At 42.3% G+C, this 57,671-nt stretch carries 45 protein-coding genes, 1 tRNA gene and 1 pseudogene (1 of these 47 running past the window's edge); 22 read left to right on the top strand and 25 right to left on the bottom strand.

Annotation, left to right across the window (positions count from 1 at the left end):
• From Q0590_RS22600 to Q0590_RS22585, 4 genes are all read left to right on the top strand, one after another.
• On the top strand, positions 1–429 hold the end of the coding sequence (locus Q0590_RS22600) for a PfkB family carbohydrate kinase (protein WP_302039885.1). 495 nt of this gene lie to the left of the window's left edge; only the last 429 of its 924 coding nucleotides appear in the window; its start codon lies off the left edge, out of view; it ends in the stop codon at positions 427–429.
• A 237-nt stretch (positions 430–666) separates the two neighbouring features.
• The gene (locus Q0590_RS22595; RefSeq protein ID WP_302039884.1) at positions 667–2,991 is read left to right on the top strand and encodes an OmpA family protein; all 2,325 of its coding nucleotides are present in this window, start codon (positions 667–669) and stop codon (positions 2,989–2,991) included.
• A gap of 129 nt (positions 2,992–3,120) precedes the next feature.
• Entirely contained in the window at positions 3,121–4,380 is a 1,260-nt protein-coding gene (locus Q0590_RS22590) for a dipeptidase (protein WP_302039883.1), read from the top strand.
• Positions 4,381–4,424: 44 nt separating this feature from the next.
• Entirely contained in the window at positions 4,425–4,922 is a 498-nt protein-coding gene (locus tag Q0590_RS22585) for a hypothetical protein (RefSeq protein WP_302039882.1), read from the top strand.
• Between the two features lie 109 nt (positions 4,923–5,031).
• Here Q0590_RS22585 and guaB read toward each other — a convergent pair whose 3' ends face one another.
• The 6 genes from guaB to Q0590_RS22555 form a co-directional block, all read right to left on the bottom strand.
• The gene (gene guaB, locus Q0590_RS22580) at positions 5,032–6,501 is read right to left on the bottom strand and encodes an IMP dehydrogenase (RefSeq protein WP_302039881.1); all 1,470 of its coding nucleotides are present in this window, start codon (positions 6,499–6,501) and stop codon (positions 5,032–5,034) included.
• Between the two features lie 119 nt (positions 6,502–6,620).
• The gene (locus Q0590_RS22575; protein WP_302039880.1) at positions 6,621–7,973 is read right to left on the bottom strand and encodes a galactokinase; all 1,353 of its coding nucleotides are present in this window, start codon (positions 7,971–7,973) and stop codon (positions 6,621–6,623) included.
• A gap of 13 nt (positions 7,974–7,986) precedes the next feature.
• A complete protein-coding gene (locus tag Q0590_RS22570; protein WP_302039879.1) occupies positions 7,987–9,003 on the bottom strand; it encodes an inositol monophosphatase family protein in 1,017 nt (338 codons plus the stop codon).
• Between the two features lie 237 nt (positions 9,004–9,240).
• A complete protein-coding gene (locus Q0590_RS22565) occupies positions 9,241–9,957 on the bottom strand; it encodes a DUF4412 domain-containing protein (RefSeq protein WP_302039878.1) in 717 nt (238 codons plus the stop codon).
• Positions 9,958–10,094: 137 nt separating this feature from the next.
• Positions 10,095–10,883, bottom strand: coding sequence for a LuxR C-terminal-related transcriptional regulator (locus Q0590_RS22560; RefSeq protein WP_302039877.1), 789 nt, complete (start codon positions 10,881–10,883; stop codon positions 10,095–10,097).
• A 267-nt stretch (positions 10,884–11,150) separates the two neighbouring features.
• Complete coding sequence (locus Q0590_RS22555) at positions 11,151–12,443, bottom strand: anthranilate synthase component I family protein (RefSeq protein WP_302039876.1); 1,293 nt, start codon at positions 12,441–12,443, stop codon at positions 11,151–11,153.
• A 99-nt stretch (positions 12,444–12,542) separates the two neighbouring features.
• Here Q0590_RS22555 and hisB point away from each other — a divergent pair, with 99 nt between their 5' ends.
• From hisB to Q0590_RS22540, 3 genes are all read left to right on the top strand, one after another.
• The gene (hisB, locus tag Q0590_RS22550) at positions 12,543–13,658 is read left to right on the top strand and encodes a bifunctional histidinol-phosphatase/imidazoleglycerol-phosphate dehydratase HisB (protein WP_302039875.1); all 1,116 of its coding nucleotides are present in this window, start codon (positions 12,543–12,545) and stop codon (positions 13,656–13,658) included.
• An 81-nt stretch (positions 13,659–13,739) separates the two neighbouring features.
• Positions 13,740–14,333: a riboflavin synthase gene (locus tag Q0590_RS22545; RefSeq protein ID WP_302039874.1), complete on the top strand. Its 594-nt coding sequence runs from the start codon at positions 13,740–13,742 to the stop codon at positions 14,331–14,333.
• 125 nt (positions 14,334–14,458) lie between these two features.
• Positions 14,459–15,148, top strand: coding sequence for a LytR/AlgR family response regulator transcription factor (locus Q0590_RS22540; RefSeq protein ID WP_302039873.1), 690 nt, complete (start codon positions 14,459–14,461; stop codon positions 15,146–15,148).
• Between the two features lie 31 nt (positions 15,149–15,179).
• Here the strand turns inward: Q0590_RS22540 and Q0590_RS22535 are convergent, their stop codons facing one another.
• The 10 genes from Q0590_RS22535 to Q0590_RS22490 all read right to left on the bottom strand — a co-directional run bounded on the left by Q0590_RS22535 (position 15,180) and on the right by Q0590_RS22490 (position 25,782).
• Entirely contained in the window at positions 15,180–15,770 is a 591-nt protein-coding gene (locus Q0590_RS22535; RefSeq protein WP_302039872.1) for a phosphatase PAP2 family protein, read from the bottom strand.
• Positions 15,771–15,922: 152 nt separating this feature from the next.
• Positions 15,923–16,867, bottom strand: coding sequence for a ComEA family DNA-binding protein (locus Q0590_RS22530; RefSeq protein ID WP_302039871.1), 945 nt, complete (start codon positions 16,865–16,867; stop codon positions 15,923–15,925).
• 169 nt (positions 16,868–17,036) lie between these two features.
• On the bottom strand, positions 17,037–18,740 hold the full coding sequence (locus tag Q0590_RS22525; protein WP_302039870.1) for a sodium-dependent transporter: 1,704 nt from the start codon (positions 18,738–18,740) through the stop codon (positions 17,037–17,039).
• Positions 18,741–18,948: 208 nt separating this feature from the next.
• On the bottom strand, positions 18,949–19,860 hold the full coding sequence (locus Q0590_RS22520; protein ID WP_302039869.1) for an SDR family oxidoreductase: 912 nt from the start codon (positions 19,858–19,860) through the stop codon (positions 18,949–18,951).
• Positions 19,861–19,981: 121 nt separating this feature from the next.
• The gene (locus Q0590_RS22515) at positions 19,982–20,680 is read right to left on the bottom strand and encodes a peptidylprolyl isomerase (protein WP_302039868.1); all 699 of its coding nucleotides are present in this window, start codon (positions 20,678–20,680) and stop codon (positions 19,982–19,984) included.
• 186 nt (positions 20,681–20,866) lie between these two features.
• The gene (gene hemC / locus Q0590_RS22510; RefSeq protein ID WP_302039867.1) at positions 20,867–21,817 is read right to left on the bottom strand and encodes a hydroxymethylbilane synthase; all 951 of its coding nucleotides are present in this window, start codon (positions 21,815–21,817) and stop codon (positions 20,867–20,869) included.
• Between the two features lie 112 nt (positions 21,818–21,929).
• Positions 21,930–22,832, bottom strand: a complete 903-nt coding sequence (gene rimK, locus Q0590_RS22505) for a 30S ribosomal protein S6--L-glutamate ligase (protein ID WP_302039866.1) — start codon at positions 22,830–22,832, stop codon at positions 21,930–21,932.
• Positions 22,832–23,287, bottom strand: coding sequence for an ATP-dependent zinc protease family protein (locus Q0590_RS22500; RefSeq protein ID WP_302039865.1), 456 nt, complete (start codon positions 23,285–23,287; stop codon positions 22,832–22,834). Before Q0590_RS22500 ends, rimK begins: the two co-directional genes overlap by 1 nt.
• Before the next feature lie 82 nt (positions 23,288–23,369).
• Positions 23,370–24,494, bottom strand: a complete 1,125-nt coding sequence (locus Q0590_RS22495) for a DNA polymerase III subunit (RefSeq protein ID WP_302039864.1) — start codon at positions 24,492–24,494, stop codon at positions 23,370–23,372.
• A 79-nt stretch (positions 24,495–24,573) separates the two neighbouring features.
• A complete protein-coding gene (locus tag Q0590_RS22490) occupies positions 24,574–25,782 on the bottom strand; it encodes a GlmU family protein (protein WP_302039863.1) in 1,209 nt (402 codons plus the stop codon).
• Between the two features lie 352 nt (positions 25,783–26,134).
• On the opposite strand from Q0590_RS22490, the gene Q0590_RS22485 reads away from it, so the two are divergent.
• Together Q0590_RS22485 and Q0590_RS22480 are read left to right on the top strand one after the other, a co-directional pair.
• Positions 26,135–26,935 carry a murein L,D-transpeptidase catalytic domain family protein gene (locus Q0590_RS22485; RefSeq protein ID WP_302039862.1) on the top strand — a complete coding sequence of 267 codons (801 nt, stop codon included), beginning with the start codon at positions 26,135–26,137 and terminating at the stop codon, positions 26,933–26,935.
• Between the two features lie 195 nt (positions 26,936–27,130).
• A complete protein-coding gene (locus Q0590_RS22480) occupies positions 27,131–27,424 on the top strand; it encodes a hypothetical protein (RefSeq protein ID WP_302039861.1) in 294 nt (97 codons plus the stop codon).
• Between the two features lie 202 nt (positions 27,425–27,626).
• Here Q0590_RS22480 and Q0590_RS22475 read toward each other — a convergent pair whose 3' ends face one another.
• A complete protein-coding gene (locus Q0590_RS22475) occupies positions 27,627–28,508 on the bottom strand; it encodes a LytR/AlgR family response regulator transcription factor (protein ID WP_302039860.1) in 882 nt (293 codons plus the stop codon).
• 157 nt (positions 28,509–28,665) lie between these two features.
• On the opposite strand from Q0590_RS22475, the gene Q0590_RS22470 reads away from it, so the two are divergent.
• The 6 genes from Q0590_RS22470 to Q0590_RS22445 all read left to right on the top strand — a co-directional run bounded on the left by Q0590_RS22470 (position 28,666) and on the right by Q0590_RS22445 (position 34,662).
• Positions 28,666–29,298, top strand: coding sequence for a hypothetical protein (locus tag Q0590_RS22470; RefSeq protein WP_302039859.1), 633 nt, complete (start codon positions 28,666–28,668; stop codon positions 29,296–29,298).
• A gap of 1 nt (position 29,299) precedes the next feature.
• Positions 29,300–30,481, top strand: coding sequence for a serine hydrolase domain-containing protein (locus Q0590_RS22465; RefSeq protein WP_302039858.1), 1,182 nt, complete (start codon positions 29,300–29,302; stop codon positions 30,479–30,481).
• A 153-nt stretch (positions 30,482–30,634) separates the two neighbouring features.
• Complete coding sequence (locus tag Q0590_RS22460; protein WP_302039857.1) at positions 30,635–31,015, top strand: hypothetical protein; 381 nt, start codon at positions 30,635–30,637, stop codon at positions 31,013–31,015.
• Positions 31,016–31,285: 270 nt separating this feature from the next.
• Positions 31,286–32,251: an isoaspartyl peptidase/L-asparaginase family protein gene (locus Q0590_RS22455; RefSeq protein ID WP_302039976.1), complete on the top strand. Its 966-nt coding sequence runs from the start codon at positions 31,286–31,288 to the stop codon at positions 32,249–32,251.
• A gap of 234 nt (positions 32,252–32,485) precedes the next feature.
• The gene (locus tag Q0590_RS22450; RefSeq protein ID WP_302039856.1) at positions 32,486–33,802 is read left to right on the top strand and encodes an NCS2 family permease; all 1,317 of its coding nucleotides are present in this window, start codon (positions 32,486–32,488) and stop codon (positions 33,800–33,802) included.
• Positions 33,803–33,900: 98 nt separating this feature from the next.
• The gene (locus Q0590_RS22445) at positions 33,901–34,662 is read left to right on the top strand and encodes an exodeoxyribonuclease III (RefSeq protein WP_302039855.1); all 762 of its coding nucleotides are present in this window, start codon (positions 33,901–33,903) and stop codon (positions 34,660–34,662) included.
• A gap of 77 nt (positions 34,663–34,739) precedes the next feature.
• On the opposite strand, the gene Q0590_RS22440 is transcribed toward Q0590_RS22445, so the two are convergent.
• From Q0590_RS22440 to era, 6 genes and pseudogenes are all read right to left on the bottom strand, one after another.
• The gene (locus tag Q0590_RS22440; RefSeq protein ID WP_302039854.1) at positions 34,740–36,902 is read right to left on the bottom strand and encodes a M48 family metalloprotease; all 2,163 of its coding nucleotides are present in this window, start codon (positions 36,900–36,902) and stop codon (positions 34,740–34,742) included.
• A 349-nt stretch (positions 36,903–37,251) separates the two neighbouring features.
• Positions 37,252–42,744, bottom strand: coding sequence for an alpha-2-macroglobulin family protein (locus Q0590_RS22435; RefSeq protein WP_302039853.1), 5,493 nt, complete (start codon positions 42,742–42,744; stop codon positions 37,252–37,254).
• Between the two features lie 260 nt (positions 42,745–43,004).
• Positions 43,005–43,358: an alpha/beta fold hydrolase gene (locus Q0590_RS37570; RefSeq protein WP_366970490.1), complete on the bottom strand. Its 354-nt coding sequence runs from the start codon at positions 43,356–43,358 to the stop codon at positions 43,005–43,007.
• Positions 43,359–43,460: 102 nt separating this feature from the next.
• Positions 43,461–43,862, bottom strand: a pseudogene (locus Q0590_RS37565) (alpha/beta fold hydrolase).
• A gap of 79 nt (positions 43,863–43,941) precedes the next feature.
• On the bottom strand, positions 43,942–45,249 hold the full coding sequence (gene der / locus Q0590_RS22425) for a ribosome biogenesis GTPase Der (protein ID WP_302039852.1): 1,308 nt from the start codon (positions 45,247–45,249) through the stop codon (positions 43,942–43,944).
• Positions 45,250–45,442: 193 nt separating this feature from the next.
• On the bottom strand, positions 45,443–46,333 hold the full coding sequence (gene era / locus Q0590_RS22420) for a GTPase Era (protein ID WP_302039851.1): 891 nt from the start codon (positions 46,331–46,333) through the stop codon (positions 45,443–45,445).
• Positions 46,334–46,488: 155 nt separating this feature from the next.
• On the opposite strand from era, the gene Q0590_RS22415 reads away from it, so the two are divergent.
• From Q0590_RS22415 to Q0590_RS22405, 3 genes are all read left to right on the top strand, one after another.
• Positions 46,489–46,561 (top strand) — tRNA-Met (locus tag Q0590_RS22415).
• A 217-nt stretch (positions 46,562–46,778) separates the two neighbouring features.
• A complete protein-coding gene (locus tag Q0590_RS22410; protein WP_302039850.1) occupies positions 46,779–47,399 on the top strand; it encodes a hypothetical protein in 621 nt (206 codons plus the stop codon).
• Positions 47,400–47,840: 441 nt separating this feature from the next.
• Positions 47,841–48,458 carry a hypothetical protein gene (locus Q0590_RS22405; protein WP_302039849.1) on the top strand — a complete coding sequence of 206 codons (618 nt, stop codon included), beginning with the start codon at positions 47,841–47,843 and terminating at the stop codon, positions 48,456–48,458.
• Between the two features lie 50 nt (positions 48,459–48,508).
• Here the strand turns inward: Q0590_RS22405 and Q0590_RS22400 are convergent, their stop codons facing one another.
• Both Q0590_RS22400 and Q0590_RS22395 read right to left on the bottom strand, forming a co-directional pair.
• The gene (locus Q0590_RS22400; RefSeq protein ID WP_302039848.1) at positions 48,509–49,510 is read right to left on the bottom strand and encodes an SMP-30/gluconolactonase/LRE family protein; all 1,002 of its coding nucleotides are present in this window, start codon (positions 49,508–49,510) and stop codon (positions 48,509–48,511) included.
• A 187-nt stretch (positions 49,511–49,697) separates the two neighbouring features.
• Positions 49,698–50,801 carry an AI-2E family transporter gene (locus Q0590_RS22395; protein WP_302039847.1) on the bottom strand — a complete coding sequence of 368 codons (1,104 nt, stop codon included), beginning with the start codon at positions 50,799–50,801 and terminating at the stop codon, positions 49,698–49,700.
• Between the two features lie 239 nt (positions 50,802–51,040).
• Here Q0590_RS22395 and Q0590_RS22390 point away from each other — a divergent pair, with 239 nt between their 5' ends.
• The 4 genes from Q0590_RS22390 to Q0590_RS22375 all read left to right on the top strand — a co-directional run bounded on the left by Q0590_RS22390 (position 51,041) and on the right by Q0590_RS22375 (position 57,521).
• A complete protein-coding gene (locus Q0590_RS22390; RefSeq protein ID WP_302039846.1) occupies positions 51,041–51,637 on the top strand; it encodes a TetR/AcrR family transcriptional regulator in 597 nt (198 codons plus the stop codon).
• Positions 51,638–51,679: 42 nt separating this feature from the next.
• Complete coding sequence (locus Q0590_RS22385; RefSeq protein WP_302039845.1) at positions 51,680–53,137, top strand: TolC family protein; 1,458 nt, start codon at positions 51,680–51,682, stop codon at positions 53,135–53,137.
• 37 nt (positions 53,138–53,174) lie between these two features.
• Complete coding sequence (locus Q0590_RS22380; protein ID WP_302039844.1) at positions 53,175–54,311, top strand: efflux RND transporter periplasmic adaptor subunit; 1,137 nt, start codon at positions 53,175–53,177, stop codon at positions 54,309–54,311.
• Positions 54,312–54,374: 63 nt separating this feature from the next.
• The gene (locus Q0590_RS22375; RefSeq protein ID WP_302039843.1) at positions 54,375–57,521 is read left to right on the top strand and encodes an efflux RND transporter permease subunit; all 3,147 of its coding nucleotides are present in this window, start codon (positions 54,375–54,377) and stop codon (positions 57,519–57,521) included.
• The last annotated feature ends 150 nt before the right edge of the window (positions 57,522–57,671 follow it).

The raw sequence follows: 57,671 nt of genomic DNA, 5'->3' as shown, positions 1-57,671 counted from the left end.
ATGGTAGATGTGCTTTCCATAAACGATGAAGAAGCCCGACAGCTAGCCAAAGAATATTCCCTGGTAAAAGCAGCCAAGAAGATATTAACGATGGGCCCCAAAATTCTGATCATCAAAAAAGGGGAACATGGGGCTTTATTATTTAAAGAAAACCAGGTATTTTTTGCCCCAGCCCTTCCTTTAGAAGATGTTTTTGACCCCACTGGAGCCGGTGATACTTTTGCCGGAGGATTTATTGGCTATCTGGCAAGTACAAAAGATACGTCATTTAAAAATATGAAGCGGGCCATTATTTACGGATCAGCTATGGCTTCTTTTTGCGTGGAAAAATTTGGCACCGAACGGCTTCAACACCTATCGAAAGACGAACTGGATAGCCGGGTACAGGAATTTGTAGACCTTGTTCAGTTTGAAATCAGTTTAGGTTAATAACCTATGCAAAATTGCAGCGGCTCTACCTATGTATGCTTTAAATAATCCTTGTTTCCGGTGATCTCCGCCTGGTAAAAAGCCAGTATATTTTTCCTTCATTTATTACAAGTGTACCAAGCAATAGGTCATCATACATCTATTGCCTGGTACACTTTCTATTTTTATCCCTGCAATAGTAGCGTAAGCACTAAAATGCAATTTTTTAAGGATAATACGCCGTTAACTTTTTATTTCATGCATAAGAAAGTATACACCACAAGTATTTTAATCATTTTCCTGGGTTTGTTTTCGGTACATCTGCAGGCACAGAGTAAGTCAGCAATTGCAAAAACAGACAAAGCCGACAAGTTTTTCCTGATCAATGATTTTGCGAGTGCCTTGCCCATATATCTGGATCTGGACAAAACAGAATCCAAAGATGCTCTAACCAATTTCCGCATTGGTCTGTGTTATTTCAGCACGACCGATGAAAAACAAAAAGCATTACCCTATTTTGAGTATGCCCGGCAACATAAAAACGAACGCATACCCGACAAAATCCATCAATATTTGGGGCAACTTTATCATCTCACGTACCAGTTCGACAAAGCTATTGCCAGCTTTAGTGCCTATAAAAAGACCTTAGCAAAAAACGATGCTAAACTGGCTGAAACTGAACGCCAGCTACAAATTTGCCGGAATGCCCAGCAGTTAATTAAAGATACCCTGAATGTATTTATTCAGAATGTAGGCGCCCCTATTAACACAAATTTCACGGAATATGGCCCGGTAATCTCAGCGGATGAAAGTGTATTGCTGTATACCTCTCTCAGGCCACAGCAGGCAGCCAAAAAACCAGGAGCCACAGGTACGCTTACAGAAACAGAAGACATTGCCATTGCCTATAAAAAAGATGGCAGCTGGTCGGCACCCAAAAGTATCGGGCTAAATGCTAAAACAAATATTGGTTCTGTAGGCTTATCACCCGATGGTCAGCACCTGTTGATTTATATGGGTGGTCAAACAAACAACGGTGATATTTATAGCTGCGAAATGCAAGGCGATAACTGGACAAACCCGGTAAAACTCAGCTCTAAAATTAATTCCACTTCCCAGGAAAGCAGTGCCAGCCTTACTCCAGACCAGAAAACCATGTACTTCTCCAGTAACCGTCCCGGAGGTTTTGGAGGGCAAGATGTGTATGTAATCCGGAAAAACAACAGCGGGGAATGGGGCGACCCTGTTAACCTGGGGCCAATGATTAATACGCCCTATGATGAAGATTCTCCCTTTATCCACCCAGATGGCCAGACATTATATTTCAGCTCCAACGGACACAATACCATGGGTGGCAGTGATATTTTCAAAACGGTGAACAAAGGCAAATCCTGGACAATGCCGGTAAATATGGGATATCCGATAAATACTGTGTATAACGATAATTATTTTGTACTTTCTGCAGATGGAAAAAAAGGGTACTATTCCTCTAACCGCCCCGGCGGTTTAGGCGGCCAGGATATTTATTTCCTGGGTATTCCGGAAGAACAAGGAGTAGTGCCACTAACCATGATGAAGGGAAAAATTATTACCGGTGATAAACAAGTACCGGTCAAAATTCAGATTATTGAAAAAGAAAGTGGAGAGGTAATTAAAAACGTATATAATCCAAACAGTAAAACGGGCCAGTACCTGGTAATTTTTCCTCCGGGAAAAAGCTACGATATGGTGATTGAAGCAAAAGGCTATATGCCCTATCTGGTGAATGTGTGTATCCCAAATCAGAATTACTTCTATGAATTATATCAGGAAATCCGTATGAAAGGCATTGTGGAAGCCGGTAAGCAGATTGGCCAGGAGGTATCTATTAAGAATGTGTTTTATGATATTACCAAAGACAGCACCTTAATAGATCCGGCAAAATTTGGCAAAGATAAACTGGACCTATACGAACTGATGGATAACATTATTGCTGCTTCCGACTCGGTAGCCCTGGATTATCTGCTGAACATGATGTATAACGAAAATGCGGTAGATTTAACCAAAATACCTAACGAGCCACTGACGGGTACCTATTATTACTCAGATAATGAAGGCAAATTACAACCGGTAGTGATTAACGGAGAAACTATTTACACCCTGCCCGCTTTCAATATCACTGGCGATCAGGTAGTAAAAGTTGAACCAGCAAAAAAAGAAGAGAAGCAAAAAATCACGAAAGAAACAGTAATCAAGCCCAATCTGACATACATCATCTTCTTTGATACAGACAAAACGAATCTAAAGTCGGATGCTATGCCGGAACTAGAAAAGGTATATGCGTACCTGAAAAATAATTCTGGCTATGCTATTACTATAGCCGGGTATGCGGATGCTGACGGAACAGCAGAACATAATTTACAGATCTCAGAAAAACGGGCAAAAGCCGTAGCGGGGTATTTAACTTCCAAAGGAATTCCTTCTGCCAGAGTTTCCGCCAAAGGCATGGGACAGACACCAGAAGCCAGAAAAGATGAAGCAGAGCAGGCAAAGAAAAATCACCGCAAAGCAGAAATTATGATGGTGGAATTGCCAAAGAACTAATTTCAACAATTTCTTAAAAAAACTCCCTTACCTAAATGTGAGGGAGTTTTTTATTTTAATGAGGCTTGATTTTGTTGTCTTTAAAAATATAGATAGATTACCCAATGACCACTAACCGTTTATGTATACATGACTTCAATCCATTTACTTCCCAAAATTCCAATACTCTTCTTCTCTGTTTTATGCACACTTATTCTTGCTTCCTGCGACCAGCAACAAACCACAAACACAACTACAGAAACTGATGATGAGTTGAGAAAAAAAGCCAATGAACTAGCCCATACATACATTATTACCGACGGCCACATTGATCTTCCTTACCGGCTGCGCAACAAAATGGAAGATGTATCCCAGAAAACAGCAGGGGGAGAATTTGATTATATACGTGCGAAAGAAGGAGGTCTGGATGCTCCCTTTATGTCTATTTATGTTTCTTCTTCGTACCAGAAAAGTGGCGGAGCCAAAGCATTAGCCGATTCCCTGATAGATATGGTCGTAAAAATTACTAAAGATCATCCGGATAAATTTGCTCTGGCCAACTCTCCGGCAGAGGTAAAGCAAAATTATGAACAGGGCAAGATTTCCCTCCCTATGGGCATGGAAAATGGCGCTCCCTTAGAAGAGAAACTAGAAAACGTGGATTATTTCTATAAGAAAGGTATCCGCTATATTACACTTACCCATGGCAAAGACAACTTTATCTGCGACTCTTCCTATGATACTACCCGTACCTGGAATGGATTAAGTCCGATGGGAAAACAAGTGGTAGCCGAAATGAACCGGGTAGGCATTATGGTAGATGTATCGCATATTTCGGATAGTGCTTTTTATCAGGTTATGCAACTTTCTAAAGCACCCGTTATTGCTTCTCATTCGTCATGCCGCCACTTTACCCCCGGTTTTGAACGAAACATGACGGATGATATGATTAAGCTACTGGCTGCCAAAGGTGGCGTAATCCAGATCAACTTCGGTTCTACCTTTGTGGATTCTGCTTCCCGCAAACAAGGCGACTTGAATAATAAACATATGGCCGATTGGATTAAACAAAACAACCTTTCTCCAGACGATCCGAAAGTAGAAGCATATGAGGAGGAATATATGAAAGCCAACACCAGGTTATCAGATGTATCGGTAGTAGCCGACCATATAGATCATGTGGTAAAATTAGTGGGCATTGATTATGTAGGCTTTGGTTCTGATTTTGATGGAGTCGGTCCTACCCTGCCCAAAGGCTTAACAGATGTTTCCTTTTACCCAAACCTGATTTTTCACTTGCTCAAACGAGGGTATTCTGAAGAAGATATCCGCAAGATTTGTTCGGATAATGTATTCCGGGTATGGAACGAAGTAGAACAGATTGCCAAAGAATCGCAGCAGAAGAGTTGAGTTAATAGCATCTACTTACCATTATGAACATATAAGAGTATCCAATGAAGTTTATTTATACCGGATTGTTGCTAATACTTACCAGCTTTGCTCATGCTGAAGGAGGTCCTACAAATAGTAGCCTTCCTATTGATTCTTTACTTGAGTTAATGGTTGAAGAAAACAAGGTATCTATACAATTAACTGAACTTCTTGGGAAATGGTCTAAAATGGAAAGGTTTTCAAGTAGCAATATAACGTTTGCATACGGCAACCTCTTTTCTTCTGCAGAAGTAACTTGCTTAGGAAAAGTTGGAAAACAAAAAGGAACCTATACAATAAATGTCAGTTCCCTTGGATTGAAAACAAAGAAACAACAGAAAGAGGTTTATCTACTCAATATTGATTCTCAGCTTTATTTGTTGACAGAAAATGACATACAAGAAACAAAGCAATTATTAATTGATCATTTAACTCATGAAACTTTGTTAAAAGCAGAAGATATGAGATTAGTTATAAAGAAGCATTTAGTGAATTCAGGGTATAGAAAGAATATTGGCTAATACGTTCATAGTTCAACTACTGCCAGTACTGTGAGTACATGTCTACCTGACAAACTAAAAAAGCCGTACAAACTAATCTGTACGGCTTTTTAATGGCAAATGCTGCTGTTTATCTGCTGTAATTAGGTGCTTCCCGAACAATCTGTACATCATGCGGATGGCTTTCTTTCACCCCGGCGGCCGTAATTTTCACAAACTTAGCTTGCTTTAGTGCTTCAATATCTTTTGCTCCACAGTAACCCATGCCTGCCCGTAATCCACCAATTAATTGATATACTACTTCGGCTACTTTTCCTTTAAAGGGCACCCGGCCAACAATTCCCTCCGGAACAAGTTTCTTTATATCATCTTCTGCATCCTGGAAATAACGGTCTTTGGAGCCATCTTCCATCGCTTCTACAGAGCCCATGCCACGGTAGGTTTTAAACTTACGTCCTTCATAGATCAGTACTTCGCCCGGCGCTTCTTCAGCTCCTGCCAGCAATGATCCAATCATAATGCTGCTGGCTCCTCCGGCTATCGCTTTCACCAGGTCGCCTGAGAACCGGATACCGCCGTCGGCAATAACCGGAATACCCGTACCTTCCAACGCTTTGGCAGATTCATATACAGCTGACAACTGTGGCATGCCTACGCCTGCTATCACTCTGGTTGTGCAAATACTACCCGGACCTACCCCTATCTTCACAGCATCGGCGCCTGCATCGGCTAATGCTCTGGCCCCGGCACCAGTGGCTACGTTTCCTACAATGGCTTCTAAATCTTTAAAGGAAGCTTTAATCTCTTTTAGAGCTGTAATAACCCCTTTGGAATGTCCATGTGCTGTATCGATGCTAATTACATCCACGCCTGCTTTTTTCAACGCAGCTATACGGGTCAGGTAATCTGGGGTTATGCCCACAGCTGCTCCCACGCGTAAACGTCCGAAGGAATCTTTGCAAGCATTCGGATGGCTCTTCTTCTTCAAAATGTCTTTATAGGTAATTAGCCCAATAAGCTTGTATTCTTTATTAACAATAGGAAGCTTCTCAATTTTATATTGCTGCAGAATTTCTTCTGCCTCATTCAGGTTGATGCCTTCCGGAGCGGTTATTAAGTTTGCTTTCGTCATTATCTCCCGTACAGGTTTGTTCATCACTTTTTCAAAGCGGAGATCGCGGTTGGTAAGAATACCGGCTAATTTGCCATTTTTATCTACTACCGGAATACCTCCAATCTTAAAGTCACGCATAATCTTATGTGCATCACCTAGGGTTGCATCGGTATCCAGGGTGATCGGGTCGAGGATCATGCCGCTTTCGGAGCGTTTAACCTTTCGTACCTGCTCTGCCTGCATCTCTATAGACATATTTTTATGAATAATGCCTATTCCTCCCTCCTGCGCCATGGCAATAGCTAGTTCATACTCTGTTACGGTATCCATGGCAGCAGAGATGAGCGGAATATTGAGGGTAATGTTAGGTGTTAATTTGGTAGTAGTCTGCGTATCGCGGGGAAGCACTTCGGAATAAGCAGGAAGCAATAAAACGTCGTCGTAGGTAAGTGCTTCGAATAAAAGCTTGGAGCTGTCTAGGGTCATGGCAAATAATCAGTTTACGTATGGTTATTTGCCACGCAAAGATATTAAATGCCAATGAGAATAAAAATGAATGCGTAAAATAAAATTGGAATTATGGAAATAATCTATCTTACTTTTCCTTACTCAAAAAATTTAACAGATTTTCTGTGCTTTTCCTGGTATTGTTGATGAATAGTATGGGCAGTTTGCAACCCTTCTGCGCCGTCACATAACACACAAACTGTTCCGCCAGACCCACCCCCGGTAATTTTAGCGCCATATACCCCTTTGTTGCGGTTCTGTTTTACCATTTCTACCAGTTCGTCTGTATGCGGATTGCCAAGGCCACAGATCGAATAACTCGTATGAGACTGGTACATTAGTTCGCCTAACTGTTCCAGGCATTGTATCCGGCTTTGTTGATTAAGGCCTGTAGCCAGGTATTGCAGGAGCAATAGGAATGTTTTTACGCGGAAGTTTTCATAGACCGGGTGCCTGGTGCAATCCAGGATGGCATAAAACTTTTCTTCTTCCACCGTTGTCACTGGGTCTGGATGCACCGGATAATGTCTGATAAAATAGTGGCCGGCCATCCGGTACAGCAGTTTTTGGGCATAGCTAGCTTCAAACTCTGCAGGCGTAATATTAGCCAGATATCCTTGATAGGGCAATTGTAAAAAGTCTCTTTGGGTTTTAGCATGGGCAAGTTGCTCGTTGGTAATACCTTTTTCCCGGACGATCATACTGTACCCCATATAGGCCGCTGCCCGAACATCGCTATAGGACGCATCCCCTACTGAGTGCCGGATACCACTATCAATCCCTACAAAATAAATACCTGCAGGGATAGCTACAGGTGCATGAACAATATCCGGCTGGCAAAGGATGGGTAATAGGTGAGAATGGTTGCCAAAGTAGGATGCCAGCTGATCCATCAATCCACAAGGCGCCCCTACTATCAGGTTTTCTACTTTTTGCGCCAGTCTGGGAAGTTCTGTAGGTTCAAACGTAAGTGGATAAAGTTCTTTCAATGCCTTCATGGTGGCTACTTCCAGGGCGGCTGAGGAAGATACTCCTTTGCCAACTGGCACGTCAGAGGTAATGAGAATGTCTGCACCGGATACAACAATGCCTTTTTCTTTTTGCAAGACCAAAAAGCAGCCTACCACATAACTTGCCCAATCGCCTCCTTGTATCTTTTTTACCTGTTCCCTGGCAATTGCGTAGTCAACCTCTTGTCTATTTTTTAAAAGATCCTGATACAGAAATGTAGTTTGAAGGTCTGCTTTATCAGCTGTTAAACTTTTAATCCGAACTACTCCATCATGCCGGAGGGCGATAGCTACCGTGGTAGTTTCCTTAATTGCTTTTTGAAGCACCAAAGACCCGGAATAATCTGCTATACCGCCCATTACATCCAGCCGGCCAGGCGCCTTTGCTACTACATAAGCTTGATCGGGTGAAAAAAAACTGGCAAGTAATGTTTTATCCATCAAAAATTTAGGATTACGTTAATAAACCATATTTTTTCATCAGGTGCTGTAGTATAGGTTCTACTTCTGCACGTATATGGGCATTGGCATATCCGATCCAGTCAACTGGTGAAAGTACATCCAGAGGTGCATCCAGGCGGGTACCGTATACATCGGTAATTATTACTCCTGCTTCGCTGGCAATCATCTTCGTACAAATATCATAGGGATGGCAAACGTGGCCGGGCCTTTTTCCTTCTTTTGCCAGTTTTTTATAGAGCACATTCCGGATATCAGCAATGAAGCGGTCGTGGCCCATAAGCATTTCATATAACTGGCCACCGGTTGAGATGTATTGATCTTCAAATATTATTGCTTTCCCGGCAGGCATATCTGGCATTATGGTTTCTATTAACTCGTCTTCAATCCGGGCTAACAAGTCTCTTCCGGGAGGAAAGAACCGGGCGATCTGTGCAAATCCGCCAATAATAGTTTTAGATTTGGAAGGAGCAACCTCCCGTTTGGTGATGTCATGGGTCAGTAAATTACGGGTGAATCCGTGTGCACCTTTCCCCCGGATAGCCCATAACGTATCGCTGCTGATACTGCGGGAAGTCGGAAGTTCGGTCATTACTGCTACTTCTATGTCGATCAGCGAAGTAGCCGCGCCTCTGTTTGGGGCGGCAGCCGCCAGGAAAAAAGCAGAACGTTTATCGTACATAATTCCACGGGTACCATCAATCGGGTCCATGATGATTCGTAAAGCAGCCGATTCGGCACGTTTGCCTTTTGGCAAAACCAACGCATTTGTATCTTCGCCTATTCCTTCGGCAATAAGCACAATGCCATTCAGTACTTTGGCATTTTTCTCCAGGATGGGAATAAGAATTTCCTCCACGTCGCGGTCTATCTGATAGATTGTATCGTCTTCTCCCTCCTTGTAAACGGCACTTCGTTGTTCTACTGTTTGTTCCTGCAGCGAGCGGTGCACTTTTTTACAAACGGCTTCCCCTATTTCAATAAGTACATCCCGGATAAAAGTATGTTGCATAAAGTTTAGCTAAATAGAATGCGCGTTAAAATGATATTGGATTACTAACACTCTTTAATCGGAACTTGTATCAGGCAAGTTGCCAGACAATGCCAGCTAAGCCTGCAAAGGTAAAATATGCCACAGAAAAAAGGAATGAATTCAATAAAATTACAATAGGGATAGCATATCATAACAAAAAACGCACTGCCAGGCAGCACGTTCTTTCTGTTCTAAAATACTTTTCAATCTTTATAGCTAATTTCCCATTCCTCCCATCATCATGCGGGTCATGGCTGCGGCATTAAAGGGCTCTACGGTATATCCGGCAGGCACTTGCAAATCAGCAATATTGAGTTTTGCCCGGTTCACTTCAGTGGCTGTCATTTCGGATGTACTCCCATTTTCTGTCACGGTCATTTTTAAGGGTACGCCCTCAATACCTTCCATAAACAACGAACCTCCTCTATTTCCCCCCATACTGTTTTTAAAAGCCGAAGCAGGCATCTTTATATCAGTGGCAGCCCATATATGTTGGGTTGTTTTTTGATTAGCGTATTCTACTACATATTTAATGCACTTATATCCGGCAATCGTAGTGGTCTCACTGGTTTTAGTAACTTTCGGTTTGGTACCCTCACTTTTTTCTGATTCCTCAGGCATTTTATAAGCTTTTTTCTCTTTATGATTCAACAAATAGCTTTCTTTTTTATCATCCAATGTCACAAATTCCATAAATGTACTCTTGCCATTCAGCATTTTCATTTTAGTAACCGGAGCCTTGGAAGTGATCTCAAAACCTGTAGGCATGGGCACGGCATACCCCATTTGCGCCATTTTATCTAGTTGCTCCTGTTGTTCTTTCGGTAAATTAACTTTCATGTTGTATTTAATGGTTCCTTCAAAACTTTGTGCAGAGGCCAAACAGGACACCAATAAAAGAAATAATAACAATGGCAGAGATGTATTTTTCATAGAGACAGGTCTTTCAAGTAAGTTAGCAAATAAAAAATCAATAGTCAAAAGACCTTGGCTTTTGCAAGGCAGTGAAAGCAGAAGGAGCAGAAACCTGGGGCTGATTCATTTAAAGCCAGTTTCTGATCAGTTGCTGACTATAGCATTCCATGATTAATGGCATAACTAACCAAGGCTCTAGCATTGGGTAGTTTGGTTTTGTCGAGCATGTTGCGGCGGTGTGTACTTACAGTGTATTCACTCAAATTTAACCGATCAGCAATTTGCTTTGTACTGAATCCTTCTGCTAAATATTTTATAAGTTCCCTTTCGCGTTTGCTAAAAGCAATCTGGTTTTTCAACTGTGAATCTTTTGCATCCCACACCAAATATCCTTCGTTTTCTGTAGATATAATGGCAGCCGATACACCAGTTTCTTTTTTGAGATGGGATATATCGGAAAGTACCATGAGCAGTAGTACTATATTTCCTGATTTATCAGTCTGCAAAGTAGTATTTTGCTGCAGCACCCGCTTGTATACGCCTGCCCTGGTACATATTCTGAAGTCAGCGCTTGTTTTATAATACTTCCTTTTTGCCGCGGGCAAAGAGAGTAAAAAATCCCAGACAAATTTTAACGCCTTCTGATAATCCTCTATGTCATCCGGATGGATCAGACTAAGGCCAAAATCCATTCCTTTCTGCAAAAATTCGGCACTTGTAAATCCTAATATATGTTCGCAGTTTTTTGTAACGTACACATACTTGGAAATACGCAGATCTGTAATAATGGTCATGGAGGGGCCGGCATTCAATATAATATCCATCACCGGATTTTCCTGAAACAAATGATAGTATTCTGTTAGATTCTTATCAAAATTCTGGGTTTGCCATAATTTAAGATTCTCTCTGTATGTTTCAGGAGTATTAGTAGATTTTAAAACCATAGGCAGGTAGTGTAATATAAAAGCTTGAACTATCTAATAATTCAACAATTAGCTTAACGCCAATAACTACAAAAAATCATAAAAATAGTTAGAAATGATTTTCTAGTTGAAGCATTTATACTTTTTACTAGTAAAAGTGCAGCTAATATAATCAAATAACCCTATAAAACAACTCGTTTTTAAGGAAAAAACAAATGTAATATTTAAGCTTAATTTATACCTCTGATTGATTGTAACCAAATATTTTTTCAAATCCATAATTTTGTATTACCCGGTTTGCAAAATGTTCCAGATGGCTCTGGCTTTTAATAAACACTCCTCATATTCTTGCTGCGCCTGCGCATCATAGGTAATAGCACTTCCTGCCTGGAAGGAAAGATATTTTGTTTGGGCATGATAGAAAAGGCTACGGATAACTACATTAAAATCAAAGTCGCTTGTTGGGGTAATATAGCCCACCGCCCCGGAAAACAATCCCCGGTAAGCTTGCTCATACACATCAATCAGCTCCATCGCTTTAATTTTAGGTGCACCAGTCATACTTCCCATGGGAAAGGCATGTTTAATAGCGTCGGTAAAGGGTAAATCTGGACGAATAGTAGCCGACACACTGGAGATCATCTGGTGGAGCTGGGGAAAAGTATAGATGCCAAACAGCTCTTCCACAACCACACTTCCCGTAACAGCACTCCTAGCCAGATCATTACGTACCAGATCTACAATCATCATGTTTTCTGCCAGTTCTTTCTCGTTATGCCGCAATTGAAACTTTATTTGTTCATCTTCTTCCAAAGAGCTGCCACGCCGGGCGGTGCCTTTGATCGGCTGGGAAAGTAACTGGTTGCATGTTTTCTTCAAAAACCGTTCGGGAGAGGCACAAAGTAAATAATAATCTTCTATGCGGCCATATACGGAGAAAGGCATAGGAGATTTGGTAGTTAATTCCTGATACAGCTGCCAGGGATGGATAGATACATTTTCAGCAAAAAATTCTATACAATAATTCAGTTCATAGACATCCCCTTCTAGAATATGTTTTTTGATTTGCTCCACATGTGCCAGATAGGTTTCAGCAGTAGTCCGTTGCTTTATTTGGATAGCCATCTTAGGAGAAGCAGGTTCTTTTGGCAGGTCTTGTGATAGTATTTGCTGATACACCTTATCTGGATCTGCTAAGGTCTCTATCCGGATAGTTTCCTGGTCAAAATGGATAATATGCAGTGGGATGTAAAAATACGCCGGAGGAAATTGCAGATAATCTGGGTTACGGCTTTGTAAGTCTTCCAGCTCATTTTTTAAATCATAGGTAAAATACCCGATGAGCCAGTCTTGGTGCACATCATGAAACTGCTGCATAGATGCAAACGTATTTCCTGGTGTTATGGGACATATAGCTGCATGTCCGGCTGCCAGAAGAGTAGCAAATCCCCCGAAAGGATACGTATAGGCATTGTTGTCGAACAAATGCATATGGCTGAATTGGCGTGCCCAGGCTATGGCTTTTTGCCTGAATTCACTAAAATGATGTGGCGTAAATACGTTGGTTGTCCTTTTTGCCATAGGTTGGAAACTACTAACAAAGCTACGTGTTTATCAGAGGAAACTGCCAATTTTATCTGATGCTTTTACTTCTCTTCAGGAAGACTTAACTTGCATGCCATGAAAAAAGTACTGTTTATAGACCGTGATGGAACCATTATTGTTGAGCCGCCATCCGATTATCAGGTAGATTCACTAGAGAAACTGGAATTTCTGCCTAAAGTAATTACTTCCCTCCATAGCCTTGCCAAACAGACAGACTATGAATTCGTAATGGTTACCAACCAGGACGGTTTAGGAACAGATTCTTTCCCCGAAAATACCTTCTGGCCGGCACACAATAAAATGATAAAAACACTGGCTGGGGAAGGTATCCATTTTTCAGCTGTATATATCGATAAAAGTTTTGAACACCAGCAACTGCCTACCCGCAAGCCCGGTACTGGTATGCTTACTGCGTATCTAAACGGCAACTATGACCTAGCCAACTCTTATGTAATTGGCGACAGGTTAACAGATGTAAAGTTGGCCCGTAACCTGGGTACGAAAGCCATTCTATTCGCTGCTCCGGATACAGAATTGGCCGCGTTAGATGAAACACTTGTATTGATTTCGCAAGAGTGGGAGGAAATTCAGCGTTTTCTGAGCTTACCGGCACGCAAAGCACAGGTGCGTCGGACTACCAAAGAAACGGATATTACTATTGAATTAAATTTAGATGGACAGGGAAAAGCAGATATGCAAACTGGAGTCGGTTTTTTTGATCATATGCTCGACCAGCTGGCTAAACATTCTGGTGCCGACCTGCAAATTAAGGTAAAGGGTGATTTGCATATAGATGAGCACCATACCATAGAAGATACAGCACTTGCCCTGGGAGAAGCCTATGCCAAAGCCCTGGGAGATAAACGTGGCATAAACCGGTATGGGTTTTTGTTGCCTATGGATGAAGCCCTGGCACAAGTAGCGATAGATTTTTCCGGCAGAAACTGGCTTGTCTGGGAAGCAGACTTTAAACGGGAAAAGATTGGTGACATGCCGACCGAGATGTTTTTTCACTTTTTTAAATCGTTTACAGATACAGCGAAATGTAACTTAAATATTAAAGCAGAAGGCACGAACGAGCATCACAAAATAGAAGCCATTTTCAAAGCTTTTGCCAAATCAGTGAAAATGGCTGTGGCCAGAGATGTGCAAAACCTGCAAAGTATGCCCAGCACCAAAGGCGTATTATAATGACTATTAACAAATAAAAATGCGTAATTAGTCATTTGTTAATAGTCGCTCTCAATTATCATTCATCATTAGTCAATACCTATGTTTACCGGAATTATTGAATCAGTTGGAGAAGTCAGGCAGATAGAGCTGCAGGGAACAAATCTTACTTTTACTATTGCCTCACCACTGGCACCAGAATTAAAAGTAGACCAGAGCCTGTCGCATAACGGGGTTTGCCTGACCGTAACAGATATTACAGCAGATACCTACAAGGTAACGGCTATTCAGGAAACCTTGTCGAAAACCAATTTGGGAAAGCTTACTATTGGGAGCAAAGTAAACCTGGAGCGGTGCATGCAACTCAATGGACGTTTTGATGGGCATATTGTACAAGGCCATGTAGACCAGACTGGTATTTGTACGCAAGTACAAGAACTGGACGGAAGCTGGCTCTTTGACTTTGAATACGAGGCTACTTCAGGTAACTTTACCGTTGAAAAAGGGTCTATCTGTGTTAATGGCGTAAGTTTAACGGCCTTCAACTCCACCAATAACACATTTAGAGTAGCTATTATTCCCTATACATTTACCCATACTAATTTTCATGAGATTAAAAAAGGAGACACGGTAAACCTGGAATTTGATATTATTGGTAAATACCTAATGCGCATGCTTCCTGACAGATTTAAGTAATGAATAGCAATTAATTGATTTTTTTGTTGTATTTGTAAAATCTATTTTTCAAAATGCAAGAGTAATGTTCTGCATTCCCTTTTTCGGGTAGAATAACCGTAGTTTTTATAACCAGCTTAGTATACATGACTTGTTTGATTGTTGATGACGAAGATATGTCCCGTTCCATTGTTCAACATTTTGTTGAGCAAACCAATTTTCTCAGCCTGGTTCAATCTTGCCCGGATGCTATTCAGGCGGCAAACGTATTGCAGCAAACGCCAGTAGACGTACTTTTCCTGGATATAGAAATGCCGCACATGTCGGGCATGGAACTGGTAAAGAGCCTCCAGGTAAAGCCACAGGTTATTTTTATCACCTCCCGTGCCGACTATGCTGTAGAAGCATTTGAGTATAACGTTACAGACTATCTGGTGAAGCCTATTACCTATGCCAGATTTTTAAAAGCTGTAACCAAAGCCAAAGAGCTTTTTGATGCCCAGCAACCAGTACAACTCTATGCCAAGGACCTATATATTAAGACAGATTCCAAAATTGTAAAAATTCACCTGAAAGATTTGCTCTATGTGGAAGCTCTGGCAGACTATGTAATGTTCTACACAGCTAATGGCAGCCGCCATGTGGTACATTCTACTATGAAAGGCGTGGAAAAGAGGCTGAGTTCCGGAGGTTTTATGCGGGTACACCGTTCATTTATTATCAACATCGAAAAAATAGAATCTATTGAAGACCTCTCTATTATCATCAATAAAAAGCTTATTCCCATTGGTGCTTCCTATAAAGATGGTTTTTTGAAAAAGTTAAATATCCTGTAAGGTTGCTCCTATCAACTTCAAAGCAGGGCGTTTAATTATTTATTTGCTGCTTACTGCTGATTGCCCGTTTATCAATTTTCAGTAGTTTATACAGCATATACATTACTAAAGCACATCCGATTCCTACCATTGCTCCAAAAAACAAATCTAAGGGATAGTGTACGCCTACATAAATGCGGCTGTAGGAAACCAAAAAGGCCCAGTAAAATAAGTAGGAAATATAAGGCAATGAATTTCTCAGCAAGAGCCACATCAGCATAGCAAAAGCGAACGTGGTAGATGCATGCGAAGAAACAAACCCATATTGCCCGCCACAACCCCGCACCACATGAACAATCTGCGTGATCGCCTCTTCATAACAGGGACGCTTCCGCAAAAAATAGGGCTTGAAAACGGCCGAGGCAATCTGATCTGCCAGTGTAATAGCAATAACTACGGCAATCACAATCCACAGCCCTTGCCATTTATACCGCTTAATCAGAAAAACGATGATAAGGCCATAAAACGGAAACCAGAACCATTTGTCTGTGATCCAGTACATAGCTGTGTCCATCAACGGAGTATGAAAGCTATTCAGCAAGAGGAACAGTTGTGTGTCCCATTCTTTTATTTTTTCAATCATGCGGTAGTATTTCTGCCCTTATCAAATGCTTTTTTGAAAGCTTTTTCAATGTCCTTTGCCTCCGTAAATGAAGATCGTCCTGCACAGATACTTTCCATCCATATTGGTTTCTGAAACAAAGGACTGGCATGGCTGTTTAACTATCTGTTTGATTAATCAAAGCTAAGATAGGGAGCTAATTTATCCAAGGTCCCTTTATCCAACGCACGTATCTGATAAAGATTCTCTAGACTTGTGTACTTTCCATGTTGTTTTCTGAAGTCGACAATTATGTTGGCAATTTTGGGAGTAATGTATGGATGGGCATCTAATTCCTGTACTGTGGCCGAATTAATAGGGATTTGTTGCAAGATGGGAGTTTTGATATACCCATGTTTTAACACTTCCTCTACCACAACTGAGTCAAGGCCGTACACTTCTCTTAATTGGTTGCTTGTGTAAAAACCGCCTAACTTATTCCGGTAAGTAATAATTCTTCTGGATAAACCAGGTCCTATCCCTTTTAGTTGAACTAATTGTGTACTATCTGCCAGGTTTAAATCAAAAGACAATACCTCTTTTTCAGGTTTTGCTTCCGGCGTAACACGTTTTTCAATCTTAGCAGATGGAGTAGTTGAATATTCTTTCTTTGTGTAGGTGAGAGAGTCAGGTAAGAGGAGATAGGGTTTCAGTTGTGCGTATATTTCCGCCGGAAAGCCATATATTTTTAGCAAATCTGATTTTATCCGGAATGTACCTCCCTTTTGCCGGTAATTACTAATCCGCTGTGCTATGGTTTGTTGAAGCCCTAATGTCTGCCATTGATCCACAGAAAGATCATTGGGATTGAAAGAACTTATTGGAAAACTATCGGAGGGTGAGGGAACAGCCGCTTGAATATCGGAAGAGTTGGCCGTGGATTCTTGCAGTAGGGCTTTTAAACTATCCAGCTTACGAATATCTGCAGTAGCCTCTGCACGTTTGCCGGAATACAGGAGGTTAGCAAAAAAAGGTGCGGCTACTGCCAACACCAGGATTATTGTAAGCACACCAAATCCACTGATTTCTTTCCCGGAAAAGCCAAAAACGTTACGGAGCCAATACTTTACTTTTTTCATACAAACCCAACAACAGGTATTGCTTAGGTTCTGGGTTCATCGTCATTTTCTGAAAATGAGTCTGGTTCCGTACTGGGCTTACCAGTTAACACTCTGTAAAAGAAATAGCCGGTAAAGCCCGTAACTATCAGCTGTGTAGCCACCATCATAACTAAAGCACTTGAATTCATTACGAAAATCTCCCTTCTCTAATACGTTTTTTATAAGCCACAAACACCAAGTAAGCTGCTGTTAGAAATACAGCTAACAGCAATAACCTGGCTCCATTAATATAAGTAATTCTGCTTTCCAGGGATTCAACAAGAGCTGAGTCTGTTGTAGCGGCTATTTGCTGTTTTATACCTTTGTTCATCAGTTGAGCAATGATAGAGCCGTTATCCAGATTCCATCCTTCTCCATTGCCTAAACCTGCAAAGGCAGCCCCCCAATCTCCGCCGGCCGGTCCAATTAATGAACCAACAAAAACAAATATCAACAAGAAAGGCGTAATCCATTTAATGACGAACTTGTAAAAAGAGGGTACTTTCAGATCGGCCCCATCATTTATTTCTTTCCAGCCTTTGGTCATTCCGAAAACCCAGGCAAACAGAATGGTTTCCGCTAAGGCAAAAACTACCAGCGAAACCGTACCGGCCCAATAATCATACTCATCAAATACCCCTTCGTTAAAGAACAGAACAGTAGGTAAGCCTAAAATAAGTACAATGATTCCAAAAGAAAGGGCAGCTTTTTCACGTGTCCACTTGAACTCATCCTGCATAAAACCCATCCAGGGAGTACCCATAGCTAATGAAGAGGTAATACCTGCAAAGAATAACAAACCAAAGAAAGCTACTCCAGCAAAAGCACCAATAAAGGTTCCCCATTGGCTAAACAGAAAGGGCATGGTACGGAAACCAAGGCCAAGGCCTCCACTAGCGGTCAGCTCAATTACCCTGTCTATACCCAGATAGCCAACAGAAATAGGAATCAGAATGGCGCTGCCTAATACTACTTCCACAAACTCGTTCATCCATCCGGCAGACATGGCATTAAGCGCTATATCATCTTTTTTACTCACATACGAAGCGTAACACTGAATAGTACCCATACCAACAGATAAGGTAAAGAATATCTGGCCAGCGGCCGCCAACCACACTTTAGGATTTGCCAACGAGTCAAACTGAGGCGTCCAGAGGAAATTTAAACCTACTGAACCACCAAACAGTGCACCCTCTTTACCGGCTTGCAGGGTAATACCTTTATACGCAAGGAATACCCCAAACAAGATTAACAGCGGCATACCAATTTTGGCAGCTTTTTCAACCCCTCCACTTAATCCTTTACTTAATATCCAGGTATTTAGAATTAAACACAGTAAAAAGAAAATAACTGCTTCATAAGGGATACCAGTAGTGGATACGCCAACATCTACATATTTTTCAAAAAAGCTAGCTACCTGCCCCTGATCCATTCCTGCAAAAGTACCTGCCACCGAATGGAATACATAGGACATGGTCCAGCTTTCCAGATAACAGTAATAGGAGGCTACTGCAATATTGGTAAATATGCCAAACACCCCTATGTATTTCCAGAAACTTCGCCTGTCCATGGTGTCCAGGATAAAGGGCGTAGAATGATGCCCATGTTTACCTCCAAAGCGTCCCATAGACCACTCAATCCATAATAAAGGAACACCCATCAACAGGAAGCAGATCAGGTAAGGAATAATGAAGGCACCGCCCCCGTTTTGCACTGCTTGTACCGGAAAGCGAAGAAAATTGCCAAGTCCAACTGCGTTTCCGGCCATGGCCAGGATCAACCCCACTCTGGAGCCCCAAGATTCAGTATTTGTAGAAGGAGATGTGGTAGTAGTGGTGGTGGATGAACTCATGCAGTTATTGGTTTCCTGGTGTAAAGTTGAAATTTAGTTATCTTAGCCATAATTGCAAAATTTAATTCCCTATTTCTGGCAGATGAATCCACATGCTTACTGAAATAGTTATATAAACCCTAAGAGCCTCAACCCGCAAATTTCCTAATTAGCAGATAATTATCATTGGATATGAACATTTGCCATCTGGCCAAATTAAAACTCATAATCATAAGCTGTGTGTTTGTACCTGCGCTGCTATTTTGGCTATCCCATCGGTAAAGGAATGAGGCCTGAATTGAAGTTGCTGTTGAGCTTTGTTGATTAAGAGTCCGGTTTTGAGTGGCCTTCTGGCTGGCTGGCTAAATGTACTGGAGTCAGCTTCATTTATGTAAGAGGCATCCAGGTGAAAATAGCTGGCTGTTTGTAATGCCATCTGGTAAGGGCTTAATAACTCCTTTCCGGCAATATTGAAAATCCCCTCTGCCTCCTGTTCAATAATCAGATAACAACCCATGGCCAGGTCTTCGGCAAGTGTAGGGGTGCGCCATTGGTCTGTTACCACCTGTATCGTTTTTTTTTCTTCCAGAGATTTTTTTACCCACAAAATAATATTATTCCGGCTCATATCCTGCACAATTCCGTATACCAGCACCGTACGGATAATAGCCCACCGGATATCGCTTGAGGTTACTAATTGCTCAGCCGCCAGCTTACTCTGGCCATAATAGTTTATAGGATTTGCGGGTGCCTCCTCAGTATAGGGGCCATTTTCTCCATCAAATATAAAATCGGTAGAAAGGTGAACAAGAAAACAATGATGTTTTCTGCAAGCTTTTACCAGAAATTCTACTGCTGTTACATTTAATTGCCAGCAGGCTTCTTTCTGCGTCTCACACTGATCGACATTGGTCATGGCAGCCGTATGAATAACGAATTCTGGTTTTTCTCTGGCAATCAAACTCTCTACCTGTTCTTGGTCGGTAACATCTATTGATTGATAAGTATAGGCAGTTGACGATTGCAGCCGGTTAGTTCCTTTGGCAATAGCAATTACCTGGTAAGTAGCTTTGTCTGCCAACAGGGCAACCAGCTTCTGTCCTAGCAGGCCATTAGAACCTGTAATTAGTATTTTTTTCATTCCTATACCGGGCTTATCAGGATAATGGGGTTTGGTAAGTTAGTTGTCTATTGATATCCGTTCATAGAACAGAGATGATACCTTAGTGTCAGTAGTTAATCTATAGAGCTATAGCGTCAGGCTACGAATACTGATAGCCATATTGTTTGGTAATTTTCTTCTTCCGCATTTTCTTCACACTTACCTTCATGGGAATATCTTTGCTCGGACGGTCGCGGCTATCTTTGGGTTGCTGGGCAATTTTATCTATTACTTCGAGGCCTTTAATAACAATGCCATAAACGGTATAATTCTGGTCTAAATGTGGAATACCACCGATTTTTTTGTACACTTCTTTATGGGCAGCGGGTACGGGCCGGCCTGTCCGGCGTTCTACGGCCGCAAAATCTTCTTCTTTAAAAACTTTGCCCTGGGCCAGATAGAATTGAGAGGCACTAGATGCTTTCTGTGGATTATTATCTCTGGCTGCTGCAATAACTCCTTTTTTATGAAACAACTTATCGTTGAACTCGGCAGGAATGGTATAGCCTAAGTCTCCCTCTCCAAGTGGATCGCCTGGTTTGGCTTTTTTCGAATCCGGATCACCACCTTGAATCATAAATCCATCAATAACCCGGTGAAACAGGGTACCATTGTAAAATCCTTCTTCGGCTAGTTTGAGAAAGTTCGCTTTGTGTTTGGGTGTTTCATCAAATAAGACTAGTTGCATGTCGCCAAACTGGGTGGAAATAGTAATTAAATGGTCTTTTTTCGACTTTTTCTGGGCAACACCTGCATGGGCAATAGCTAAAACAAGCAATAAAATAAAATACTTCTTCATAAACGATGAATGGCAATTTGTGGGCCTAGCCTGCCAGAGATGCTGAGCGGAGCCCGGTATGGTTAACGTTGATTGATTGAAGCTATGATAATACGGAGATTACAAAATAAAACCAAACGCTGCTTAGTTGCTTATAATGCGGCATGTAAGACTACACTCAAAACTAGTTTCCGGCTGAGGTATTATTTATTCTTTGCGAATATCTTTCAGGGTGTTTCTAATTTCTTTAAGAATGGTATCGCCGCCTGCACCTAATACTTCTTCTGACAACCGCTGCCCCAGAGCTACGGCTTCTTCTGCCGGACTTTGTAAAGTCTTTTTCACTAGCTGTTTTCCATTCAGGCTAATAATACCCCCGGTAATGTTTACTATATTATTGTGCAACGTTGCCAAGGCAAAAACCGGAATGCTGCATCCACCCTGTAATTTATTCAAATATGCTCTTTCTGAGAGCAAACAATATTCAGTATCCGGATGGTTGCAAAGGTTGCGGATAATACTTCGTTTCTCAGCATCCAGCGCCACAGATGATTCTACAGCTACACTTCCCTGCCCTACAGCTGGTGTAAATTTATCCAAAGGCAACCGAGAGACTATATGTTTGTCATAATCCATGCGGTGTACGCCGGCAAAGGCTAGAATAATGGCTTCGCACTGGCCATCTTCCAGCTTTTTCATGCGGGTTTGTAAGTTACCCCGCATATCTACTGTTTTAATGTGCGGATAGTAGTGCTTCAGCATGGCTACCCGCCGCGTAGAGGAAGTACCCACTACCCAGGGATGCTGATCGTCGAGAGATATAGTTTTATTAAAGCTAATGAGGACATCATTGGTAACTTCCCGCTGGGTAAAGGCTATAATTTCTAGATCTTCCGGTAGCTGCGATTGCATATCCTTGGCACTGTGTACGGCAATATCTATGCTGCCATCGCGTAAACCGTCTTCCAGTTCAGCTGTAAATACGCCTTTACTGCCTATTTTCGCCAGGGATTTATCAAGTATTTTATCTCCTTTGGTTTCTATGGTAACAATCTGTGGAAGCAGGCCTCCTTTGGTAAGAAGGGCAGCAATGTGATGTGCCTGCCATAGGGCAAGTGCACTGCCACGGGTGCCTATACGTATGGTTTGTGCATTCAAAATCTAAAATCAGTTAGTTGGAATGTGCAAGTTAAGCCAAAAACGCAAATAACGAATGAATACTAAATAAGCATACTCAGTATTCATTCGTCACTATTCCTTAATTATTGCTCTACACACCCACCTTGTCTTTGGATTTTACTTTAATGTTCTTTTCAATATACTGGATAATTTTTCCGGCAATATCTACCTGGGTGGCGGCTTCAATACCCTGCAAGCCTGGAGACGAATTTACTTCCATTACTAAGGGTCCGCGGCTGGATTGCAGCATATCTACCCCGGCTACCGCCAGCCCCAGCGCATCGGCTGCGGCTAAGGCCGTCTCTTTTTCCTGTTTACTGAGTTTAATCAATACGCCACTACCTCCCCGGTGAAGGTTCGAGCGGAAATCGTCTCCTTTGCCCTGACGTTTCATGGCTCCTACCACTTTCCCATCTACCACAAATGCCCGGATATCAGCACCGGCGGCTTCTTTAATAAATTCCTGGATCAGAATATCGGCTTTCAATCCGTAAAAAGCTTCGATAATGGACTTAGCCGCTTTTCGCGATTCTGCCAGCATTACCCCTATTCCCTGGGTTCCCTCCAGCAGTTTAATGACGACCGGTGTACCCCCTACCTGGCTGATTACCTGGTCTATGTCTTTGGTGTGGTTGGCAAAGGCTGTTTTGGGTAAGCCTACCCCTGCTTTCGACAAAATCTGTAAACTTCTCAGTTTATCTCTGGAACGGACAATAGCCAGAGATTTTACGGCACTAAATACCTGCATGATTTCAAACTGCCGCACAATGGCCGTGCCATATGCCGTTACCGAGTTGCCAATACGGGGAATAATTGCATCTACTTTGGGTATAACTTTACCATTATAATAGATCACCGGATTTCCTCTTTCAATGATTACATAGCATTTAAGATGGTCCAGTACGAGTACATCATGGCCTCTGAGCTTAGCAGCTTCGACTAGCCGTTTGGTGGAATACAAACTTGCATTCCTGGATAATATAGCGATACGCATTAGGATTGTCTAATTTTTTGATTGTAGGACAGATTGTACAGAGATACGTCTACGATAAATCTGTTTTTTAGTAATTTTCTTCCAAGCAATATGGGGTATTTCATTTCTGTGCGGTCAGATAAGGAGAACTCAGCCCTGATTACCCTCCCAAATACTTTAACTTTAGTCTTTATTACGAATCTCTCTTCAATCTGGCCAAAAGAACTTTTAATCTTTTTTTCCTTAAAATTCCTGGTGATAAACACCTTCTCTCCCAGGCCTTCCTGGTGAGAGCCCAGGATGTGAAAACTTATTTTTTTTAGCCCGTTCCTCTCGATAATCTTAATTTGTGAACAATGAATGGCCGACGTATAGGCGCCAGTATCAATTTTTGCTTCTATATTCTCCAGACCAAATCCGGGTAAATCAATCAGATCTCTTCTGCCGATCAGGCACTTTTGTGGCTTTTCTTTCATGAAAGAATCTAATGGTTGAATAGGAACGTGTTGGAATGTTTGAAGATTAAATTAATATACTATTTTCCGGCTAGTTTATAAGTCAGGCAGACCGGATAATGCCTGAAATAGCCAGGGAAGTATCTAAAAATACTATTTTCGCACTGGCATTTCTTTCCAGATGAAAACAGACATCATTCAGTTGCTTATATAAACCTTCTGCTTTAGCTGCGTTCACCACTTTAGAAAAGCCCTCAATAAATGTCCGCTCCTCTCCTTCCAGCCTGCTTAACTGGATTTCTTTATATGGCCATACCAGGGTTTCACGAACCATTTCCATTCCATACATCATCAGGCTTTTCTGACTTTCTTTACTCATTTTAGCAAATTTTTCCATCCAGTCTACCAGTCCGGTCACATTGCCCCGGAAACATAGGCGCATCCATTCACGGAACAGTTCATGGTTATCGTTGGCCGTCTCTTTGATAAGCCGCAAAGCTTCATACAGGTTACCATCACTCAAATATGCGATCTGCCCTGCCCTTTTAGATTCTACCCCATAACTGGTTACAAGTACCTTCTCAATCTCCTGGCCGCTAAAAGACCGGATTCTGATAAGTTGCGTACGGGAGATAATGGTGGTGAGTAACTTCTCTATACTCTGGCTAACCAGCAGAAATACTGTTTTAGGCGGTGGTTCCTCTAAAATTTTAAGCAGTGCATTGGCAGAAGTATTATTTAGCAGTTCCGGGAGCCACAGGATCAGCACCTTGTATTGCGCTTCGTACGATTTCAGACTCAACTTCTGAATAATTGACCGGCTTTCTTCGGCTGATATATTGGGTTGTTTATTTTCTGTGCCGATATAGCTGCACCAGTCGGTCAGGCCAGCGTATACATTTTCTTTCAGGTAGGTGCGCCATTCAGGTAAAAAATTTTCACTTAACGGATCTTTGGAAACTTTTTTGGTTGTAGCCACCGGAAATACAAAATGCAGATCCGGGTGAATCAGCTTGTTTATTTTACTGCAGGAAGCGCATTGCCCACAAGAATCCTGATTCTGCCGGTTCTCACAGTTAATATAGGTAGCATATGCCAGGGCCATAGCCAGATTAGCACTGCCTTCATTGCCAAAAAACAGCTGGGCATGGGCTATCTGGCCTTTTTGCACAGCCGCAACAAGGGTTTGTTTGATATCTTCTAAGCCAGGAATTTCTCTGAAAAACATAGGACTAATCAGTCATGAGGAATGAATATTGATTCAGACGGATGTTGTTGGTAATCATTCATCATTCGTTTACTGCTCATTATTTAAAGCCAATCCGTTTATTTGACCGGTGTGTAAGCTGAAAAACATGTTCTAAAATTTTTTTATCTGCCGCCTCAAAGGTTTTTCCCCTGCGCTGCAAGGCTTTCTCGGCTACATCCAACGCTTTTTCCAATTGATATACCTCCAGGCCTTTGGCTCCCCCCCAGGAAAATGAAGGCACAAACTTAGGTGGAAAGTCGCCTCCGAATATGTTAGCACTCACTCCCACAACCGAACCTGTGTTAAACATGGTGTTAATACCTGCCTTGGAATGGTCGCCCATCATCAGGCCGCAAAATTGTAACCCGGTATTAACCAGTTTATTCTCCGCATAACTCCATATTTTGATAGACCCATAATCATTTTTCATGTTGGAGGTATTTGTATCTGCACCAATATTACACCACTCGCCAATTACTGAGTTTCCCAGATATCCTTCATGCGCCTTGTTGCTATACCCCATAAACACACTATTGGTGATTTCACCGCCTACTTTACAATACGGGCCTATGGTATTGTCGCCACGCATTTTACTACCCATATGCAGAATAGATCCTTCACAAATGGCAAAAGCCCCTCTCACCAGACTCCCTTCCTGAACTTCCGCATTTTTTCCTATATAAATGGGGCCGGCATTGGCATTGAGTACTGCAGAAATAATAACCGCCCCTTCTTCCACAAACACTTCTTTGGGGTTATAAACACTGGTATGTTTGTCGGTAATAGGCACTGATTCCCGCCCTTTGGTCAGCCAATGAAAATCGTATCTGATCTGGGCACCATTTTGAATAAACAGATCATAAACCTGGCGTATAACGGTAAGTGGCTCCGGGAATTCTTTTCCTTTGGCCTGGCTAATGGCAACCATTAGTTTTTCCGTGTCTTCGAAGAAATCATCCGTTTTCAAAGCAATACACGTGTCGCCCTGCATAAGTTTTTCGCCGGCTTTTAATTTATCCAGAACTTTGAGAAGTGGCTCAACCGGACAAACCGCTCCATTTATATACAGGTTTTTACCTGACCGGATACCAGGAAATTTGTCCTGCAGATAGGCTTCTGTTATATACGACGGGGTGGCATTCAGCAAGTGTTGCCACTTTTGTGAAATAGTAGCTATACCACATCTCAGTTCTGCTATTGGCCTGGTCAGGGTAAATGGCATTAATGACATCCGTAATGTTGGATCATCAAATAATAGGTAGTTCATAGTATGATAAGCTTACTGGTGGCTAGTACGTACGGATAGCAAAAGTAGGCAGAAAAGATCAAATTTATTTGCACAAAGCTACCTGCCTTGTTTAGTCGACAGCTTCTAGTTTGCTGCCCTACCAGGTAAGTCGTTCGGGCAAGTAGTATATTTTATGCGATCTGCTGTTGACAATTATATAATAGAGAATCTGCCTGTATTTACTGAAAATGAGTACGCAAGCATGTTTTTTTAGAACATTATAGTAAATAAATACAAATATTTGGCGCCAAGGGGAATTATACGGCTGCTAAAGGCGTTCTATATAAGAGTCCAGTTAAAAAATCCTTTTTCCAAACCTAAACCCTACGTTATGCTGAAGAAAAGCAGAGTTTTAATGATGGCTTTTTTGTTCTTTTCTTTCCTATTTACCTCTCCTGTGTTTGCAAATGATGGCAACAAGGATAACTCTCTTACAGAAAAAAAGGAGTCTGCCTCTAAGCAGGTACTGTTTGAGAATCATATCACAGATTTATATCAATCTATTGTTTTTGGCGATTCCCGCCCGGATTATGAATTATTCCGGAAAGCGTATGTGGGTTTTCTGAACCTGAAAGCAGCCAACAAACTCTCTGACAAGAACATTTTAACTATTATTGACTTCCGCCTTTCTTCCACTAAAGAGCGGTTCTGGAGCATTGATCTGGCTGAAAAAAAAGTATTATTTCATTCTTTAGTTGCTCATGGCCGTAAATCCGGTGAAGAGTTTGCCAAAAAATTCTCTAATACTCTGGAGTCCCATATGAGCAGCTTTGGGTTTTATGTTACCGGCAGTACCTATACCGGCAAGCATGGATTGTCGTTGTACCTGGATGGGATGGATGCCGGATATAATTCCAATGCCCGTACCCGTGCAATCGTTATGCATAGCGCTGATTATGTAAATAAAGAGTTTATTAATCAGTATGGACGGCTGGGAAGAAGTTTAGGATGTCCGGCTATTCCGGCAGCGAATCACCAGGAGGTAATTAATACATTGATGGACAAAACATGTTTGTTCATTTATTACCCTAACACAGCTTATGAGAAGAAAGCTAAATTACTATCTAATACAGCTGCGTTAAATTACTTCTTTGCTAACCAATTAACAGGAAATGCCTTAAGTACTTTATAAACTCCATAGTTTTTATATTGAATATAGCCCGGTTTTTAAACAAACCGGGCTTTTCTTTTGTATATAGGAAAAATAATAGTAATTTATCAATAAATAATAGTATATTTCTTAACTTCCATTATATATCTGTGTGCAGGAATATAGTATGAGGCAGAGGAATCACTAAACCTTTCTCCAACCTAATCTTTTAGCTATATGGCAAATCAAAAAATGATTGCAGGATTACTCACCAAGCTTGCAGCCGAAAACAGCCAGATTTCCTGGAAAACAAAGTGTTGCTTCACCGATGGGGAAGGCAGATCCTTTCATGAAATACGGTTGACATGGAAGAAGGAGAAAAAAGAAAAAGTAATTATCTACCAGATGGAGACTGGCCAGATTTTGACCTATGTCTGTAAAGGGCTGAATCTAGAGAATTGCGATACTATTATAGATGTATTACTGGACTTAATTAATGAACAGAAGCTGGTAGCCTCCCATCAAGAGTAATATTCTAAAGGTTCATATACACACTATCCTTCTCTTTTACCTGTATTTGTACCATTCTCTGGTAAGTTAAGCACTTGCCTGGCTCCCATACATTGAATTATATACTAAAAGATCAATTGCCCAAAGTCAATCTAGACCCGGATACCTAAGCCGTTGTGTTGTGGCTACTTGGATAGCAAAAGGCATGGAATCATTCAGGTTACTACCTAGCCATCCAGTTTTTAAACTCCGGGGCTCTACGGCGGCTGACAGTTAGTTGCTCGGTGTGCTCTGGCTGTATATGCAGCAGCAACCGGCCTGAGCTTTCATTATCTACCTTGCGGATAGCCCCTTTCTGGACAATACACTGGCGGCTGATGCGGAAAAAATCCTTGGAGGACAGTTGCTCGGTGAGTTGTTCTAAAGTGCCATCCACTGTATAGGATTGCCCGCTGAGCGTCCGCACAATACTTACTTCATTGGCTAGGAAAATATAGGCGATTTGTTCGGTAGCTACCGGCACTAAACCTTTGCCCTGATGGACAAGTAAGGTCCGCTTCTTGGGCTCTTCTGGTGAGTTTACTTCGCCGTGAAAAGCATGGTTTTTTTCCAATGTTCTTATTTCTTCTTCTAGAGATACCAAACATTGCCGGTGATAATGAATCATCCATAAACCTGTGTACAGCAAATGAATAATGGTAACAAATAGCAAACTAAGGCATATTTCTGTCAGCAACAAGTAACTAACATTGAGTGGCTGAGGTTCTAAGAGAACAACGGTATAATAAACAACCGAAAATGAGGCTATTAATAAGGCTGTTATTCCATAGCCTAAGGCTCCTTGTATGTAAAACCTTTTGCGTGTTTCCTCTGCCCAGGAATATCTTTTGTCTATCCACTGGATGAGATAAACATTTATTTGCCAAAGCACAAACGAAGCAAGCATGATATAAAGGATATCTATATAATACTGGGGGCTACGCAACAGATCAATTACCTGAGCAGTTTCAGCCGTATGCCGGAAAAAAATTGCCCACAAAGGTATACACAGGATTTTCATCCATCGGTCTGCATACGGCACAGATGGCAGGATGTTGGTTCCCATAGTTGTCATAGTAGGCGCAAAATTAACTTCCACTTGCAAAAATTATCATTCCGGTCGCCTCAAATTTTCAGCCGCTCAGCGCTCTCATCCGTCTGTCTGGCTTTTCCGCCAACTTTTGCCTTACTGAATGCTATAATATTGCAGAAAAAAAACAACAATGCAACAGCTACTAACAAAAGGAAAATTCCTGGTTCTGGTATACTTTCTGGGCTTTCTGGCTCATGATATTCACGCACAGGATTACCGGCAAAGCCGCCTGGTTTATTCGGCCAAACTTACTTTTCAGGCATACGGATTACCCTTTAAAAATCTAGCCCAAAGTTTCCGGAATGTAGGCGGAGCCATTGGTGTAGATTATGTATACAATCGCTCTCAGACCTTGTACCAAAGTGTTACAATAGGCTTTCAATGCCACACAGCGCATGAAAGACTGGTGTACGTAAATACTCAATTTGCGTACCGCCCTCTACTGTTTAACCGGATAGAACCTGGGTTGGCGTTGGGTATTGGCCGGGCAGTAGCCATATCTAATTCACAAAACCCTTATTACGAACTGGCAAATGGTTCGTGGAAAAAAAGCACGCAACAAACGCAGGGTCACTGGCAGGTTCCTCTCTCGCTGAGCATGGGTTACCGGACCACACTAGCCAATGGCACCACATTTACACCCTACATAGGGTACGAGACTACCCCTATTATCCGCTACAACAATGCCTTTTCCATTCTTCCGTATTCCTTGATTTCCGTTGGCACCCGAATCAAATTTGACAACCCTATAAAAGAGAAATAACATGAAAACAGTAAATATACTATTCCTTCTGGCAGGCTGGTTCTTTTTCACTGGCTGCAAAAAAGAAGCTTTTGAAGGCATGATCCTTGCGCTACCATCCCCACAACCTTTTAATCAAAATCACTCCAAAGCCAACGATTTGCAAGCTATATTGGATGAATTCACAGCCAAAGGTTTGCCGGGTGCTGTGGTGGCTATTAGAGACAAAGAAGGGGTATGGGAAGGAACCAGCGGCTTAGCAAAAATAGAAACCGGCACCAGGCTTAGGCCGGGTTTTGTACATGCCGGAGGCAGTATTACAAAGATATATACGGCTGCGGCAATTATGAAGCTTCAGGAATTGAATAAACTGCAACTAGACAAAGCCATTACAAACTATTTGCCGGCAAACGTCTCTACCAGAATTACACGTGCAGATAGTATTACTGTCCGTATGCTGTTGAATCACACATCCGGCATCAGAGATTATATTGATAATACTACGTTCCGTATGCGCTGGTTCAATAACTTAGCTCAAGGATGGACAGCAGAAGAAGCCCTCTCCTATGCGTATGATCAGCCTTTATTGTTCCGCCTAGGCTCCGGTTTTTCGTATTCCAACAACAATTATATGTTGCTTTCTCTTATCATTACCCAAGTAACCGGGCAAGAAGAGGCCGCCTGGATGAAAGAGCATATTTTCGATCCCTTGCAATTGTCGAGAACCTATTATAAAATTCAACCTGGCTATTTGGAAGGCCTGTCGATGCCGAATTATTACCTGGACCGCTACGGCGACGGCAGACTGCAAAATGTTACGCTTCCTACCAAAGTAGAAATCTATAGCGAACTTGGTGATGGAGGCTTGGTTGCTACAGCCATAGATTTTGTCCATTTTATGGATATGCTGGTAAATGGGCAAATAATCTCTTCTGCATCTTACAACGAAATGAAGAAAGCTTATTTTAATGATTATGGGCTAGGTATAGATATTTATAAGTTTCAGAATAAACCACAATACGGACACTCGGGTGCAGTATTTGGCGGGGCTTCCTTACTGTTATATTTTGAAGAACAAGAAACAGTAGTGTTTATTGCCAGTAACACAGATGGAGCCTTAATTGGAGGAAAAACCTTAATGCTTTACCATTCCATGAAAAATAAAATTGGCGACTATATAGCCTCTCACAATAAACCAAGATAGATTTAGCTACTGCTAGGTTTTCAAATAATTGAACTCTAATTCATTGGTTCTCAACCGCCCACCGTACTACACAAAAGTATTTGTATAATCCATACAACATTTATTGTTTATATGCCGTATATCATACTACATGTAATTTAAAAATGATCAGCTATGAAAATAAAAGTGAATGAAGGAATGGACAAACCCTTCCTGGAAAACGGCAGACACTTAGTAGAAATAACGCATATAGAAGAAGGAACCAGTGAACACAAAGGCGTACCTTTCTTTGCTTGCCGTTTTGAAAATGAACAGGGTTTTGTAACACAGCGGTTCTATAATTCTAAAGCCGGTATGCCAATTATTGCCAGCCTGTTTGAAGCGGTAAATATGCCCCTGGAAGAAGGAGCCACAGCAAACACAGAGAAATTAGTGGGTAAAAAATTGTTTATTACAGTGGAAGAACGAACCTATGAAATTCCTGAATCCGATAATGAACGGACTTTAAAACAAGCTACTGGTTTTCAAACGGCCGAGCAATCCGCAGCTAACTAACCACTACAGTATATTTATTTAACTTAGCCTGTCTCCTACCGTGTGAGGCAGGCTTTTTATTTCCATGCCTTTTCTGGCTGCGTGCCTACACCTTTTATTATCAATACCAGCTTATTTTTCAAAATTGCTTTATGGAATAATTGGTTAAATTTGAAAACAAACCATTTAACTGATGCTTATTCTATGAGAATATTCTGTATACTGTTGCTCTTGCCTGCTATCCTCTGGCCGGCTGTACACGTACAAGCACAACAAACAGCTTCTAAGCAAATGAATAATACCATTACCTTAGTCATACATGGGGGGGCAGGTACCATTACCCGGAAAAACATGACTCCAGAAAAGGAAAAAGCCTATACCGAAAAATTAAATGAAGCCTTACAAACCGGCTATGCTGTATTGAAGAAAGGAGGAACCAGCCTGGATGCCGTAGAAGCAGCCATCCGTGTAATGGAAGATTCTCCTTTATTTAATGCTGGTAAAGGGGCTGTATTTACCAATGCTGGCAAAAACGAACTGGATGCCTCCATTATGGAAGGTAAAACCTTAAAAGCAGGTTCTATTGCCGGAGTTACCACCATTAAAAATCCCATTACCGTAGCCAGAATGGTGATGGAAAAATCTGAACATGTGATGATGACTGGCACCGGAGCAGAACAATTTGCCAAAGAGAAAGGCGCAGAAATAGTAGATCCCTCTTACTTTCATACAGATATGCGTTACCAGCAATTGCAGAAAATTAAGGAAGAAGAAAAAACACAACTGGACCATTCAGAAGATAAAGGCAGCCTGGAAGAGGAGCAACAGATGTTTGAAGGCAAAAAATTCGGAACAGTAGGTGCGGTTGCCCTGGATCAATATGGGAATCTGGCGGCTGCCACCTCTACTGGTGGTATGACCAATAAGCGGTACGGCCGTGTAGGAGATGCACCCATTATTGGGGCCGGTACCTATGCCAATAACCAAACGTGCGCCGTTTCAGCCACCGGGCACGGTGAATACTTTATACGGGCGGTAGTGGCTTACGACATATCAGCCTTAATGCAATACAAAGGCATGAGTGTAAAACAAGCGGCAGACGAAGTAGTAATGAAAAAACTGGTAAAAATGGAAGGAGAAGGGGGCGTAATAGCCCTGGATAATAAGGGAAATTTTGCCATGCCCTTTAACTCCGAAGGCATGTACAGGGGCTACATTAAGGCAGATGGTAAGTCAGAAGTATTGATCTATAAATAACCGTTAGCCAGAGGTAAAATGCATTTTAGTACATTCCATAAACAGTAAAAAATCCGGCAAATACCGGATTTTTTACTATATATATAACAAGAACTTCGGGTAATACTAAGAACTGTAAATGATACCATATATTTCTGGATTATTCTGATAAAATAATCTTCGCAAAGTAGTTCATACTGCCTTTTCTATATATTTGCTTTGATGCTTTCTTCTCTCGTCTAACACCTGTCAGGAATGATACAACGCTACTTCGAATTTGAAAAGAACCGGACCACCTTTCGTACAGAAATCATTGCCGGCGTTTCTTCCTTTCTGGCTACTATGTACATTATTGTGGTAAATCCGGCGATACTGAGCCAGGCAGGTATGCCTTTTAGCGGAGTTCTAACAGCTACTGTGTTGGTTTCTTTTTTCAGTAGCCTGATGATGGGTATTTATGCCAGAAACCCAATAGTAGTAGCACCTGGCATGGGTTTAAATGCATTCTTTACGTATACGGCTGTTATCGGGATGGGAATCAGCTGGCAAATAGCCCTGGGAGCTGTATTTTGGGCAGGCATAGTCTTCATTTTGTTATCTATCTTCAATATCCGGACATATATTGTGCAGGCTATTCCTAAACAACTCCGGTATGCTATTTCTGCCGGTATTGGTCTGTTTATTACCTTAATCGGGTTTATCAATGCCAAATTTATAGCGGCCAATCCAGGAACAGTTATCGGAATTGCCCCGATGAATGTAACCACTGCTATTTTCATAACAGGGCTGCTTCTCACGGCCATTCTGGTGATCAAAAACATCCGCGGAGCAGTAATTATAGGGATTATTTTAACTACGATACTGGCCATTCCTATTGGCCGGTGGTGGGGCGACACATCAGGCAATGGATTGCTGGTGAACTGGCAGGGATTTGCCGCAAGCCCGGATTTTAGTCTAATCCTACAACTGGATATGGCTGGTTCCTTACAGTTTGCCGTTTGGCCGGTTATTTTTGCTTTTGTGTTCACCGATATGTTCGATAGCCTTTCCACATTTGTGGGTGTAGCTGAAGCAGCCCAGTTATACGACGAAAAAGGAGAACCCCGCCACATCAAACAATCATTGACTACCGATGCATTTTCCACCACGGTTTCCGGGTTGCTAGGTTCCAGTCCGGGTACAGCTTATATTGAATCGGCGGTAGGCATTGAGCAAGGAGGCCGAACAGGCATAACAGCCATTGTAGCTGGTTTGCTGTTTCTGCCCTTTATGTTTTTATCTCCTTTGCTATCGGTTATCCCGGCCATTGCTACAGCGCCTGCGCTGATTCTGGTAGGCGTATTTATGATGAAACCCATTGTAAAAATTAACTGGACGCAACTGGACGATGCCATTCCCGCATTCCTTGGCTTAGTATTAATCCCCTTTTCCTACTCCATCACGCAGGGTATTATTTGGGGCTTTCTCAGCTGGACCGTCATTAAATTAATGATCGGCAAGAAGGAAGAGGTTTCTCTCACCTTACTCATTATAGATGCTTTTGCTGTAGTCTCCTTATTTCTGGCAGATTAAAAACAAACCTATTCTACATCTGTTTTTCTAAGGCTTTTAACCCGCATTTTCCTACTTTTGCTCACAGATTTATGGTATTACTTGCATTATGCATCCCTATGAAAATTATCTCCTATAATGTTAATGGTATCCGGGCGGTATTAAAAAATGGATTTGCTGACTGGGTAAAAGCTACTGATGCCGATGTTTTGTGTTTGCAGGAAGTAAAAGCCAGCGAAGACCAGATTGACCGCCGCATTTTTGAGGATATGGGCTATCATATTTACTGGTTACCGGCCCATAAAAAAGGCTACAGTGGTGTAGCTATTTTTACTAAACAAAAACCGCAGCATGTAGAATATGGCTGCGGCATGGATCTGTATGATTGTGAAGGCAGAACAATCCGGGTAGATTTTGCAGACCTGTCCGTGATGAGTGTATACATTCCCTCTGGTTCCAGTGGTGAAGACCGGCAAGCGTTTAAAATAAAGTACATTGACGACTTTCACCACTACATACAGGATGTGAGGCGGCAACAACCCAATCTACTTATCAGCGGCGACTATAATATCTGCCATAAACCGATTGATATTCATAACCCGGTTTCTAATAAAAACAGCTCCGGTTTCCTGCCAGAAGAACGTGAGTGGATGACAAAGTTTATAGACTCCGGGCTGATAGATACGTTCAGGCATTTTAACCCGGAACCTCACAATTATACCTGGTGGAGTTATAGGGCAGGTGCTCGAGGCAAAAACTTAGGCTGGCGTATCGATTACCACATGGCTACCGCTCCTCTGGCTGCCAGATTAAAAAGCACCTCGATTCTGTGTGATATTACTTATTCCGATCACTGCCCCATTTTACTGGAAGTAGAATAAACTATTGCAAACCTATAAACCCAAAAGCTACCTGTAGAGGTAGCTTTTGGGTTTTAAATATCTATGCATTTTACAGCTTAGCAAGCTATCTGATTATCTGTGCTGATTTTATCCCCCTGACTAAGGGAAATCTGCATAGCCAAAATTCTTTTAAAACATTCGTTAGTTACTGTTGCTATCCGGTTAATTACCTGTGAAACCTGGTTGCCAAACACCTGAAGTTGTTCATAATCAAAGGTAACCGATGAAACAGCGGCCACTGGTTCAGTCAGAATGCATGCCCGGAAAGTCTGGTTTTCTCCAGCCTGATCATTTATAGGTACAGAAAGATTAATGGCTTCTGCCTCCCGCAGGTACTTTTCAAACAGCATATGCAAGGAACTAATTTCGCCAACCAGGTTCCGTTGCTCGTCGTCTGTCCAGCGGGGTTTGGTAATAAGCTGGTATTGTACTACTTGCATCCGGTGAAGCAGCCCGGCAAATTTTTTCTCTTCTGCTTGTAAGGCAAAGTAATCTGTAAACGATGCGGCATATGGTATAGAATGGGTGTTGCCCTGTGCCATAGCCAGCCGGTAATAATAGCCAAACACTTGTTTATCCTGATTGCAAAGCCATTTTTGCTGTTCAGCAATTTCTGTATCCAGCCTAGTACGTAGCTGTCCTGCCTCTTTCCGTCTGTATTTAATGGCATCAAATTCAAAAAATTTGGCATCTACCTGACCGGAGATTATCTGCTGCAGTGTTTGCCGATCATGAGTATTGGTATGGAGTTGTTCAATTTTCTGCACCACAGCATCAGAAAACAAATCGGCTTCTTTAGTAAAATATCCCTGGCTATTAAATATATCAGCTATTGTCTGGGGTACATCAAAATATTCTATCGTGCGGCCATTGTAATAGCCATTGTAGCGGCTATCCAGTTTGCCAGCTTCTATTTCCTGATTAATGTGCTGCTGAACAATTTCTGCGTTTTCCAACTGCAGGTCTTTGGTATCTGGCAGCAATAACTGATAAAGATGCCTCGTCATGGCCTCTTGTACTTGTGCAGGATTTTCAAAAAGTTTCCAGGGAGAACCTGCGTGGATTACCACAGTTGCCGGGTGTTTCAAAATATTCAATTCCCGTTCTTCCATGCTTGGATGCGAAGCCCACTGATCCTTAATGCGAAGCCTGCTTTTACTGGCATTATTGGGCACATCTGTATCTTCAATCACAGGCAAATGCCCGGATTTTGACAACTCATGGGTATGGCACAGATGAGAGATAGCCGCCTGGTGATTCAGGTAAATATTGCTGGAATACCTGCCTTTTTCCGCCTGAGTCTGTAAATAATTCATGCTATAATCGTAGGCTACGGCACTTAGTTCTATCCGGCGGAGGGCATGCTTCATAGGTATACTTCCGGCTACACTTACGGCCACTAGGTCGGCATGGTATTCCATAGCCCTGGATAAACTCATATAAAACAAGTTGATGAAATTATAAGCTTTGCCCAGAATAAACCGGACCACACTAATCATTTTAAAAGTAACAATGGCAAAAAAACCAAAGATGCCGCCAATGTTCGCCCATTTTTCCAACGTATGATCCCAGCTGTCGTATTCATAGACCAGGTTATACAGCATATGATTTACCGTGTATATATAACTTCCCAACTTCATACTTTTCTGAGAGAAGTGCCCAAATTCATGGGCGATAACTGCTTTAAATTCACTCATATTTACTGAGTTAACTAAACCCAGGCCAATTTCAAGGTTTTTGGGTACAGGCAGAAACAAACTCAGAAAGCTGGAGTTATAAAACACACAGGCATTTACTTCCGGACTAATAAATATTTTCTTAGGGAAAGGGGTACCGGTTTCAGTAGCCAGTTTCCGGATAAAAGCAAAAAGCTGCGGATGCTCATTTTCAAAAATCTGTATCCGTTGCGGATTCTCATTTTTGCGGGTTTTGAAAATAAATTTTACCATAAACCAGGCAAACATCACTGCTAGGCCTACCATACCAGCACCAGCAGCCAGCGTAATGAAACTAAATTTTGCAGTGATGATATAAAAAGCTCCCTGTATGCCATAATATAACATACCGCCGGCGATGGCTAACAAAGCCATATAGATCAGCATAAACAGAACTACCGAACAAAACACTTTCGTCACTTGTCTGATATATTCTTTGCCTGGCGAGGTAATAGACTTATCTATATTTTGCGGACTTTGCGGGTAAAGGTCTATTGAATTCATGCATTAATAAAACGTGTTGTTTGTTGCGAATAAACAGGCTTCAATGGATTATCTACAGGTTTTTACTTTCTGGCTGATAAGTAGCAGGTTTTTCTGTAATTAGTAAAATACAGGTAGAAAACAAGGAGTAAGGTTATAGAAAAGAATGATTTTCGTGTGGAAAGTGCCGCAAAGAAAACAATAAGCATGGCTTGCATTCCACAGAAGATGTTAAAGCCTGAGAGCGGTTTCTGTTTTTTCTGATGCAGCCGTTGCTGTTTGAAGCAGACCAAGAAACAAAGTCCTTCAACAAGTTTTTCCTTGGTCTGCCTACTAACTATACGTATACCTACATAGCAGGATTTAACTGCTAAAGCTCCTCTCCACCTTTTTCTGTCACCCGTATTTCTCCGGCTCCGCTGAGAGAGTGATACTCACCATTATACATGGCATCGGCACTGACAGGACCCATTTTGAAAGTACCTTTAGATACCGCCCTAACTACATAATAAAATGTTTGTGTCTGCGCAGTAGCTGTCGTGAAAAAGTTGATGCGGTCGTCACGTACGTCGAAGTGGTCGGCAGTGGCCGCATTGCTAGCCCAGGTCATTTCAGGTAAGTCGGCTATGCGTGGATTTTCAATTTCAAAGCCGGCAGGCAGCATGTCAGTAATTACCACATTTTGCACAGACGACCCATCGGTAGACGAGAGAGTAATCTTTACGACCACCAGATCATTTTGCTTAAAAGACGTGCCGGATATAGGTTTACCAAAGCGGTTATAGAAGGTTTTCCGCACCTGCAAATAACTATCTTCTTCAGCAACCTGACCTGTTTCACTTAACCCTTCTGCCTGCCAGAAATAATACAAAGAACCACTTCCGCTAGGTTGAATAGTAATGTTTTTGTTTGCCAGATTCTTTGTCAATACCACGTCTTCTCCATTGAAGGAGGCAAGGGTTGTGTTGCCTTGTTTAAGGTCCGCCTTTATTTCCGTTTCATTATTCTTTTTAGCCAGTTTACCCAAAGCCAGCAAGCCGAAGGCTCTTTCCTGGGTATTTAGGTATTTCTGTGCCTTCATCTGTTCAGAGAGGTGTTTTGCCATCATGGGAATCTGGGCATTTTTTGAGTCGGTTTCCAGCAGCACATTCAAGGCAATTGCTTCATCGCGGATATAGGAATAAAAACTGCCGCCAAACGCATTTACCGAACGTTCGCCAGTAAAACTTGTGGGTAAGAGGGCTTTGTATCCGGCATTATCGCCTAGCAGTAAGTAAGTGCTTGCCAGGAGGTATTTAGAGTCAAGGGCCAGTACATCTTTGTTAGATTTGTAGTAGTTCATGCTGGCAATATCCCCCTCACCCGCCAAAGCCAGTACATATAAGGTATAGGCTACTTCTTTGGGAGCAATTTTTTTAGAAAGGCGGGTGCCTTGTTCATTATAATAGAAATACTCCTCCAGTTTTTTCAGCTTCACTTGTTGTTGCAGATACGACATCATCCGATCCAGGACCACCTCACTTACTTGAAAACCGGCTTTTTTAGCTTCCAATAAGAAATGCCCGGCATAGGTAGTACCCCACCAGCTTTCATAGCCCCCTTCTGGCCAGTAGCTAAGCGCCCCATTATACATTTGCATAGATTGCAGGCGGCTAATGGCTGCTTGCACATTTTCGTGGGCAATACTGCGGGTATTTTTACTTGTAAAGGCTGCCGCTGCCCGGTTCTTCGAAAGAGCAGAACTAAGTTCGGCTGCATACAACTGTGGAAAAGCTCCGGAAGTAGTCTGTTCCACACAGCCATACGGATAAACCAGTAAGTACTCCAGGTGTTCGGTAAATTGAGCCAAAGGAGATTTGCTCACCACCAGCTTGGCCTGGGTAGTTGCCGGTATAAAATCGGCAGCTATTTTTACGTTGGTAGATGTTCCGGCTGCTGCCACTCCTGACCCACTGGTTTTCAGCAACGAAGTAATTGGCCGGATGGTAATATCCGTGTTATCTGTATACGTTTTGTTGAATGCCTGTACTTCTACTACCACTTCTCCACTACCGATTGCCGGAGCCGCATTTACCGCAAATTGCACCTGCGATTCACTGTTGGCTGGTAATTCCACCGTTTGCTCACTCGCTTCTTCTATGGCCAGTCCACCCTTCACTTGTAGTTTAATGGTTGCATTCGTGGCAGCAGTTGTTGTATTGGTCAGGGTTACAGGCACGAGTAATTTATCTCCAGGACTCAAGAAACGCGGCATCGAAGTGCTGATCACCACTGGGTCGGCTACTTTCATATTTTTGCTGGCTGCACCAAAGGCATTGTCTTTATACGCCACAGCCATGATGCGCAGATCGCCGGAGAATTGCGGAATATCTACCGTATATTGCGCCTCCCCATTGCCATTAGTGGTTAAGGTGCCACTCCAGAAAGCCACCAGTTTTACCCGTTTATTCGTCAGCGGATTTACTCTTCTGGAAAGGTCATACCCATCTCCCCCTACACTGCTTTTGCTGCTCAGTTCAGGAAACAGCCGTGGATACAAGTCATACGATTTTACTTCCAGGGCTCGTTTCTGGAAGAAATATTCATATGGATTGGGGGAGGTATAATTTTTCAGTTGCAGAATCCCTTCGTCTACTACTGCCAGTGTTACTTCTGTATTAGGTTTGGTTTTAACCGTAATGGTCTGTTTGGTTTTGGAACCTGACTGGGCAGCCGCTACGAGTTCTACCGGAAGTTTTTTATCTGGTGCTTCTACTGGCACAGGTACAAATCCGTGGGCTACTGTCAGCGGAATAGCCCCATCGTCTACTGGTTTAATAAGCGTAGCGGTTATATATACATTGGGCAGGTACTCTTCTTTGATGGGAATAGTAACGGAAGCCGATTTTTTATCCGTGTTTACATACACATGTTCAAATACTTTGTTCCGCTCAATGGATACCAGGATTTTTCCGGCAAAAGGCGTTTTCATGAGTATTTGCGCTTTGTCGCCTACCTGGTAGGTTGGTTTGTCCAGTTCCATGGTAATCTGGCCTTCTTTATCTACTTCAAAAGAAGAGTTCTCCGTATAGCCATATCCATACGCATAATAACCAATGCTGACATAAGCACTTGAACCTGGTTTCATTATCCGTACTTCGTACTCTCCGGATTGGCGGGGCACAAAGGTGTAGACTGTATTGGTACCACTCACCGTAATGGTTTTGTCTTCTAAAAATTGCTCTTTCTTCTGCGATACATAATTATAGGAACCAGATTCGTTTTTCACCAGGGCTGTTTGCCAGTTGAGGCGGATTAGTTGCACCTGGGCTTTTACGTTTTGTAAGGGCTTTTCATCTTTATTAAGAGCAATCAGAGGCACTTGCACCGGCTGGTTGGTAGATACATAGGAATCTGTTTGCTTGATGCCATAAAAAACCTCCTGGGTCAGCACATCAAAGCGGTTCATCCGGTTTACCGGGCGGCCAGATTCATCAAACACCGTAGTAAATATAGAACCAGTAAGGATACCGAAATCTTTGTATTCTGCAGGCACGGTAAAATTCTCCTGGATTAATCCCTCTGCATCGGTTTTTCCCTGGCGGAGTTCCTGTTTAAAAGTAAACCCTTCTGAATTATTTCTGCCCCTGCCCTGCCTGCTATTTTCGCCTCCGGCAGAATTATTTGTAACAAAAAACGTATAATCTGCATAGGCTTTAGGAATCAGGTTTTTTCGTTTCAAATCGAACGTCATCTCATAATTGCGGTTAGCCGCCGGAGGACCGAACAGGTTGAGGGCTGTGGCTTTCACAGCTATTTCTTCCTCTGCCTCATACACAGGCTTACCTAAATTCACAGTAACCTTAATGCGGTCTGGAATAAACTCTTCAATGCTGATGGCTTTGCTGCTCAGGAGCACATCATTAGACGTATATACCTCTGCCATATAGGTTCCAGTAACGGCACTTGTAGGAATAGTGAAAGAAGCGGCAAAGGCACTCTGGCTGTTTAAGTTGCCTTTCAGCATAGTAAATTCTTTGCCATTCGGCTGCAAAACCTTCAACTTCACTGGCATGTCCCCTACTGTTTTCCACTGTGCATTCCGGATTACGGTATTTAGATTCACGGTTTCGCCTGGCCGGTAAATATCCCGTTCGCCATAAATAAACGCCTGGTAGCCCGAAGGATTTTCCCGCATACCGCCTACTTCATATCTGGATGTTTCTACTTTATTCTGATTAAAGAGCAAGTACGTAAAATCATCTCCCTGGCGGGCAGTAATCATTTGTATGTTAAAATCAGGTGCTTTTGTTTGAAGGTCTGTGAACCGGGCAACGCCATCGGCATCGGTTTCGGCCGTGTAGACCGACTGGTTATTAGAACTGATCAGGTTTACACTTACCCCAGCTAAGGGATTGGCCGTAAGGATGGAGTTGGCAAATACATGGATTTCATTGCCTGTTTCTTTCACCATAAAACCCATATCTGAGATAGATACCAGTTTGGTCGAATACAACCACTGGTCTTCGGTAGAAGATACTTTTACCGCATAAATCCCTTTAAAGGCATTGGTACTGGATGGCAATTCCAGGTTCAACACATGCATATTTCCGGACTTACCCAGGCTTTTGGTTTCTACTTCCCGGTCTAAGACTACATCGCCATACTGGTTATCGCCTTCTTCGCCTAAATAATAGCCTGGCTCGTACTCGCCTTCTGCATACCAGGGGCTGTAGATGCCATTGTTCCGCATAAAAGGCAGAATATTATTTTCGTAGATCTTATAAACGGTTACCCGTACTTTAGGCACATTAATAATTTTTACACCTATATTTTTGCTGCCTTTGCTGGTCAGGTATAAACCTTTTTTAGAAGCAAAGCTGATATAAGGCTGCATTTCGCCGAAAACAACCACCTGCTCGTAAGCATCGGGCAAGGTGCCACCAAAAATTCCCCGCAGGTTTTTTGCAATCTTTAGCGAATAACTACCTACTTTAAAGTCACCTTTGATAATAAATCCGAAGTCGCCGGTTTCTACTGAAAAGTCGGTAGCTGGGTCCAGGGTGATGAATCTGGAAAGTTTGGTGCTTTCGACCGTCTGGTTGGTAAACACCTGGATATAGCCACTTTCGCCTTCATATTCAGCATTCACCTGCATAATTTTAAATTCATCTTTGCCAGGAATATCTTTTTTCAGCTCCATGGGCTTTTTGCTCACATAATCACTCTGGGCACATTTTAAGCCTTCCCGAATGGTGATCACGGCAGTTTTATCATCATAGGTTGTACCGGTTGGCTGGGTAATACTTACACTGACTGTTTCGGCAATAACAGAACTGGTTACCTTAAAAGCAGCTTTTTGTCCGCCAATCTGGATACTCAGCAGGTTGGCCACTTCCATGGGGTTTACCTGATAGTTAAAGTTGAGATTCAGCCGTATTTCTATGGAATCATTGGGATTTTTAGCCCAGTACATATCGCTTTCCTGCAATGCCAGGTAAGGTGTATGAAAAGCAAAGGTTGTGTTCTCTGCCAAAGCTAATTTAGTACCGGATTGAGCCTTATTTAAAACTGCTTTGGTAAGCGTAGCCTGATAATCGGTGCTTGGCCGGAAGCCTGGGTCAGGCGAGAAGAGCAACTCATTGGTACTGGTCCATTTGAATTTGCCGCGGACGTTGGGAGTAAACTCAATATAAGCTGTAGTGTCCCATTTGTTCACCAGCGAGTCAGCAATCAGATCATTGGTAAAGGTAAAAATCAGGTTTTGTTGCAGATCTACCTGTTCCTGAAAGTTGCGGGTGCGTACCTCCACCTGGCTGCTTTTACAAGCATATACCAACAACAAGGCAAGAAATACAGAGAATTTAAGGTTAATTGTTTTCATAAGGTGCTTTAGGGAAAAGCCAGGGTAATGCGATAGATTTTTCTAAAATTTACAAGATAATAAGATTCATCCGGCGTGAAAGTAGATTTTTTTTATTAGAATGATTTTACAAAATATACGCCAAACATGCGTAAAAGCTTTACTTGGTAAGAATAACTGAAGATAGTAGCGTAGCCGACCGAATCGTAGATGGCAAAAAAAACACCTCACCGGAGTTTGAACCAGTGAGGTGTTTTGTAATAGAATAGGGAGCAAGCAAATTAATTGCTCACTGCTGAAGATGCCGTTTTGGGTGCAGTTTGCGAAATAAACGACAGTAAATCCTGATTTAATCGGTCTTTTTCAGTATAATAGAACCCATGTGGAGCGCCTTCATATACAATATATTGCGCCTGGGGAATCATCTGAGCGGTACGGTTGCCGGAGGCTTCAATTGGTACAGTCTGGTCGCTGCTGCCATGGATAATTAGAGTCGGCACTTGCACCTTGGGCAAGTCGGCCCGGAAGTCGGTGGCAGAGAAAGAGACTACACAGTCCAGGGTAGCTTTAGGTGAACCTAGTAAAGCCAGCATTCTGGCGTATTCCAGCATTGGCTCACTTACCGGATGTTTCAACAGACTTACCCCGAAGAACTTTTTGCCAAAATCGGTTAAGAAAGCTGCCCGGTCTTGTGTTATTTGTTCTTTTATCTGATCGAAAACAGCCTGGTCTACTCCTTAGGGATTATTATCTGTTTTCAACAAAAAGGGCGGAACCGCACCCAATAGTACGGCACTCGCCACACGGGCACTGCCATACCGGCTCAAATAACGCACTACTTCTCCCCCGCCCATTGAAAAACCGACCAGGGTTACATCCTGTAAATCTAATTGCTCCAGTACGGCATTCAGGTCTTATGCTAATGTATCGTAATCGTAGCTTTGCCAGGGTTTGGATGATTTACCGAAGCCTCTGCGGTCATAGGCGATGCAGCGGAGGCCATGTTTTGGCAGTTCGGTAAGCTGGTATTCCCACATTTCGTGGCTCAGGGGCCAGCCATGAATCAACACAACTGGCCGGCCGGAACCCCAGTCCTGATAAAATAATTCTACATTTTTTTCTGCTTGTATGTAAGGCATAATAACTAAGTGGTTTGAATTTTAAGGTATTTAACATACTCTCCCCACTTTTGTTTGCATGCATTCGCGTAAACAGGTATTATTTTTTCCGGAACACCACAGTAATAGGCACCCCTTCAAAACTAAAGTGTTCCCGCAGCTTATTTTCCAGGTACCGTTCATAGGCAGGCTGAATATACTGGGGCAAATTACAGAAAAAGGCAAACGTTGGCGTATAAATAGGCAACTGGGTTACGTACTTAATTTTCACAAACTTCCCTTTAATAGCTGGCGGCGGATAGTTGTCTATCTCCTTGAGCATGGCATCGTTCAGGGCAGAGGTAGGAATTTTCCGGCGGCGGTTCTCATGCACTTCTACTGCTTTTTCAATAGCTTTAAAAATCCGCTGCTTCTCGGTAACCGATGTAAAAATAATGGGCAGGTAATCTAAGGGCTTCAACTTATCCACAATAGCCTCGGTAAACTTCTTAGCTGTTTGTGTATCTTTCTCAATCAAATCCCATTTATTTACCATCAATACCATGCCTTTTTTGTTTTTAGCTGCCAGGGCAACAATATTTACGTCCTGCGACTCTATACCCCTGGTGGCATCCAGCATAATAATACAAACATCTGCTTCTTCCAGTGCCTGAATAGACCGCATGACTGAATAAAATTCAATATTGTCGGTTACTTTTGCTTTCCGGCGGATACCGGCTGTGTCAATTAATATAAACTCTTTTCCAAAAGCATTGTAATGTGTGTGAATCGAATCGCGGGTAGTGCCGGCTATATCTGTAACAATAGTACGGTCTTTCCCCAGCAGCATATTTACAAACGATGATTTACCCACATTGGGCCTTCCCAGTACAGCAAATCTGGGAATACCTTCTTCCGGATTTTCTATTCCCTCATCCGGGAAATGCTTCACCACTTCGTCCAGCAGGTCGCCGGTTCCAGAGCCGTTCTGTGAGGAAACAGGGTAGATTTCTCCCAAGCCCAAGGCATAAAACTCATGCATGGCCATGGCTTTTTCGTGTGTATCGGCTTTGTTGGCTACTACCAGCACAGGCTTCTTGGATCTGCGCATAACAGAGGCAAAATCTTTATCCAGGTCGGTAAGGCCAGTGTTAAGATCCACCATAAATAACACGACGGAAGCTTCTTCAATGGCAATTTCTACCTGCTCGCGGATGGCTCCTTCAAAAATATCTTCAGAGCCTACTACATAGCCCCCAGTATCGATCACCGTAAAAAATTTCCCTGTCCATTCTGCGTATCCATAATGCCGGTCGCGGGTAACACCGCTTACATCGTCCATGATGGCCTTGCGGCTTTCGATGAGCCGGTTAAACAAGGTAGATTTTCCAACATTGGGCCTGCCAACAATTGCAACTATATTTGCCATTTTACTTGTATAATAAATAGATTGAGTAATTGAGTATAGTATGTGAGCCAGTGGTTTCCATGCATTGGCTCAAAATAATTCCGGTGCTACAGGTTTGCCTACCTCTGTATGATTCTAAGCCTTATAAGGCTACCTCTTGGAATCCTGCAAACATAGCTAAAATTTCTCCTGCACAGATTCCCGGATTTTTAGCTTAGCTATTGTAGCCAAACCTGTCCAGCGATTTAGTTTGAGACCGCCAGTCTGGTTCTACTTTTACGTATTGTTCCAGAAATATCTTTTTTCCAAAAAAAGCTTCCATATCTTCTCTGGCCTGTATGCCTACTTTTTTAATAGCCTCTCCCTGGTGTCCGATAATAATAGCCCGTTGAGTAGCCCGTTCCACCATTATTTCCGCCCGGATCACAATAATATCTTCTTTTTCTTTGAACTCGGTAACTACTACTTCGCAGCTATAGGGCACTTCTTTTTTATAGTTTAGAAATATTTTTTCCCGGATAATCTCTGCCGCAAAGAAACGTTCGGGCTTGTCGGTTAATTCATCTTTCGGAAAATACGGCGGGTGTAAGGGTAGATGTTCCTGGATAGCCTGCAAAATGCGTTCAGTATTAAATTTATTCAAGGCAGAAACAGCCATTACCTCTTTGGGATTAATTTTTTCCTGCCAGAAAGTAAGGCGTTCATTCACCTGCTCCTGGGTGGCCTGATCTATTTTGTTCAGCACCAGAAACAGCGGTACCTGTATATGTTGAAGCCTGGCAATAAGCTCTTCTTCCCCGGTTTTTTCATAAATATCGGTAACAAATAACACTACATCGGCATCTTCCAGTGAGGTTTGCACAAAACGCATCATGGATTTGTGAAGTTCATACTTGGGCTCAATGATCCCTGGGGTGTCGGAGTATACAATTTGAAAATTGTCTCCATTGATAATCCCCATAATGCGGTGGCGGGTTGTCTGCGCTTTTGATGTAATAATTGAAAGCTTTTCGCCGACCAAGGCGTTCATCAAGGTGGACTTCCCTACATTAGGCTTCCCGATAATACTTACAAATCCGGCTTTGTGTTCTGGTGGCGTTGTCATAGCATGCAGTGTGAATATGCAGAGATACGTAAATTTTACAAAGACTGTGCACAGTATCAAACATTTACTATTTGAAAGGCCAGTATTTAAAAATATTTTACAAAGCTACTTGTTTTATACAAAAATACCAGGTAAGTTTGTGGACCAAATTATAGCGCGGGATGGAGCAGTTGGTAGCTCGTTGGGCTCATAACCCAAAGGTCGCAGGTTCGAGTCCTGCTCCCGCTACAAAGCAAACCCCTGTAGCCCTGTAACTCAAGAAGTTACGGGGCTTTTTCTTTATTAGCGATACAAAAAACGATACAAAATTTATAAATTTTTTACTTTGCTATTTGTTGGGTATAAAATACAATAGATTCCATAAAGCAAATATAGCGTACTCTAATAAAGAGGGCATTATAAGCATTATTATCTTCTAATTTTATTTATAGATGTAAATTGATATATGGATATTGAAGAAAAGAAGAAATATAGATTTTTGTTTTTGCAAAGGTTATATCAAAAAACAGACGGCAATATACATAAGGGTGTATATACCTATGAAATAGGCCAAGAATTAAATTTAGACAATGAGGTAACAGATAATATTGTGTCCTTTTTGAAAGGAGAATACCTCATAGAGGGTAAAACGAGGGATAGGGTTTTAACTATAACTCATAGAGGTGTTTTAGAAATTGAAGAAGCGATTGAACACCCAGAAAAGCCAACCAAACACTTTTTGCCCATTAATATAATTAGTGTTCAAAATATGTACGGCTCCTCAATTCAACAAGGAAGCCCAAACGCATTTCAGAGTAATTCATATAAAAATGAAAATACGGACTCAATATTATTACTCGTTGAAGAGATTAAAAAGGCTATTGATATAATTCAAATTGGCAAAGAAGAGAAAGACGAGGCTTTGTCAGAATTGGAAACAATTATTGCACAAAGCAAATCCCCAAAACCAAAGTTTATTATTATAAATGAGTCTTTAAGAACAATTAAAACTTTATTAGAAGGCGTGGCGGTAAATGCTTACACTCCAATAATTTTAGAAAAAATAAACATCTTGTTAAATCAGTAATCTTATTCTAGAGAATAACAAAAATAGAAGACAAGCCATTGAATTTGTTGTGAAAAAAAAGGTAAAGCGAATCAATTGTATATCCTTCCTATGTATTAAGATTTAATTTTTTTGATTATAGATCAAAGCTTAACCAATCGTAAACATAAAAAATTTTGGCCTTTTAACTCATTCCTTTCATTTAGCAGTCTAAACTTACCGCTATAACTGCAAATAAGTATTATTACTGACAACTTACCAAAGCCGCTTTATCGAATGCCGAAACAGTAAACGTTGAATTGAAAGCCAAATCCACAACCTCCCGTTTAAACTTACCAGTACCTTTTTCACAGATAACCTGATTCTACTACATGCATCCAGGTAAACCGAAAATAGCCCATATACGTAAGACTGTTTCAGGATAGTGCTGACTTTTATGCCTATCTACAAATAGATACGATTATGGGTATTAAAGATTTTTTTAGCGGTGCAAAAAAAGAAGGCCGCGTGTTACAAGGGGAAGAAACCAAGGATAAACTCTACACCAGTTCCCAGGATTTTGAAAGCGAGCAAATGGCTTTCCAGCATTTTAAGCGATCGAAGGAGAAGTTGTTTGATGTGGATGCCTGGTCAGCGTTACCAGGATTAAGCTCCTCCTTTGAATTACATACAGCTGGCGGCCAACGGAAAAAAGCGCAGTCTCCCCAGGTTGGCGACTATATCCGCATACTTTTGCCCGGACCCATGCCGGAAAACTGGGTTCAGGTAACCAGTATACGTTCGGAAGACAAGCTGGCAGAATTTACGGTGAATCCCAGTGAAAATCCTACTACCCATGATCCGGATAACAAGATTGAGCATTTTTTTAACAAAGAAGCCAGCAGCACGTTCCGGGTGGAATGGCAGGGAAAGCGCATAACCGCTTCAGAAATCGGCAAAAATGAAGGGATCAATAATCAGGGAGAGGAAGCAGGCAATCGTTCGGTTATCAATACATTAATAGCCGAAGGAGGCTGGGCGTTCTTCCAGAAGGTGCAATGGCAAAAGCTAACAGATTACCTGGTGCATAAACTGGAATAGGCAGTTAAGCATTTCTGCCTAAGCCAGCAATGTATCCCTTCCTGCTTTTGCTAAACAGTCTTCATTTTGAAAATAGCAAATTCTAAATCCGATATATCTCCTTCCATTTCGTGAATGCGGGAAGTAGTCACGTATAAATTTCCTTGATTATCTAATGTAAAGGTATCTGGCCATTTTAATTCCTCATGCTGCGCCAGCATATGTATTACGCCATCGTCCGTCCGGTACATCACTGCATTGCCTTCCAGGTTGCCCATGTAGAGGTTTCCCTGTTGATCGAAAATCATTCCGTCAGGCGCCGGGGTCTGGCCCATGTCTTCAACCTTAGATGCCAGGGTTGCTTCGTCAATTGCTGAGTCGTTCAGTGCGGCAGTGGCAATGCGGTACAAAGTATAACCCGTGAGGGCGTGGTAATAGAGATATTGCTTGTCATGTGAGAGGGCTATGCCATCCGCATGCATTTGGGGCTTTTCTCCCTCTTTTACCCATCTCTCCCCCTCCACCGTTAGCCATACATCTTCAGATTTGGTAGAAGGATGATCGGCCAGTAAACGCCTGGCCTGGCCAGTATGCACATCCAGAACGATAATGGCTCCCAGACCAGATTCAGTCATATAAATTTTTCCGGCTTCGGCATCAATCCGCAAATCGTTGAGGTAAGATTTTTCCGGGGCAATGCTTTTGTCAAAGGTCCACTTTTGTTTTAGTTGATTGGTGGATAAATCAAACTCGTATAAAGCTGCATTTCCTTGTACTCCTTTCATCATCGGACTCGCCGGATCTAGTACAAATAATGAGTTGCCGTGGGCTACGACCGATTGAACACAGGTAAAGGTATTTTCTTGCGGTTGCCCGCTCCAGGTATTCCATTCTTTGGTTGGGTAAGGCTGATAGGTTCCATCCCTGAGAACTTCTACCACCGAGAAGGGTAGGTTTCCGTGCCAACGGGGAAAATTAGCAAAAAGCCTTCCCTGTTCACTACTAGTTACGCCGGTTACCTGGATGCCTTTAAAAGATATTACTTTGGTAAGTGGATGTGCCTGGGTTTGCATAATTGGTTTATGAAGTTTTTTAATGGACAAATAGGTTGTATTACGCCTTATACGTAGCCAGGCACAATCAGTCTTATAAAAATTAAAGTTAAATCGTTACAAAGCCTGCCCTTTACTGATGTAATTCCATTTGAATAAAGCGGCTGCTATCTTTCAATTCTGACTATTCTACTTTCCTGGCTTGTATTTATTTTTTTGCTTTCTCTTTGGCTTTACCAACCCATTCTTTTATTTTCCCAATAAACGCTGGTTCGCCTTCTGTATCACCTAGCAAAAATGCAATAGGATGTAAAGCCGGCACATGATCTGCCACAATATGAATCATGGCAAACAGCGGAATAAATAAGATCATACCCGCCACGCCCCAGATTAACTCTCCCACAACAATACTTACAATCGTGACAAAAGGACTCAGATTCAGGTTGGAACCTAGTACAAATGGCTCAATCAGGTAATTGTCTACCGCTTGCGCTACCACCAAAACCAGCAGCACAGGTATAACTAAATCGGAAGAACTAGCGACAAAGGCCATGGCCAGAGGAAAAAAGCCACCGATTAACGGACCTACATAGGGTATAATCGTAGGAATAACGGCAATAATGCCTAGCAGTATTCCATTCTTTAACCCGACAATTGAAAAACCAATACTGTAGAGAATAGCCAACATCCCCATAGATAACATACGCCCGGCCAGGTAATCGGAAGAAACTTTGGTAATCTGCCCTAATGTTTCTTTTGCCTCTGGTTTGTTTTCGTTTCTGGTTAGTTTTAAGAAAAACTCTTCGTATTTCTCCCGCTTCCATAATAGAAAAAAGATATATACCAGCACCAGAGCAAAAGATGTAAGGCTACCCAATAACCCTGAAAAAAACATTGTTACAAAATTGCTACCTGATTGAGAAAGTGAAGAAACCCCTTTCTTGAGCATGTCCAGCTGCTTCTGTGGCGATACACCAAATCGGCTTTGTATCCAGTCCTGCAACGTAGTAATTACCTGCGTAAGCTTTTCCTGTATCTGGGGCAGGTCTTTGGCAAAGCTGGCAGCCTGCAAAGACAAGACTGCGGCAACAGCCCCTAACAATAGAAAAATAAGGAACAGGCAAAGAAGAATAGCAGGCACACGGCCGACACCCCAGCTTTCCAGTTTTTTGCATACCGGGAGAAAAAGCATAGCCAGCAAACATCCGAATGTAAAAGGAATAAAGAACTGACGGCCATAGTAAAGTGCAGCAACCAAGGCTATGCCAAATGCAAGTATAAAAGTAGCACGGTAGATAGAGATTCCTTTCATAGAATAAGGGAGGTTTTATGACTTTAGAAAAATTTCAAGATGAATATTCACTTAATTTTCGCAAAATGTACTAAATAAAGAAAATATTAGCTAAAATATAGATCACTTATTTTTTACATAGTTGGATTTATCTTACATCGACTCCAAAAATATTTTGTCCGGAAATTTGAAACTTATTCAAATTAAAAAGTATTATTGCATTATCTAACTTAGTTAGATTTTCTAAAGCCATTAAATGAATGAGTAGTACACATAGAAAAATCAGGCAAAAAGAATCGTTACGGGGAGGTATTCTGCAAGCAGCCCGGAAAATAGCTATTTCCGAAGGCTGGCAATCGGTTACCATCCGTAAAATTGCTGATGAAATAGACTATACGCCGCCCATTGTATATGAGCATTTTGCCAACAAAGAGGCTGTTTTTTACGAACTGGCCATTGAAGGATTTAATATCCTGCGGAGTTTACTGGAAGCTCAAACGCATGAGGACCCCAGCCAGCGGTTAGTTAATTATGCTATGGCTCACTGGCAATTTGCCAATGAACATACAGAGCTATATAAACTAATGTATGGCATTGAAACAATCCCATCGCTGGCTCTGGAGCGGCCACAGGAATTGCTTGCCATCGGCGAACTAATAAAGAGTACAATTAAATCTTTAGCGCCATCCTTACAGGAAAAAGAAGTAAAAGAGCTGTTCTTTCAGTGGATGTGTATTGTGAATGGCTTTGTAACCATGGCCTTAATTATGCAAGACAAAAATAAAGAACAGGATGAGTGGGAGCCGGAGCATTTCCTGGAAAGGGCAAACCGCCGGTTCATTAAAAGTTTACAATAAATCTACATGAATAACAGAGTCGTTCCAATCAGAAGTATAGCAATGAATCGTTTACACAACATTATTTCAGCAGTTCAGCGGCAGGTAACCTGTGGGTTAGTAGCCGTAGGCTTGTTGCTGGGTGCAAATCCGGCTACTGCGCAGTCTGCTGGCGAACCTGAGGCTTTCTCTATCAAAGATTGTATCAATTACGCCAGCCAGAACAACAGCAACATTAAAATTGCCCGCTTCGATGAGCGCATTGCCCGTCAACAGGTAAATCAGATCCGGGGGCGAGGCTTACCTCAGGTAAACATCAATGGAAATTTTGAAAACAGGCTGAAAGTGCCTTTACTGGTAATTCCTGGAGCTGGCAGTTTTCTGGGCCGTGGTGATACAACCGGAACTGGGAGTGGCAGCAACAATGGCAATAATGCCGAAGGAGCCGGTATACCTTTGGGTTTTAAATACAACAGCACGCTTACCGGAGAAGCAACCCAGATGATCCTGGACCCTTCTTTCTGGGTAGGATTAAAAGCAGCCAAGGCCAGTAACCAGTTATACCAGCAGACTACCCAGCAGGTAAATGAGGAAACAGCCTATAGCATAGCGGATGCTTATTATCAGGTAATTGTGGTGCAGAAACAACTGGTGCTCCTGCAAACTAATCTGGCAAACACACAAGCTACCCTGGCCAACACCGAACTGCAATACAAAAACGGAGTAGCCAAACGGGTAGATGTAAACCGCTTGCGGGTAAATGCCAGCAACCTGGAATCTCAGATTAAGCAGGCAGAAGCCAATCTGGTACAGGTTACCAATGCCTTGAAGTTCCAGATGGGTATGCCATTAACTCAGCCTATTACCCTCAGCGATACCGTGCTTACATTCAGTCAGGAAGAAGCTGTGCTTACGGATGTAACCGATAACTTCTACAATAACCGCATAGAATACAAAGTCTTACAAACCAATCTGGAATTGCAGGAACTGGATAAGAAGAATACCGTTACCGGCTACTTTCCTACCCTGACAGCTTTTGCTAATTATGGGTATGTAGGACAAGGTCCGAATTTTGGTTTTTTCAAAACTTCCGGAAACAGCTGGGTAGATTATGCTACTTCGTCCATTGGTCTGCGGTTGCGGATTCCGATTTTCGATGGCTTACAACGAAATGCGCTGGTACAGCAGGCAAAACTAAAATCCCTGCAGCTGGAAGAACGGATAAACTTTACCCGGCAAAGCATCAACCTGGAAGTATCCAATGCGTTAACCTTGTACCGCAACACCTTGCAACGCATTGAAGATGAACAGCAAAATGTTGACTTGGCGCAGGAAGTATACCAGGTTACACAACTGGAATTCAGAGAAGGAGTGGGTACTTCTACCGATGTGGTAAATGCAGAAACTGCCCTGCGGCAGGCTCAGAACACCTATATCACTACCCTGTTAGACTTATATACTGCCCGCCTGGATCTGGAAAGAGCCAAAGGCAACTTACTCTCCTATCTTAACTCAAAATAAATTTTACGCACACAATAACTAGCAAAGTTTAGAACGTATGAAACGAATTATCACAATAGTGGTCATCATAGCAGTAGTTGGTTTAGTTGCCTTCCGCCTGGTAAGCAATAAAAAGGCTATTGATGAAAAGAATAAATTACCGGATAATACCAATGTAGCCGTTGCCGTCAATGTAGCGCCAGTGCAAAACCGGATCAGCGAGAGAAATTTGAGCATGATTGGTACTGTAGCTGCCAATCAGGTAATAGAAATAAAGGCGGAAGTACAGGGCAACTTACTTAGCCTGAATGTAGACCTGGGTGATGAAGTAAAAAAGGGTCAGGTGATCGGACGCATTGACAATAAACTACAGGCCTTAGCGGTAGCAAATGCGGAACAACAGCTAGCGGATGCCAAACAGAACCTGGAGCGGTATAAGAACCTATTTGAAGGAGGAGCGGCTACACAAGCACAATACGATCAGTATAAACTAGGCTTCGAAAATGCACAAATTGCTGTAGAACAAGCCCGCAAACAGTTATCTAACGCAGTTGTCAGAGCGCCAATCAGCGGACAGATTACGCAGAAAGCCGTAGAGGCCGGAGCCTTTGTAAACATCGGTACTTCTATTGTTACGGTAGTAGACGTATCCCGCCTGAAAGTGCAGTTGAATGTTGCTGAAAATGATGTGTATGCATTAAAAGTGGGTGATCCTGTACAAATTACTGCTACCGTATTTCCTGGCGTTACTTATGAAGGTAAAATTACGTTTATCAGCCCACGTGGCGACGATGCCCATAATTATCCGGTAGAAATTGCTTTCAACAACCAGAGCAAATATACTTTGAAAGCTGGTACCTATGTAAATACAGCCTTTAACCGGAAAAGCCAGGTTCCTACGTTGCAAATTCCAAGAGATGCCCTGGTGGGTAGTATCCGTGATGCCAAAGTATATGTGGTAGACCAGAACAATGTAGCTAAGTTAAAGAAAATAACCGTAGGTGCCGATAATGGCAGCTATCTGGAAGTACAAGAAGGATTGCAGGAAGGCGAACGGGTAGTTACTACCGGGCAGATCAACCTGGCAGACAGCACCAAGGTAAGCATTATCCAATCGGGTGCTCAAAACGGTGTAACAGCTCAAGACACTGGTAAGGCAGCTGCCTCTGGTAATACATCTAGCATGAATCAGTAATCGGGAAAGTATGTCAGCCAATACTGATTTAATCGAACAATCATTTAACAGGAAATCAACAAAATGTCAATAACCGAAATATCCATTAAACGCCCGGCACTGGTCATTGTAATTTTTACCGTGCTAGGTATTCTTGGGATGATTAGTTACTCTAATCTGAATTATAACCTGCTTCCCGAATTTGAGGCGCCCGTAATGTCCATTGTTACGGTATATCCTGGTGCAGCAGCTGGCGAGGTGGAAACATCTGTTACGAAAAAGCTGGAAGATGCTCTTTCCTCTCTGGAAAATCTGGATAAAATTCAGTCTACCTCCCGGGAAGGAGTATCGTTGGTAGTGATTCAGTTGTTACAGTCAGCAGACATAGACCAGGCCGTACAGGATGCCCAGCGCAAAGTAAATGCGGTAATGGCCCAGATGCCAGATGAGGTAGATGCCCCAACTATAAACAAATTCTCTACCGGTGATTTGCCAGTATTGCAGCTGGGAATATCTGGTAATGTAAGCCCTACTCAGTTTTATAAGCTGGTAGAAGACCGGATACAGCCACAGTTAGCTAAAGTACAAGGTGTTGGCCAGATTACACTGGTTGGTGGCCAGGAACGTGAGATCCAGGTGAATGCAAATCTGGAAAAGTTAAAAGCATATGGCCTTTCTCTAAATCAGGTAACCCAAGCTATTATCAGTGCTAATCAGGATTTCCCTACCGGAAAGGTAGAAACTACGGAGCAGCAATACAGCCTGCGGGTAGCCGCAAAGTTTGCTTCACTTGATCAAATACGTAACCTGGTTGTATCCTATCAGCCGAGTGGAAGCCGCATTACCGTTGGAGACGTAGCAGAAGTGGTAGATGGTGTAGCCGAAATTACGACGTTGAACCGCATAGATGGCCGCTCATCCATTGGTATTATCATTCAGAAACAAGCCGATGCGAATGCGGTGGATGTAAGTGAGAAAATACGGGCAGAACTGGCAAACGTTGAACGGATGTATGCGGCCGAAGGAGTAAAATTCAGCATTGCCAACGATACGTCTACCTATACCCTTGCCTCTGCCGATGCTGTACAGTTTGACCTGATGCTGGCAGTTGTTATTGTGGCAGGGGTAATGCTGGTATTCCTGCATAGTTTGCGTAGCTCACTCATTGTTATGGTGGCCTTACCAACCTCTATGATATCTACCTTTATTCTGATGTATGTAATGGGCTTCTCGCTCAACCTGATGACGTTGATGGCTCTTTCGCTGGTGGTAGGTATTCTGGTGGATGACTCCATTGTGGTGTTGGAAAACATTTACCGCCACATGGAAATGGGCAAAGACAAACGCACGGCTGCCCTGGATGGACGGAATGAAATTGGTTTTACAGCCCTTGCCATTACCTTGGTAGACGTGGTGGTGTTCTTGCCAATGTCTGTAGTTTCCGGGTTGATTGGTAACATCGTACGCGAGTTTTCGCTGGTGGTAGTATTTTCTACCCTAATGAGTTTATTTGTGTCTTTTACCATTACGCCAATGCTGGCTTCCCGCTTTGGTAAGTTGGACCATTTTACCAATAAGACGCTTTGGGGCCGTATATCTCTGGGCTTTGAAAGAGGTTTTAATTCGTTACAAGAAGCATATACCCGCATCTTACAATGGGCGTTAAGTCACCGCTGGGCAATTTATCTGGTTTCCTTTATTCTGTTTGTAGGTTCTATTGCGTTGGTTCCGCTTGGGTTTATCGGAAGTGAATTTACAGCGCAGGGCGACCGTGGAGAAATAGTTGTATCCCTGAAAATGGACCCACAGGTAACCGTATATCAGAATAATCAGATCACCAAACAGGTAGAAGACCTTATCCGGAAACGCCCGGAAGTGAAACTGGTGTTGAGCCAGGTAGGGCGTTCCAGCACTACCATGGGAGCCAGTACAGGTACCAGCAACCGCTCTGAACTAACGGTAATTCTGGTAGATAAAAAAGAGCGCAGCATTAGCAGTGAGGAGTTTGGCGCACAGATTAAGAAAGAAATTAATAAAATTCCTGGTGTACAGGTGAAAGCTGCGCCTACTGGTATTACCGGAAATGCCAACCAGGCCCCTATCCAGATTGCCTTAAAAGGTACCGAATTAGCCAAGGTACAGGAAGCTGCCAATATTGTACTCAATGTTGTAAAGCAGGTACCAGGCACAGCCGATGTTGAATTTTCTGTGGAAGATCCTAATCCGGAATTACAGGTACATATCGACCGTGAACGCATGGCGGCACTGGGCTTGTCTGTGGCAGACGTAGGAAGCACCTTGCAAACAGCCTTCAATGGAAACGACCAGTCCAAATACCGGGAAGAAGGTTTTGAATACGACATTCTGGTTTCGCTCGATAAGTTTAACCGCTCAAGCAAAGAAGATGTGGAGAAGCTTATGTTTGTCAACAACCGGGGTCAGCAGGTAGAGTTGAAACAATTTGCGACAGTAAATCAGGAATTAGGTGCCAGTGTACTCGAACGTCGCGACAGGCTTACATCTATTACGGTTAACTCTCAGGTAGTTGGACGCCCGGTTGGTACGGTAGGTGCAGATATACAAGCACTTATGCAAAAGAAAACATTGCCCGATGGTATTGTCATTGAATATGCTGGTAGTTTGCAGCAGCAAGGCGATGCCTTTAGCAGTCTGGGTATTGCCCTGGTCATTGCGATTGTGTTTGTTTACCTGATTATGGTGGCTTTGTACGATTCATTCATCTATCCATTTATAGTATTGTTCTCGCTGCCAGTTGCCTTAATTGGTGCATTAATGGCTCTAGCCTTGGCCAGAGAAAACCTAAGTATTTTCTCTATCATTGGTATGATTATGCTGATGGGTCTGGTAGCCAAAAATGCCATCCTGCTGGTAGACTTTACCAACCACTTGCGCGAAAAAGGCATGGCTGTGCGTGAGGCGCTGATAGAAGCAGGCCGGGAACGTCTGCGTCCTATCTTAATGACTACCCTGGCGATGGTGTTCGGTATGTTGCCCATTGCTTTGGCATCCGGTGCAGGCGCTGAAACGAAAAATGGCCTGGCCTGGGTAATTATTGGGGGATTGACCAGTTCTTTGCTCTTAACTCTGGTATTAGTACCCTCTGCCTATATGACCTTTGAGAGAGTTATTTCAAAAGTAAAAAAACGCTTTGGCAATAAACCTAATTTGCCTGCTCCAAGCACGGCACCTTCCTGGGAAGTACAGAGGTAATAGTCAAATACACAAATACATTATATAAAAAAGGTCTGGTTCAATGGAGCCAGACCTTTTTGTTTCCTTACAGTCAATTTAATTTAGGTGGTTTGCATTATTCATTATTCATTATTCATTATTCATTATTCATTATTCATTATTCATTAT

Source organism: Rhodocytophaga aerolata (genome assembly GCF_030503435.1).
GTDB lineage: Bacteria > Bacteroidota > Bacteroidia > Cytophagales > 172606-1 > Rhodocytophaga > Rhodocytophaga aerolata.
The sequence above is the reverse complement of the archived record's forward strand: the minus strand, read 5'-3'. Positions and strand labels throughout refer to the sequence as shown.

What these genes read in the sequence shown, in the direction of transcription:
- Q0590_RS22585 (WP_302039882.1), top strand. Translation starts at nt 4,425, where the DNA reads ATGAAGTTTATTTATACCGGATTGTTGCTAATACTTACCAGCTTTGCT.
- Q0590_RS22515 (WP_302039868.1), bottom strand. Translation starts at nt 20,680, where the DNA reads ATGAAGAAGTATTTTATTTTATTGCTTGTTTTAGCTATTGCCCATGCA.
- Q0590_RS22545 (WP_302039874.1), top strand. Translation starts at nt 13,740, where the DNA reads ATGTTTACCGGAATTATTGAATCAGTTGGAGAAGTCAGGCAGATAGAG.
- Q0590_RS22395 (WP_302039847.1), bottom strand. Translation starts at nt 50,801, where the DNA reads ATGAAAGGAATCTCTATCTACCGTGCTACTTTTATACTTGCATTTGGC.
- Q0590_RS22390 (WP_302039846.1), top strand. Translation starts at nt 51,041, where the DNA reads ATGAGTAGTACACATAGAAAAATCAGGCAAAAAGAATCGTTACGGGGA.
- Q0590_RS22375 (WP_302039843.1), top strand. Translation starts at nt 54,375, where the DNA reads ATGTCAATAACCGAAATATCCATTAAACGCCCGGCACTGGTCATTGTA.
- Q0590_RS22400 (WP_302039848.1), bottom strand. Translation starts at nt 49,510, where the DNA reads ATGCAAACCCAGGCACATCCACTTACCAAAGTAATATCTTTTAAAGGC.
- Q0590_RS22490 (WP_302039863.1), bottom strand. Translation starts at nt 25,782, where the DNA reads ATGAACTACCTATTATTTGATGATCCAACATTACGGATGTCATTAATG.
- Q0590_RS22595 (WP_302039884.1), top strand. Translation starts at nt 667, where the DNA reads ATGCATAAGAAAGTATACACCACAAGTATTTTAATCATTTTCCTGGGT.
- Q0590_RS22385 (WP_302039845.1), top strand. Translation starts at nt 51,680, where the DNA reads ATGAATCGTTTACACAACATTATTTCAGCAGTTCAGCGGCAGGTAACC.
- Q0590_RS22460 (WP_302039857.1), top strand. Translation starts at nt 30,635, where the DNA reads ATGAAAATAAAAGTGAATGAAGGAATGGACAAACCCTTCCTGGAAAAC.
- Q0590_RS22555 (WP_302039876.1), bottom strand. Translation starts at nt 12,443, where the DNA reads ATGGCAAAAAGGACAACCAACGTATTTACGCCACATCATTTTAGTGAA.
- Q0590_RS22445 (WP_302039855.1), top strand. Translation starts at nt 33,901, where the DNA reads ATGAAAATTATCTCCTATAATGTTAATGGTATCCGGGCGGTATTAAAA.
- hisB (WP_302039875.1), top strand. Translation starts at nt 12,543, where the DNA reads ATGAAAAAAGTACTGTTTATAGACCGTGATGGAACCATTATTGTTGAG.
- Q0590_RS22575 (WP_302039880.1), bottom strand. Translation starts at nt 7,973, where the DNA reads ATGGATAAAACATTACTTGCCAGTTTTTTTTCACCCGATCAAGCTTAT.
- der (WP_302039852.1), bottom strand. Translation starts at nt 45,249, where the DNA reads ATGGCAAATATAGTTGCAATTGTTGGCAGGCCCAATGTTGGAAAATCT.
- Q0590_RS22590 (WP_302039883.1), top strand. Translation starts at nt 3,121, where the DNA reads ATGACTTCAATCCATTTACTTCCCAAAATTCCAATACTCTTCTTCTCT.
- Q0590_RS22455 (WP_302039976.1), top strand. Translation starts at nt 31,286, where the DNA reads ATGAATAATACCATTACCTTAGTCATACATGGGGGGGCAGGTACCATT.
- Q0590_RS22535 (WP_302039872.1), bottom strand. Translation starts at nt 15,770, where the DNA reads ATGATTGAAAAAATAAAAGAATGGGACACACAACTGTTCCTCTTGCTG.
- Q0590_RS22435 (WP_302039853.1), bottom strand. Translation starts at nt 42,744, where the DNA reads ATGAAAACAATTAACCTTAAATTCTCTGTATTTCTTGCCTTGTTGTTG.
- rimK (WP_302039866.1), bottom strand. Translation starts at nt 22,832, where the DNA reads ATGCGTATCGCTATATTATCCAGGAATGCAAGTTTGTATTCCACCAAA.
- Q0590_RS22440 (WP_302039854.1), bottom strand. Translation starts at nt 36,902, where the DNA reads ATGAATTCAATAGACCTTTACCCGCAAAGTCCGCAAAATATAGATAAG.
- Q0590_RS22540 (WP_302039873.1), top strand. Translation starts at nt 14,459, where the DNA reads ATGACTTGTTTGATTGTTGATGACGAAGATATGTCCCGTTCCATTGTT.
- Q0590_RS22465 (WP_302039858.1), top strand. Translation starts at nt 29,300, where the DNA reads ATGAAAACAGTAAATATACTATTCCTTCTGGCAGGCTGGTTCTTTTTC.
- Q0590_RS22470 (WP_302039859.1), top strand. Translation starts at nt 28,666, where the DNA reads ATGCAACAGCTACTAACAAAAGGAAAATTCCTGGTTCTGGTATACTTT.
- Q0590_RS22520 (WP_302039869.1), bottom strand. Translation starts at nt 19,860, where the DNA reads ATGAAAAAAATACTAATTACAGGTTCTAATGGCCTGCTAGGACAGAAG.
- Q0590_RS22475 (WP_302039860.1), bottom strand. Translation starts at nt 28,508, where the DNA reads ATGGGAACCAACATCCTGCCATCTGTGCCGTATGCAGACCGATGGATG.
- Q0590_RS22495 (WP_302039864.1), bottom strand. Translation starts at nt 24,494, where the DNA reads ATGTTTTTCAGAGAAATTCCTGGCTTAGAAGATATCAAACAAACCCTT.
- Q0590_RS22450 (WP_302039856.1), top strand. Translation starts at nt 32,486, where the DNA reads ATGATACAACGCTACTTCGAATTTGAAAAGAACCGGACCACCTTTCGT.
- Q0590_RS22405 (WP_302039849.1), top strand. Translation starts at nt 47,841, where the DNA reads ATGGGTATTAAAGATTTTTTTAGCGGTGCAAAAAAAGAAGGCCGCGTG.
- Q0590_RS22525 (WP_302039870.1), bottom strand. Translation starts at nt 18,740, where the DNA reads ATGAGTTCATCCACCACCACTACTACCACATCTCCTTCTACAAATACT.
- Q0590_RS22565 (WP_302039878.1), bottom strand. Translation starts at nt 9,957, where the DNA reads ATGAAAAATACATCTCTGCCATTGTTATTATTTCTTTTATTGGTGTCC.
- Q0590_RS22530 (WP_302039871.1), bottom strand. Translation starts at nt 16,867, where the DNA reads ATGAAAAAAGTAAAGTATTGGCTCCGTAACGTTTTTGGCTTTTCCGGG.
- Q0590_RS22500 (WP_302039865.1), bottom strand. Translation starts at nt 23,287, where the DNA reads ATGAAAGAAAAGCCACAAAAGTGCCTGATCGGCAGAAGAGATCTGATT.
- Q0590_RS22480 (WP_302039861.1), top strand. Translation starts at nt 27,131, where the DNA reads ATGGCAAATCAAAAAATGATTGCAGGATTACTCACCAAGCTTGCAGCC.
- Q0590_RS22485 (WP_302039862.1), top strand. Translation starts at nt 26,135, where the DNA reads ATGCTGAAGAAAAGCAGAGTTTTAATGATGGCTTTTTTGTTCTTTTCT.
- Q0590_RS22410 (WP_302039850.1), top strand. Translation starts at nt 46,779, where the DNA reads ATGGATATTGAAGAAAAGAAGAAATATAGATTTTTGTTTTTGCAAAGG.
- Q0590_RS22570 (WP_302039879.1), bottom strand. Translation starts at nt 9,003, where the DNA reads ATGCAACATACTTTTATCCGGGATGTACTTATTGAAATAGGGGAAGCC.
- era (WP_302039851.1), bottom strand. Translation starts at nt 46,333, where the DNA reads ATGACAACGCCACCAGAACACAAAGCCGGATTTGTAAGTATTATCGGG.
- Q0590_RS22380 (WP_302039844.1), top strand. Translation starts at nt 53,175, where the DNA reads ATGAAACGAATTATCACAATAGTGGTCATCATAGCAGTAGTTGGTTTA.
- Q0590_RS22560 (WP_302039877.1), bottom strand. Translation starts at nt 10,883, where the DNA reads ATGGTTTTAAAATCTACTAATACTCCTGAAACATACAGAGAGAATCTT.
- guaB (WP_302039881.1), bottom strand. Translation starts at nt 6,501, where the DNA reads ATGACCCTAGACAGCTCCAAGCTTTTATTCGAAGCACTTACCTACGAC.